The 57,036-nt window shown below is 55.7% G+C and carries 55 protein-coding genes and 1 pseudogene (2 of these 56 running past the window's edge); 29 read left to right on the forward strand and 27 right to left on the reverse strand.

The window, feature by feature from the left end; all coding sequences use genetic code 11:
• The 4 genes in view from EKN83_RS11415 to araD are tightly spaced (at most 2 nt apart) and all read left to right on the forward strand, a layout consistent with a single transcriptional unit that may run on beyond the window.
• A protein-coding gene (locus tag EKN83_RS11415) for an FGGY-family carbohydrate kinase (protein ID WP_126800942.1) crosses the window boundary here: on the forward strand, positions 1–946 show its 3' portion. It extends 560 nt beyond the left edge of the window; the window shows 946 of its 1,506 coding nt (coding positions 561–1,506); its start codon lies off the left edge, out of view; it ends in the stop codon at positions 944–946.
• The gene (ulaD, locus tag EKN83_RS11420; RefSeq protein ID WP_045286013.1) at positions 943–1,596 is read left to right on the forward strand and encodes a 3-keto-L-gulonate-6-phosphate decarboxylase UlaD; all 654 of its coding nucleotides are present in this window, start codon (positions 943–945) and stop codon (positions 1,594–1,596) included. The genes EKN83_RS11415 and ulaD overlap by 4 nt, the downstream gene beginning before the upstream one ends.
• A gap of 2 nt (positions 1,597–1,598) precedes the next feature.
• The gene (locus tag EKN83_RS11425; RefSeq protein ID WP_126800943.1) at positions 1,599–2,459 is read left to right on the forward strand and encodes an L-ribulose-5-phosphate 3-epimerase; all 861 of its coding nucleotides are present in this window, start codon (positions 1,599–1,601) and stop codon (positions 2,457–2,459) included.
• Entirely contained in the window at positions 2,453–3,148 is a 696-nt protein-coding gene (gene araD / locus EKN83_RS11430) for an L-ribulose-5-phosphate 4-epimerase (RefSeq protein WP_045286015.1), read from the forward strand. The genes EKN83_RS11425 and araD overlap by 7 nt, the downstream gene beginning before the upstream one ends.
• Here araD and EKN83_RS11435 read toward each other — a convergent pair whose 3' ends face one another.
• Entirely contained in the window at positions 3,149–3,967 is an 819-nt protein-coding gene (locus EKN83_RS11435; RefSeq protein ID WP_126800944.1) for a helix-turn-helix domain-containing protein, read from the reverse strand.
• A 225-nt stretch (positions 3,968–4,192) separates the two neighbouring features.
• On the opposite strand from EKN83_RS11435, the gene EKN83_RS11440 reads away from it, so the two are divergent.
• Together EKN83_RS11440 and EKN83_RS11445 are read left to right on the forward strand one after the other, a co-directional pair.
• Entirely contained in the window at positions 4,193–5,593 is a 1,401-nt protein-coding gene (locus tag EKN83_RS11440) for an MFS transporter (RefSeq protein ID WP_126800945.1), read from the forward strand.
• A gap of 10 nt (positions 5,594–5,603) precedes the next feature.
• Positions 5,604–7,559 carry a glycoside hydrolase family 127 protein gene (locus EKN83_RS11445; RefSeq protein ID WP_126800946.1) on the forward strand — a complete coding sequence of 652 codons (1,956 nt, stop codon included), beginning with the start codon at positions 5,604–5,606 and terminating at the stop codon, positions 7,557–7,559.
• Positions 7,560–7,614: 55 nt separating this feature from the next.
• Here EKN83_RS11445 and EKN83_RS11450 read toward each other — a convergent pair whose 3' ends face one another.
• Together EKN83_RS11450 and EKN83_RS11455 are read right to left on the reverse strand one after the other, a co-directional pair.
• On the reverse strand, positions 7,615–8,019 hold the full coding sequence (locus EKN83_RS11450) for a type II toxin-antitoxin system HicB family antitoxin (protein ID WP_045286019.1): 405 nt from the start codon (positions 8,017–8,019) through the stop codon (positions 7,615–7,617).
• 291 nt (positions 8,020–8,310) lie between these two features.
• Positions 8,311–9,051, reverse strand: a complete 741-nt coding sequence (locus EKN83_RS11455) for a MipA/OmpV family protein (protein WP_126800947.1) — start codon at positions 9,049–9,051, stop codon at positions 8,311–8,313.
• A gap of 120 nt (positions 9,052–9,171) precedes the next feature.
• Between EKN83_RS11455 and EKN83_RS11460 the strand changes: the two genes are divergently transcribed.
• Positions 9,172–10,134 (forward strand): LysR family transcriptional regulator, encoded by a 963-nt coding sequence (locus tag EKN83_RS11460; RefSeq protein ID WP_045286021.1) that lies wholly within the window; start codon positions 9,172–9,174, stop codon positions 10,132–10,134.
• On the opposite strand, the gene aldB is transcribed toward EKN83_RS11460, so the two are convergent.
• From aldB to EKN83_RS11490, 6 genes are all read right to left on the reverse strand, one after another.
• Positions 10,131–11,669 carry an aldehyde dehydrogenase AldB gene (aldB, locus tag EKN83_RS11465; RefSeq protein WP_045286022.1) on the reverse strand — a complete coding sequence of 513 codons (1,539 nt, stop codon included), beginning with the start codon at positions 11,667–11,669 and terminating at the stop codon, positions 10,131–10,133. The two genes, EKN83_RS11460 and aldB, sit on opposite strands and share 4 nt — an antisense overlap.
• 86 nt (positions 11,670–11,755) lie before the next feature.
• Positions 11,756–13,603: a selenocysteine-specific translation elongation factor gene (gene selB, locus EKN83_RS11470; protein WP_126800948.1), complete on the reverse strand. Its 1,848-nt coding sequence runs from the start codon at positions 13,601–13,603 to the stop codon at positions 11,756–11,758.
• Positions 13,600–14,985 (reverse strand): L-seryl-tRNA(Sec) selenium transferase, encoded by a 1,386-nt coding sequence (selA, locus tag EKN83_RS11475; protein WP_126800949.1) that lies wholly within the window; start codon positions 14,983–14,985, stop codon positions 13,600–13,602. Before selA ends, selB begins: the two co-directional genes overlap by 4 nt.
• A 228-nt stretch (positions 14,986–15,213) precedes the next feature.
• Positions 15,214–15,822 (reverse strand): glutathione S-transferase, encoded by a 609-nt coding sequence (locus tag EKN83_RS11480; RefSeq protein WP_025758412.1) that lies wholly within the window; start codon positions 15,820–15,822, stop codon positions 15,214–15,216.
• A 90-nt stretch (positions 15,823–15,912) separates the two neighbouring features.
• Positions 15,913–17,049, reverse strand: coding sequence for an HlyD family secretion protein (locus EKN83_RS11485; RefSeq protein WP_025758413.1), 1,137 nt, complete (start codon positions 17,047–17,049; stop codon positions 15,913–15,915).
• Positions 17,050–17,051: 2 nt separating this feature from the next.
• Positions 17,052–17,408 carry a DUF3302 domain-containing protein gene (locus tag EKN83_RS11490; protein ID WP_025758414.1) on the reverse strand — a complete coding sequence of 119 codons (357 nt, stop codon included), beginning with the start codon at positions 17,406–17,408 and terminating at the stop codon, positions 17,052–17,054.
• A 658-nt stretch (positions 17,409–18,066) separates the two neighbouring features.
• On the opposite strand from EKN83_RS11490, the gene EKN83_RS11495 reads away from it, so the two are divergent.
• The 9 genes from EKN83_RS11495 (at position 18,067) to trmL (ending at position 28,146) form a co-directional block, all read left to right on the forward strand.
• Positions 18,067–19,974 (forward strand): PTS mannitol transporter subunit IICBA, encoded by a 1,908-nt coding sequence (locus EKN83_RS11495; protein WP_025758415.1) that lies wholly within the window; start codon positions 18,067–18,069, stop codon positions 19,972–19,974.
• An 84-nt stretch (positions 19,975–20,058) separates the two neighbouring features.
• A complete protein-coding gene (gene mtlD, locus EKN83_RS11500; RefSeq protein WP_095449985.1) occupies positions 20,059–21,222 on the forward strand; it encodes a mannitol-1-phosphate 5-dehydrogenase in 1,164 nt (387 codons plus the stop codon).
• Entirely contained in the window at positions 21,219–21,809 is a 591-nt protein-coding gene (gene mtlR / locus EKN83_RS11505; RefSeq protein ID WP_126800950.1) for a mannitol operon repressor MtlR, read from the forward strand. The genes mtlD and mtlR overlap by 4 nt, the downstream gene beginning before the upstream one ends.
• A gap of 58 nt (positions 21,810–21,867) precedes the next feature.
• Entirely contained in the window at positions 21,868–22,230 is a 363-nt protein-coding gene (locus EKN83_RS11510; protein ID WP_008502724.1) for a YibL family ribosome-associated protein, read from the forward strand.
• 271 nt (positions 22,231–22,501) lie between these two features.
• A complete protein-coding gene (gene lldP, locus EKN83_RS11515) occupies positions 22,502–24,157 on the forward strand; it encodes an L-lactate permease (RefSeq protein ID WP_014882014.1) in 1,656 nt (551 codons plus the stop codon).
• Entirely contained in the window at positions 24,154–24,927 is a 774-nt protein-coding gene (gene lldR / locus EKN83_RS11520; protein WP_095449919.1) for a transcriptional regulator LldR, read from the forward strand. Before lldP ends, lldR begins: the two co-directional genes overlap by 4 nt.
• Positions 24,924–26,111 carry an FMN-dependent L-lactate dehydrogenase LldD gene (gene lldD / locus EKN83_RS11525; RefSeq protein WP_126800951.1) on the forward strand — a complete coding sequence of 396 codons (1,188 nt, stop codon included), beginning with the start codon at positions 24,924–24,926 and terminating at the stop codon, positions 26,109–26,111. The genes lldR and lldD overlap by 4 nt, the downstream gene beginning before the upstream one ends.
• A gap of 178 nt (positions 26,112–26,289) precedes the next feature.
• The gene (locus EKN83_RS11530) at positions 26,290–27,630 is read left to right on the forward strand and encodes an MFS transporter (RefSeq protein ID WP_126800952.1); all 1,341 of its coding nucleotides are present in this window, start codon (positions 26,290–26,292) and stop codon (positions 27,628–27,630) included.
• Positions 27,631–27,675: 45 nt separating this feature from the next.
• Positions 27,676–28,146: a tRNA (uridine(34)/cytosine(34)/5-carboxymethylaminomethyluridine(34)-2'-O)-methyltransferase TrmL gene (gene trmL, locus EKN83_RS11535; protein ID WP_025758428.1), complete on the forward strand. Its 471-nt coding sequence runs from the start codon at positions 27,676–27,678 to the stop codon at positions 28,144–28,146.
• 32 nt (positions 28,147–28,178) lie between these two features.
• Here the strand turns inward: trmL and cysE are convergent, their stop codons facing one another.
• The 5 genes from cysE to EKN83_RS11560 all read right to left on the reverse strand — a co-directional run bounded on the left by cysE (position 28,179) and on the right by EKN83_RS11560 (position 31,289).
• Positions 28,179–29,000 carry a serine O-acetyltransferase gene (gene cysE, locus EKN83_RS11540; RefSeq protein WP_008502718.1) on the reverse strand — a complete coding sequence of 274 codons (822 nt, stop codon included), beginning with the start codon at positions 28,998–29,000 and terminating at the stop codon, positions 28,179–28,181.
• Positions 29,001–29,075: 75 nt separating this feature from the next.
• Positions 29,076–30,095 carry an NAD(P)H-dependent glycerol-3-phosphate dehydrogenase gene (gene gpsA, locus EKN83_RS11545; protein WP_025758430.1) on the reverse strand — a complete coding sequence of 340 codons (1,020 nt, stop codon included), beginning with the start codon at positions 30,093–30,095 and terminating at the stop codon, positions 29,076–29,078.
• Positions 30,095–30,562, reverse strand: coding sequence for a protein-export chaperone SecB (gene secB, locus EKN83_RS11550; RefSeq protein ID WP_003860835.1), 468 nt, complete (start codon positions 30,560–30,562; stop codon positions 30,095–30,097). The genes gpsA and secB overlap by 1 nt, the downstream gene beginning before the upstream one ends.
• 32 nt (positions 30,563–30,594) lie before the next feature.
• Positions 30,595–30,846: a glutaredoxin 3 gene (gene grxC, locus EKN83_RS11555; RefSeq protein WP_010426371.1), complete on the reverse strand. Its 252-nt coding sequence runs from the start codon at positions 30,844–30,846 to the stop codon at positions 30,595–30,597.
• Positions 30,847–30,857: 11 nt separating this feature from the next.
• The gene (locus EKN83_RS11560) at positions 30,858–31,289 is read right to left on the reverse strand and encodes a rhodanese-like domain-containing protein (RefSeq protein WP_013094920.1); all 432 of its coding nucleotides are present in this window, start codon (positions 31,287–31,289) and stop codon (positions 30,858–30,860) included.
• 247 nt (positions 31,290–31,536) lie between these two features.
• Between EKN83_RS11560 and gpmM the strand changes: the two genes are divergently transcribed.
• The 3 genes from gpmM to EKN83_RS11575 are packed head-to-tail and all read left to right on the forward strand — an operon-like array spanning position 31,537 to position 35,310.
• Entirely contained in the window at positions 31,537–33,081 is a 1,545-nt protein-coding gene (gpmM, locus tag EKN83_RS11565; RefSeq protein ID WP_126800953.1) for a 2,3-bisphosphoglycerate-independent phosphoglycerate mutase, read from the forward strand.
• 33 nt (positions 33,082–33,114) lie between these two features.
• Positions 33,115–34,374: a murein hydrolase activator EnvC gene (gene envC, locus EKN83_RS11570; protein ID WP_025758434.1), complete on the forward strand. Its 1,260-nt coding sequence runs from the start codon at positions 33,115–33,117 to the stop codon at positions 34,372–34,374.
• Positions 34,375–34,377: 3 nt separating this feature from the next.
• Positions 34,378–35,310 carry a divergent polysaccharide deacetylase family protein gene (locus EKN83_RS11575; protein ID WP_045286242.1) on the forward strand — a complete coding sequence of 311 codons (933 nt, stop codon included), beginning with the start codon at positions 34,378–34,380 and terminating at the stop codon, positions 35,308–35,310.
• Positions 35,311–35,321: 11 nt separating this feature from the next.
• Here EKN83_RS11575 and EKN83_RS11580 read toward each other — a convergent pair whose 3' ends face one another.
• The 8 genes and pseudogenes from EKN83_RS11580 to kbl all read right to left on the reverse strand — a co-directional run bounded on the left by EKN83_RS11580 (position 35,322) and on the right by kbl (position 43,974).
• The gene (locus EKN83_RS11580) at positions 35,322–36,122 is read right to left on the reverse strand and encodes a glycosyltransferase family 2 protein (RefSeq protein ID WP_126800954.1); all 801 of its coding nucleotides are present in this window, start codon (positions 36,120–36,122) and stop codon (positions 35,322–35,324) included.
• Positions 36,123–36,285: 163 nt separating this feature from the next.
• A pseudogene (locus EKN83_RS11585) lies at positions 36,286–36,685 on the reverse strand (IS5/IS1182 family transposase); the annotation flags it as partial.
• 127 nt (positions 36,686–36,812) lie between these two features.
• Positions 36,813–37,712 (reverse strand): capsular polysaccharide synthesis protein, encoded by a 900-nt coding sequence (locus tag EKN83_RS11590; protein WP_260591225.1) that lies wholly within the window; start codon positions 37,710–37,712, stop codon positions 36,813–36,815.
• 30 nt (positions 37,713–37,742) lie between these two features.
• Entirely contained in the window at positions 37,743–38,591 is an 849-nt protein-coding gene (locus EKN83_RS11595) for a glycosyltransferase (protein ID WP_126800955.1), read from the reverse strand.
• 70 nt (positions 38,592–38,661) lie between these two features.
• Positions 38,662–39,924 (reverse strand): O-antigen ligase family protein, encoded by a 1,263-nt coding sequence (locus EKN83_RS11600; RefSeq protein WP_312845067.1) that lies wholly within the window; start codon positions 39,922–39,924, stop codon positions 38,662–38,664.
• A 60-nt stretch (positions 39,925–39,984) separates the two neighbouring features.
• Entirely contained in the window at positions 39,985–41,565 is a 1,581-nt protein-coding gene (locus EKN83_RS11605; protein ID WP_126800956.1) for a phosphoethanolamine transferase, read from the reverse strand.
• A 177-nt stretch (positions 41,566–41,742) separates the two neighbouring features.
• On the reverse strand, positions 41,743–42,768 hold the full coding sequence (gene tdh, locus EKN83_RS11610; RefSeq protein ID WP_021242426.1) for an L-threonine 3-dehydrogenase: 1,026 nt from the start codon (positions 42,766–42,768) through the stop codon (positions 41,743–41,745).
• A gap of 9 nt (positions 42,769–42,777) precedes the next feature.
• Complete coding sequence (kbl, locus tag EKN83_RS11615) at positions 42,778–43,974, reverse strand: glycine C-acetyltransferase (protein WP_025758439.1); 1,197 nt, start codon at positions 43,972–43,974, stop codon at positions 42,778–42,780.
• 215 nt (positions 43,975–44,189) lie between these two features.
• Here kbl and rfaD point away from each other — a divergent pair, with 215 nt between their 5' ends.
• Genes rfaD through EKN83_RS11640 form a run of 5 tightly spaced genes read left to right on the forward strand, consistent with a single transcriptional unit; the run spans position 44,190 to position 49,369 of the window.
• Positions 44,190–45,122, forward strand: coding sequence for an ADP-glyceromanno-heptose 6-epimerase (gene rfaD / locus EKN83_RS11620; protein ID WP_025758440.1), 933 nt, complete (start codon positions 44,190–44,192; stop codon positions 45,120–45,122).
• Positions 45,123–45,124: 2 nt separating this feature from the next.
• Complete coding sequence (rfaF, locus tag EKN83_RS11625; RefSeq protein WP_025758441.1) at positions 45,125–46,171, forward strand: ADP-heptose--LPS heptosyltransferase RfaF; 1,047 nt, start codon at positions 45,125–45,127, stop codon at positions 46,169–46,171.
• Positions 46,172–46,174: 3 nt separating this feature from the next.
• The gene (gene rfaC / locus EKN83_RS11630) at positions 46,175–47,161 is read left to right on the forward strand and encodes a lipopolysaccharide heptosyltransferase RfaC (protein WP_126800957.1); all 987 of its coding nucleotides are present in this window, start codon (positions 46,175–46,177) and stop codon (positions 47,159–47,161) included.
• Complete coding sequence (rfaQ, locus tag EKN83_RS11635; RefSeq protein ID WP_126800958.1) at positions 47,154–48,263, forward strand: putative lipopolysaccharide heptosyltransferase III; 1,110 nt, start codon at positions 47,154–47,156, stop codon at positions 48,261–48,263. The genes rfaC and rfaQ overlap by 8 nt, the downstream gene beginning before the upstream one ends.
• Complete coding sequence (locus tag EKN83_RS11640) at positions 48,260–49,369, forward strand: glycosyltransferase family 4 protein (RefSeq protein ID WP_126800959.1); 1,110 nt, start codon at positions 48,260–48,262, stop codon at positions 49,367–49,369. The genes rfaQ and EKN83_RS11640 overlap by 4 nt, the downstream gene beginning before the upstream one ends.
• On the opposite strand, the gene EKN83_RS11645 is transcribed toward EKN83_RS11640, so the two are convergent.
• Positions 49,348–50,451, reverse strand: a complete 1,104-nt coding sequence (locus EKN83_RS11645; protein WP_126800960.1) for a glycosyltransferase family 4 protein — start codon at positions 50,449–50,451, stop codon at positions 49,348–49,350. The genes EKN83_RS11640 and EKN83_RS11645 overlap by 22 nt on opposite strands.
• Positions 50,452–50,608: 157 nt before the next feature.
• Here EKN83_RS11645 and EKN83_RS11650 point away from each other — a divergent pair, with 157 nt between their 5' ends.
• From EKN83_RS11650 to coaD, 4 genes are all read left to right on the forward strand, one after another.
• The gene (locus tag EKN83_RS11650) at positions 50,609–51,592 is read left to right on the forward strand and encodes a glycosyltransferase (protein WP_126800961.1); all 984 of its coding nucleotides are present in this window, start codon (positions 50,609–50,611) and stop codon (positions 51,590–51,592) included.
• Between the two features lie 66 nt (positions 51,593–51,658).
• Complete coding sequence (gene waaA, locus EKN83_RS11655; protein WP_025758451.1) at positions 51,659–52,933, forward strand: lipid IV(A) 3-deoxy-D-manno-octulosonic acid transferase; 1,275 nt, start codon at positions 51,659–51,661, stop codon at positions 52,931–52,933.
• Positions 52,933–53,703 carry a glycosyltransferase family 2 protein gene (locus tag EKN83_RS11660; protein WP_126800962.1) on the forward strand — a complete coding sequence of 257 codons (771 nt, stop codon included), beginning with the start codon at positions 52,933–52,935 and terminating at the stop codon, positions 53,701–53,703. The genes waaA and EKN83_RS11660 overlap by 1 nt, the downstream gene beginning before the upstream one ends.
• 3 nt (positions 53,704–53,706) lie before the next feature.
• Positions 53,707–54,186 (forward strand): pantetheine-phosphate adenylyltransferase, encoded by a 480-nt coding sequence (gene coaD / locus EKN83_RS11665; protein ID WP_126800963.1) that lies wholly within the window; start codon positions 53,707–53,709, stop codon positions 54,184–54,186.
• A 2-nt stretch (positions 54,187–54,188) separates the two neighbouring features.
• On the opposite strand, the gene mutM is transcribed toward coaD, so the two are convergent.
• The 4 genes from mutM to radC all read right to left on the reverse strand — a co-directional run bounded on the left by mutM (position 54,189) and on the right by radC (position 56,384).
• Positions 54,189–54,998 carry a bifunctional DNA-formamidopyrimidine glycosylase/DNA-(apurinic or apyrimidinic site) lyase gene (gene mutM, locus EKN83_RS11670; RefSeq protein WP_023309890.1) on the reverse strand — a complete coding sequence of 270 codons (810 nt, stop codon included), beginning with the start codon at positions 54,996–54,998 and terminating at the stop codon, positions 54,189–54,191.
• A 72-nt stretch (positions 54,999–55,070) separates the two neighbouring features.
• A complete protein-coding gene (rpmG, locus tag EKN83_RS11675) occupies positions 55,071–55,238 on the reverse strand; it encodes a 50S ribosomal protein L33 (protein WP_003024094.1) in 168 nt (55 codons plus the stop codon).
• Positions 55,239–55,260: 22 nt separating this feature from the next.
• Positions 55,261–55,497 carry a 50S ribosomal protein L28 gene (rpmB, locus tag EKN83_RS11680; RefSeq protein WP_002436699.1) on the reverse strand — a complete coding sequence of 79 codons (237 nt, stop codon included), beginning with the start codon at positions 55,495–55,497 and terminating at the stop codon, positions 55,261–55,263.
• 218 nt (positions 55,498–55,715) lie between these two features.
• Positions 55,716–56,384 carry a RadC family protein gene (radC, locus tag EKN83_RS11685; RefSeq protein ID WP_045286232.1) on the reverse strand — a complete coding sequence of 223 codons (669 nt, stop codon included), beginning with the start codon at positions 56,382–56,384 and terminating at the stop codon, positions 55,716–55,718.
• Between the two features lie 193 nt (positions 56,385–56,577).
• Here radC and coaBC point away from each other — a divergent pair, with 193 nt between their 5' ends.
• On the forward strand, positions 56,578–57,036 hold the 5' end (the start) of the coding sequence (coaBC, locus tag EKN83_RS11690) for a bifunctional phosphopantothenoylcysteine decarboxylase/phosphopantothenate--cysteine ligase CoaBC (RefSeq protein ID WP_126800986.1). It continues 753 nt past the right edge of the window; the window shows 459 of its 1,212 coding nt (coding positions 1–459); the start codon lies at positions 56,578–56,580; its stop codon lies beyond the right edge, outside the window.

Consider the following 57,036-nt stretch of genomic DNA (forward strand, 5'->3'; position numbering starts at 1 on the left):
CAACATGAACACCGGTCAGTACGACCCACAGCTTACGCGCTGGCTGGGTATCAGCGAGGTTGACGGCGCACTGCCGCCGGTTGTCGGTTCAGCAGAAATTTGCGGGGAAATCACCCCTCAGGCAGCCGCGCTTACCGGTCTCGCGGCGGGCACACCCGTCGTGGGTGGACTGTTTGATGTGGTTTCCACCGCGATCTGCGCCGGACTGCATGACGAACATACGCTGAACGCCGTGATGGGCACCTGGGCCGTCACCAGCGGGATCGCCAGTGCGCTTCGCGACAACGAACCGTTCCCGTACGTCTATGGTCGCTACGTGCATCCACAGCAATACATCGTGCACGAAGCCAGCCCTACCTCGTCCGGCAACCTGGAGTGGCTGACTGCGCAGTGGGGCGACATGTCATTCGATGAGATCAACCTTGCCGTCGCCAGCCTGCCGAAAGCCGAAAGCGATCTGTTCTTCCTGCCGTTCCTTTACGGCAGCAACGCCGGGCTGGAGATGACCAGCGGTTTCTACGGTATGCAGGCGCTGCACACCCGCGCGCATCTGCTCCAGGCAGTTTATGAGGGCGTGGTATTTAGCCACATGACCCACCTCAACCGTATGCTCGAACGCTTTACCCACGTTCATGCCCTGCGCGTAACGGGGGGACCCACCCATTCTGAGGTGTGGATGCAAATGCTTGCAGACATCAGCGGCCTGGCCATTGAACTGCCGCAGGTTGAGGAGACCGGTTGTTCCGGCGCGGCGCTGGCTGCCCTGGTTGGCACTGGCGTATATCCCGATTTTCACGCGGCGCAACGCGCCCTTCGACACGACATTCGGGTCATTGAACCTGACATGCACGCCCATGCAGCCTATCAGCGTAAGTATCAGCGCTACCGGCTACTGATTTCAGCACTACAGGGCTACCACGCCCGCGTTAAGGAGTACGACCTATGAGCCGACCATTATTGCAGCTGGCGCTCGACCACACCTCTCTGCAGGCCGCGCAGCGCGATGTCGCGACGCTTGCAGATCACGTTGATATTGTCGAAGCGGGCACCCTTTTGTGCCTGACCGAAGGGCTGAACGCCGTACGCGCCCTGCGCGCGCAGTGCCCGGATAAGATCGTCGTGGCGGACTGGAAAGTGGCCGATGCCGGAGAAACGCTGGCGGAACAGGCGTTTGGCGCTGGCGCGAACTGGATGACCATCATCTGCGCCGCACCGCTGGCGACCGTTGAAAGAGGCCACGAAGTAGCACTGCGTTGCGGGGGAGAAATCCAGATGGAACTCTTTGGCCACTGGACGCTGGACGACGCGCGCGCCTGGCAGCGCATCGGCGTGAAGCAGGCCATTTATCACCGGGGTCGCGACGCCCAGGCCAGCGGACAGCAGTGGGGCGAGGCGGATCTCGCCAGAATGAAAGCCCTCTCCGACATCGGTTTGCAGATCTCGATCACCGGCGGCATCACCCCCGCCGACCTGCCGCTGTTTAAGCAGATCAACGTGAAAGCCTTCATTGCCGGACGCGCGCTGGCAGGCGCGGCCAATCCATCGCAGGTGGCGCACGCGTTCCATTCACAAATCCGCGACATCTGGGGAGCGTAACCATGCGTCAGCATCCGTTAGGTATTTACGAAAAAGCGCTGCCGAAATCCCTCACCTGGCCAGAGCGCCTGGTGCTGGCGAAAAGCTGCGGGTTCGACTTTGTTGAGATGTCGGTTGATGAAACCGACGAACGCCTGTCGCGCCTCGAGTGGAGCACCACACAGCGCGCATCGCTGGTTGAAGCGATGCTGGAAACCGGGGTGGCGATCCCCTCCATGTGCCTGTCGGCCCACCGCCGCTTCCCGTTTGGAAGCCGGGATGAAACCGTGCGTGAACGCGCCCGTGAAATCATGACCAAAGCCATCAGGCTGGCCCGCGATCTCGGCATTCGCACCATCCAGCTTGCGGGTTATGACGTCTACTACGAAGCGCACGACGAGGGCACGCAACAGCGCTTTGCTGAAGGGCTGGCATGGGCTGTAGAGCAGGCCGCGGCCGCCCAGGTGATGCTGGCGGTGGAGATCATGGACACGGCGTTTATGAACTCCATCAGCAAATGGAAAAAATGGGATGAGATGCTCGCCTCGCCGTGGTTCAGCGTTTATCCGGATGTCGGCAACCTCAGCGCGTGGGGCAACGATGTGGCTGCCGAATTGACGCTGGGTATCGATCGCATCGCTGCAATTCACCTGAAAGATACCCAGCCCGTCACCGAGCAAAGTCCGGGACAGTTCCGTGATGTGCCGTTTGGCGAGGGCTGCGTCGATTTCGTTGGGGTATTTAACACACTCAATCAGCTGAACTATCGCGGCGCGTTTCTGATTGAAATGTGGACTGAAAAAGCAAAAGAGCCGGTGCTGGAGATCATCCAGGCGCGCCGCTGGATTGAAGCCCGCATGCAGGAAGGAGGCATGACATGTTAGAACAACTCAAAGCCGAGGTACTGGCGGCAAACCTGGCGCTTCCCGCCCACCAGCTGGTGACCTTCACCTGGGGCAACGTCAGCGCAGTGGATCGCGCAAGCGGCCTGATGGTGATCAAGCCCTCCGGCGTGGAGTATGACGTGATGACCGCAGAAGATATGGTGGTGGTGAATATCGCCACCGGTGAGGTGGTCGAAGGCCGCAAAAAACCCTCGTCAGACACCCCAACGCATCTTGCGCTGTATCGTCGTTTCCCGGAGATTGGCGGCATCGTGCATACCCACTCTCGCCACGCCACCATCTGGTCGCAGGCGGGGCAGGATTTACCGGCATGGGGCACCACGCACGCCGACTATTTCTACGGAACAATCCCCTGCACGCGGAAGATGACCCCGGCCGAGATTGCAGGGGAATACGAATACCAGACGGGGGAAGTGATCATCAAAACCTTCGAGGAGCGCGATCTCAGCCCAGTGCAGATCCCGGCGGTTCTGGTGCACTCTCACGGCCCGTTCGCATGGGGTAAAGATGCCTCCGATGCGGTACACAATGCCGTCGTGCTGGAAGAGTGCGCCTACATGGGCCTGTTCTCGCGCCAGCTTGCCCCCCAGCTTCCGGTGATGCAGCAGGAACTGCTCGACAAACATTATCTGCGTAAGCACGGGGCACATGCCTATTACGGCCAGTGATCATCCGGAATTAATATGCTCTTTACAGTACCGCCGTTTCCAGACGGCGGGGGTTAACCCGGTGTGCTTTGAAAATATCTGTCGGAAATAACCTACGTCATTAAAACCGCAGCGGGTGGCCACTTCGGTGAGCGAGGCGGTGCCATCCAGCAACAGTTTTTCTGCCGCCCTGACGCGCTGGCGATGTATTGCTTCCGTCAGGGTTAAATGGAAAGTCCGGCGAAACACGCGTCCGAGATAATCAGCATTACAGTGCAACGCTTTTGCCAGCTGCGATGTGGAAAGTGGCAAATGAAACTGCGTGCGAATAAGCTGCTTCGCCTTCCATGCCATTGCCGCCCCGGCCTCATCGGCGTTGTCTTCATATCCCGACGAGATCGACACCTGCTGTAAAATCAGTAATAAAATCATCTCCAGCGCCACGCTTCGCTGTAATTTCTCCTGCTCGCTGAGGAATTGCCGAAATAGCGCAATAACATATTGCGCATCCCTTACGCGGCAATGTTGTTCTATTGCCAGAGGGGTGGCTTCTGGCAAGATGACATGTTGCTTTTCAACCTCAAAGTGGAGCCAGTAAAAGCGCAGGTCCGCCGGGAAATCCTCCACGCCCACATGTCGACGGCCCGGCCAGAGAAGCAAACTTTCTCCCGCCTTCACCTCAAAGAGATGATTTTCTTCCTGGATCGTTAATGTCCCTTTTTCAACAAATATTATCTCCCATGAGGTTAACTTCCTGGCAGGGTGACGCCCCACGCCCCGGGAAATAAACAGCCCGCCATTCTGGACTTTAATCGGAAGCGCTATGGATAATTCGAGCATGGATATTCACCATTCCGCTTTTAGTGCCGTTAATATTCGACTTACGCTTTGATTATTAATAAATAACCGAATAACGGCCCGATCAAACTCACATTTTTATCATCAGGTCGGAATCGTCATCTTTTTATACTTTTCCCTTCTCTTGTTGGCCTGCCTGTTCGGTGCAGAATAAATGCGTACCTTGCACAAATACGATAATAAATTCGATTCCTGAGGAGTTATCTCATGACTTCCACACCGATTACAGAATCAGACGTGACACAAGGGGCAGCCGATAGCCGTTTGTCCGTTCGCGAGAAAATTGGCTACGGCCTGGGCGATGCGGGCGGAACGGTGATGACCTGCCTGATCATGAATTTTCTGACCTTTTTCTACACCGACGTTTTTGGTCTCACCCCGGCACTTGTCGGTACGCTGTTTATCGCCCTGCGCGTCTTTGATGCCATTTCCGACCCGGTGATGGGTATCATTGCCGACCGCACCCAGAGCCGCTGGGGACGCTTTCGTCCCTGGCAGCTGTGGGTGGCATTTCCCATCGGAATTATTGGCGTGCTGACCTTCACCGTGCCGGAAGCCAGTATGGGCGTGAAAATCGCCTGGGCGTTCGGGACATACCTGCTGTTGTCCGTCGGCTATACCGCCATCAACGTTCCCTACTGCGCGCTGATCAACACCATGACGACTCGTCACAACGAGGTGATCTCCTGCCAGTCATGGCGCTTTGTGCTGTGCGGCGTGGCAGGTTTTCTGGTCTCCGTGGGTCTGCCGTGGCTGGTTGCGGAGTTGGGCCAGGGGAATGCCGCACGGGGCTATCAGCTGGGGGTTGGCGTACTGTGCGCCATCGCGGTGGTGATGTTTCTGTGCTGTTTCTTCTGGGTGCGTGAGCGCGTTCCGCTGGCGCTGATGGGCAAATTCACCCTGCGCGAACACCTGGCCGGTTTGCGTAAAAATGACCAGCTGCTGCTGATGCTGGTGATGTCGTTTTTGCTGATCAACGTGTTCAACATCCGCGGCGGCGGTTACATGTACTTCATCACCTACGTGCTGCAGGGCAGCACCGCCTATACCTCGCTGTTTTTCACCATGGTGACCTTCGCGGCCATTCTGGGCGCGGTGATCGTCAACCCTCTCTCTCGCCGCGTTGATACTGTCAAATTCTACTACTACACCAACCTGGTGCTCGCCGCGCTCGCGGTAGGCATGTGGTTCCTGCCCGGCGGCCCGGCCCACCAGACCCTGTGGCTTATCGTCATTCTGAGCAACGGCGTCATTCTCGGTTTTACCCTGCCGCTGCACTTCTCGCTGATGGCCTTTGCCGACGACTACGGCGAGTGGAAAACGGGCGTGCGCTCGTCGGGCATGAACTTCGCCTTTAACCTGTTTTTCATCAAGCTGGCGTGGGCATCCAGCGCCGGGATCATCAGTCTGGTGTTTATCGCCGTGGCCTACCAGCCTGGCACGGGCAACCAGACCCCCGCTTCACTGCAGGGTATCACCGCCATGGAGACGTTACTCCCTGCCCTATTCCACCTGCTGCTGGCTGTCTCTGTTCGCTGGTGCAGGCTCAACAACCCGATGATGGCGCGCATTGCCACCGATCTGCGCCAGCGTCATGTATCGTCCTGAGGAGAACGCTATGTCCGTAATGGAAGCCAACCTGCACAACCTGAAAATCAACGACCCGTTTCTCGGCCAGTATCAGCGGCTGGTGCGTGATGTGGTGATCCCCTATCAGTGGGATGCGCTGAACGATCGCGTGCAGGACGCCGAACCCAGCCATGCCATCACCAACTTCCGCATCGCGGCAGGCCTCGAGCAGGGGGAGTTCTACGGCATGGTCTTTCAGGACAGCGACGTGGCGAAATGGCTGGAAGCCGTAGCGTGGTCGCTGTGCCAGAAACCGGACGCTGAACTGGAAAAAACCGCCGACGAGGTCATTGAACTGATCGCGGCAGCGCAGTGTGAAGATGGCTATCTCAATACCTATTTTACGGTAAAAGCCCCCAGCGAGCGCTGGACCAACCTGGCTGAATGCCACGAACTTTACTGCGCAGGACATATGATTGAAGCCGGCGTGGCGTATTTTCAGGGCACCGGTAAACGCCGTCTGCTGGAGGTGGTATGCCGTCTGGCGGACCACATCGACAGCGTGTTTGGCCCTGGTGACAGCCAGCTCCACGGTTATCCGGGTCACCCGGAAATCGAGCTGGCGCTGATGCGGCTTTATGACGTTACGCAGGAGCCACGCTATCTCACGCTAGTGAAATATTTTATTGAACAACGCGGCGTGCAGCCTCACTTCTACGATATCGAATATGAGAAGCGTGGAAGAACGTCATACTGGAACACCTACGGTCCGGCATGGATGGTCAAGGACAAAGCCTACAGCCAGGCACATCAGCCACTTGCTGAACAGCAAACGGCCATTGGCCACGCGGTACGTTTTGTCTACCTGATGGCGGGTATGGCGCATCTGGCTCGTCTGAGCCATGACGAGGGCAAGCGGCAGGACTGCCTGAGACTGTGGAACAACATGGCGCAGCGCCAGCTGTACATAACTGGCGGAATAGGCTCGCAAAGCAGCGGTGAAGCCTTCAGCAGCGATTATGATTTGCCCAACGATACGGTCTATGCCGAAAGTTGCGCCTCCATCGGTCTGATGATGTTTGCCCGTCGGATGCTGGAGATGGAGGCCGACAGTCACTACGCCGACGTGATGGAGCGGGCGCTATACAACACGGTGCTTGGCGGCATGGCGCTGGACGGTAAGCACTTCTTCTATGTGAACCCGCTGGAGGTCCATCCGAAAACCCTGGCGTTCAACCATATCTACGATCATGTGAAACCCGTTCGCCAGCGCTGGTTCGGCTGTGCCTGTTGCCCGCCGAATATCGCTCGCGTGCTGACGTCGCTGGGGCATTACATCTATACCGTTCGCCCGGATGCGCTTTTTATTAACCTCTACGTGGGCAACGAGGTCGCCATACCGGTGGGCGACGAGACGCTGCAACTGCGGATTAGCGGCAATTATCCTTGGCAGGAAGAGGTAAATATCGAGATCGTCTCGCCTGCGCCGGTGAGGCATACCCTGGCCCTGCGGCTCCCGGACTGGTGCGCCGAGCCTGCCGTGTCGTTGAACGGTGAAGCCGTTGCGGGAGAAATCTCCCGGGGATATCTCTATCTCACCCGAACCTGGCAAGAAGGGGATGCTGTCACGCTGACGCTACCGATGCCGGTTCGCCGCGTGTATGGAAACCCGCAGGTACGCCAGCAGGCGGGCAAAGTCGCCCTGCAGCGCGGCCCGCTGGTCTACTGCCTGGAAGAGGCCGATAACGGTGCGAACCTACATAACCTCTCCCTGCCTGCTGACAGCGAATTTCGGGTCTTTGAAGGAAAAGGGATTTTCGCACATAAGATGCTGGTTCAGGCGCAAGGGGTAGCACGAAGCGCCACTGAGACGGGATCGGCGGCGTTATGGCAGTATGACCGCTCTCCGGTGCAGCCGCAGCCCAAAATGTTGACCTTTATCCCCTGGTTCAGCTGGGCTAACCGGGGAGAGGGGGAAATGCGGATTTGGGTGGATGAAGGCTGATTATCTGCGGCCTGTTGCCCTCACCCCAGCCCTCTCCCACGGGAGAGGGAGAACGTTAAGGCAGCACGCGACGTGCTGCCTCAGCCAGAAATGCGCTTCGATTGCCGAACTGAGGGTGCTCGCTTACAAAGGAGTCGATCTTTACCAGCAAACGTCGAGGCATCGTGATGTTGATACGCTCGGCTCTGCCGTCGAACTGCTTCATATTAATATCCACCAAAAGCCATTGCCCCCCAATGAAATCCTCTGGACGACTTTCCAGATGCGCTTCCACATTACCCGGAAGAGGCAGGACTTCATCCACTTCAAACAGTGCTTCGAAGTGGGCGGTGAGTGCATCACGTGCATCCTGAAATGCATCATCCAGGGAATCACCTGCAAAAAAACAGCCCGGAACGTCAGGGAAAAAACCGCTGGCGCTTCCGTCTGAGTCAGAATGAATGTAAGCCGGATAAAACATAACTACTCCTGATATCAGTGTTGAATGCCCGCCTGCCGCCAAATCTGCGCGAGGGTGCCCGGTTTAATTTTCTCTTAATAATTATACACATGATACACACCTATATTGATGGCGCTGATCAAACTAGCGTATCAGGAATATTAATGAGGAAGTCGTTACGGGAAAGGAAAACGGAAGATTGGGACTATCAAAAAATGCCCGCCGGCGCTTCGCTTGCACGGGCCTACGTAAATCTGCGATGGCAGTCCATGTAGGCCGGGCAAAGCGAAACCGCCACCCGGCCTTATCACATCAGAAACGCCAGGTCAGGCCGGTCATCAGCGCGAAGCTGTTGTCGCGGTCGATCATCGGGCTGTTCTTCACGTCGTCAGGTAATACGGTATAGACCGCGCTGGCGTTAAGGAACAGCTTCTCGGTTAACTGATATTTTGCCGCCAGGCCAACGTATGGCGTCCAGCTGTCACCGGCGGTGTATTCATCCAGACCTGAGCGACGAGACTCGCTGCCGGATACGCCGTAGTAGTAGTCGTTGTAGCTTTCGTCGCTGTAGAAAACACCGACAGAGGGCGTCAGAGTCAGGCGTTCCATCCTGATTGGGCGGAAGTACGAGATTTCGCCCACCACGCCACCGCTTTCATCCATCGCATCGCCAGCAACGGCCACTTTCAGAGAACCCCAGCTTTCGTGGCGGTAGTAGGCGCCACCGAGGAAGGCAGACGCTTTACGCTCATCAAGTTTTTTCATCTGATGGTCGTCGTTATCTTCTGGATCAAAATGCAACGGCATCCACGATGCGGTCAGGCTGAATTCATTCTTTGCGTCTTTCCACAGGATCCATCCGCCCGTGGTCTGGCGAACATAGAATCTGTCGCCTTCATAGCTAATTAACGGAACCGCGGTGGTATTTTCATTATATCCTTTGTAAGGAGACTCATTAAATACAGCCCCCGCGCCAAGTGAAAAGTCACCGGCCATTGCAGAAGTTGTTGCAAATAACGTGGCCGCGATGAGTAAATTGTATTTAATAGTCATTACATGTAATCCATTTATATGCCAAACAAGCGAGGCGCATAATAATGGTTACAAATTTGCCAATGCAACGCTGCGGTTTATATAATATTATATATAAAATCATATAGATGGGTGCGCAGGATGAGTAAATTACAGCTAAAACCACGCGAATTAAAAATCATATCCGTTATCGCCGCAACCCACAGCATTGGTGATGCCGCCGCCCTGCTGGGTATGGCGCAGGCCAACGTCAGTAAATATCTGTCTGATTTTGAAACGCGGGTTGGGCTGAAGGTTTTCGAGCGCACCACCCGTCAGCTCGCCCTCACCCAGTTTGGCGAGGCGTTACTCCCTTACGTGAATGCCACGCTGGATAAGAACAGTCAACTTGTTAATTTCATTGCTGATTATAAGCATGAAAAGCGCGGAAAAGTGACGATCTACGCCCCAACGGGCATCGTGACCTATCTCGCGCGACACGTGATCCATCAGATAGAGAACATCGGTGACATCCGCATCTCCCTGAAAACCTATAATCTGGACCGGAATGAATTTTCAGAAGGGGTTACCTTTCCGGATGACTGCGATATTTTAATTACTTATGCGCAGCCGAAAGACGAAAGTCTGGTTGCCAGCGTGCTAACAAAATATTCCGTAACGGCATTCGCAACCGTTGACTATTTAAATAAACACCCCTTAACGGGACCTGAAGATTTAATTAATCACTCCTGTATTCTCATTGATTCCATGCTGGTCGATGATGCAAACATCTGGCGTTTCCGCGTCCACGGCAGCGATCACGTACATGATTACCGGGTAACGGGTAATTATATTTGTGACAATACGCAGACGGCCCTGGAGCTGGCAAGAAATAATCTGGGAATCGTGTTTGCGCCAAAAGAGAGTCTGGAGAAAGAATTAACCAAAGGCATGCTGGTCCCTTGCTTTCCGCATCAGGAGGAGTGGTGGCTCGATCTGACCGCCATTTTCCGTAAACGCGAATACCAGCCCTGGCGTGTGCAATACGTTCTGGACGGCGTTCTGAACTGCCTGCGCCAGCAAATTGCTCAGGCCGCCCACGGACGGCCTGAACTGGGTGATTAGAACAGCCCCAGCGGTTTATCAGAGTAGCTGACCAGCAGACATTTCGTCTGCTGGTAATGCTCCAGCATCATCTTGTGGGTTTCACGCCCGATGCCCGACTGCTTATATCCCCCAAACGCCGCGTGCGCCGGATAGGCGTGGTAGCAGTTAGTCCATACGCGCCCGGCCTGTATGCCCCGGCCCATTTTATAGGCCAGATTACCGTTGCGGCTCCAGACGCCTGCCCCCAGACCATATGGCGTGTCGTTGGCAATCTCCAGCGCCTCCTCCATCGTTTTGAAGGTGGTCACGGCCAGCACCGGTCCGAAAATTTCCTCCTGGAAAACGCGCATGTTGTTCTGACCGAACAGGATCGTCGGCTCAAGGTAGTACCCCTCCTGCAGATCCCCACCCAGCACTTTACGGCGACCGCCGGTCAGAATATCCGCCCCTTCTTTCTTGCCGATATCAATGTAGTTGAGGATAGTCTCCAGCTGTCCGTGCGAGACCTGCGCGCCCATCTGGGTGACGTTATCGAGTGGGTTACCGCTGCGGATAGATTCGACGCGGCGAATGGCCCGCTCCATAAAGCGCTCATAGATGGACTCCTGCACCAGCGCGCGGCTTGGGCAGGTACAGACTTCGCCCTGGTTAAAGGCAAACAGCGCAAATCCCTCCAGGGCTTTATCGAAGAAGGCATCCTCTTCTTCCATCACGTCCGCGAAGAAGATATTCGGGGATTTGCCCCCCAGCTCCAGCGTCACCGGAATGATGTTCTGCGTGGCGTACTGCATGATCTGCTGGCCCACTTCCGTCGAGCCGGTAAACGCCACTTTAGCGATACGTTTTGAGGTAGCCAGGTATTCGCCTATCTCACCGCCCGCGCCGTTCACCACGTTAATCACGCCCGGCGGCAGAAGATCGCCAACGATTTCCATCAGCAGCAGAACCGAGAGCGGCGTCAGACGGGCCGGTTTAAGCACAATACAGTTTCCCGCCGCCAGCGCCGGTGCCATTTTCCAGCTCGCCATCAGCAGCGGGAAGTTCCACGGAATAATTTGCCCGACGACACCCAGCGGTTCGTGGAAGTGATACGCCACGGTGTCACTGTCTACCTCGCTGATCCCGCCCTCCTGAGCACGAATACAGGAGGCGAAATAGCGGAAGTGGTCAATCGCCAGCGGCACGTCTGCCGCCATGGTTTCCCGGATCGGCTTGCCGTTATCCCAGGTTTCAGCCGTCGCCAGCAGCTCAAGGTTTTGCTCCATCCGGTCGGCAATTTTGAACAACAGGGCCGCCCTGTCCTGCACGGAGGTATGGGCCCATTTATCTTTCGCTTTGTGCGCCGCATCCAGCGCCAGATCGATATCACGCTTGCCGGAGCTGGCAATCTCACACAGCGGCTGGCCGGTAACAGGGGTCAGGTTGGAATAATATTCGCCGTCGACGGGAGCGACCCAGTCGCCGCCAATAAAGTTGTCATAACGGGGCTTCAGCTTAAGGGGAAAACCATACTCGCCAGGCTGGATACGCGATGAGGGAGGATTGTTTGTCATGACCGTCTCCTTGCTGTGGGTGTACAACAAGGGTAGTACCGGCTGGTGATTTTATCGCCAGCCGGTAACGGTGTTTACGACAGGGGTCACGGTGTTTCTGGAAAGAGCAGTGAATCCCGCAGGACATGATCGTTACCGCGACGACGGGTGAAGCCGATGCGGTTGAAATACTCCAGGATCTGAATCGCCAGCTTGCGTCCCACGTTCAGCTGGTCGCGAAAATCGGCTGCGCAGGTGGAGCCTCGCGCCTGATCCCGCTCGCGGATCAGGTTCGCAAACGCAACAATACGATCGTTACGGTAATAACGATCTTTTACGATCGCGACTATCAGCCCCTGCTGCGCGGCATGGCGCAACACCTGCCGCATCACCTGCTCGTCGGCGTTTGTTTCACGAGCCAGATCGCGAACCCACCACGGTTCGTCGCCAAACAGCGGGGCCACTTTCTGCCATATTGCCTCTTGCTCTGCGCTAAACCCGGCCTTGTGATCCGGCAGGTGCAGCCAGCCGTGGTGGCTTTTGATCGCCCCGCTTTCGCGCATGTTTTCAATCAGCAGCAGCACCAGCGCATCGTCTTCCATTGGCAGCGCCATGCGCCGCAGACGTTCCCGACCCGGGCCAGGCTCATCCTGATGCTGTTCATGGTAAGTGGCGAGCGTAGTCAGTATCTTGCGCTGCCAGCGTGCGGCAACCGGGGCATTGAGCAGGCGGTTACCCGCCTGTATAAAGCCCGGCTCTTGTGTCATCTGTCGTAAGCCTTCCCCGCTCAGCTGGCGCGCCCATGCGAAATCCTTAAGACTCACCGCCCCACGCTCAAGATGCACCCGCAGCGCGGCGTCATCTTCTCTGGCCTGCGCCAGCGCGGCCAGCCATTGCAGATATTCAGGTTTACGCTTGCCGCGTCGCGGCGGGTTAAGCATCACTACCCGCGCCCCGGCCAGCGTTTCGCGCGCGGAAATATCACGCAGCACCAGACGATCGTTGTCTGCCAGCCACAGCGGCGAATCGAACACCAGTTCAGCAAGGTCGTTTTCCAGCAGCGACACGCGCCCGGTAATATGGCTGGCCGCGTGGTGAATATGCAGCGGCTGCCATTGGGTCAGCGGCGCATGCGTCTGCAGGGAGACAATGACGCGTTCAGACGGTTCAGGCGGGGCATCGGCCAGCAGCCAGTCGCCGCGGTTAAGCTGCTCTTTTTCCGCATCCCCGGCAATGTTCAGCGCGATCCGCTGCCCGGCGTGAGCCTGCTCTGTGGGCTGGTTTTGAGCATGCAGGCCGCGCACGCGCATCGGTTTATTCACGCCCGTCAGCCATAAGGTATCGCCTACTTTCACTTCGCCGCTGAGCGCCGTCCCGGTGACCACCAGACCCGCCCCCTTCACGCTAAACGCCCGGTCAATCGCCAGACGGAAACGGTGATGGCCGGCGTGATCACGTGATGAAAGATGCTGCAAGTGGTGGCGAAGTTCGTCGATACCTCGCCCTTCAGTCGCCACGGTGACAAAAAGCGCTGCATCGGCAAAGCCATATTCCCGTAAGGTCGCCTGCACCGCTTCGCGCACCTCGCTGACGCGTGCGTCATCCACGCGATCGGCTTTGGTCAGCGCCACAGTCAGCTGCGGGTTGCCGGTCAGCTGCAGGATCGCCAGATGCTCGCGGGTTTGCGCCATAACGCCATCATCACAGGCCACCACCAGCAGGGCATGATCGATGCCGCCTACCCCCGCCAGCATGTTAGACAGAAACTTTTCATGCCCCGGCACATCAATAAAACCCAGCACGCGGCCATCAGGCTGGGGCCAGTAGGCATACCCCAGATCGATGGTCATGCCGCGCTTTTTCTCTTCCGGCAGGCGGTCGGCGTTTACGCCGGTGATCGCCTGCAGTAACGTGGTTTTTCCGTGGTCAACGTGACCGGCGGTGGCAATAATCATTTCAACAACATCTCCAGAAATCGCTCTTCATCTTCAAGGCAGCGCAGATCCAGCCACATCCGGCCATCGTAAATCCGCCCGATCACCGGCGTCGACAAATTACGCCAGCGCGACGACAGGGCTTCAAGGTGGCTGCCGCGCCCGTCGCGCGGGGTGAACGTCAGCGCTTCACTCGGCAGCCTGTCCACCGGCAACGAACCGCTGCCAATCTGTGACTGGCAAGGCTCAATGCGAACGTCAAAATCGGGATAGTGCGGCGCGACGCGCGGCAGCAGTAGCTCGGCCTGGGCGCGAATCGAGGCGGCATCCCGGGTTAACAGACGCAGCGTCGGCAGGCGGTCAGCCAGCTTCTCAGGATGGAGATAGAGTCGCAGCGTCGCGTCCAGCGCGGCAAGGGTCATTTTATCGGCACGCAGGGCACGCTTGAGTGGGTGCTGCTGCAGCTTCGCAATCAGCTCGCGTTTACCCACGATAATCCCGGCCTGCGGCCCGCCCAGCAGTTTGTCGCCGGAGAAGCTGACCAGGCTTACGTCCGCCGCAATCATCTCCTGCGGCATCGGTTCTTTCGGCAGACCGTACTGGCTCAGGTCGACCAGCGAGCCGCTGCCGAGATCGGCAATCACCGGTATATTCAGCTCGTGCCCTATCGCCGCCAGCTCCGCCTCGTCAACGGCTTTGGTAAAGCCTTCAATATGGTAATTGCTGGTGTGGACCTTCATCAGCAGGGCGGTATTTTCATTCACCGCCGCGCGATAATCTTTCGCATGGGTGCGGTTGGTGGTACCCACTTCATGCAGCGTACAGCCCGCCTGGCGCATCACATCCGGGATGCGAAACGCGCCGCCAATCTCCACCAGCTCACCGCGGGACACGACCACCTCTTTGCCGCTGGCGGTGGCCGCCAGCATCAGCAGCACTGCGGCGGCGTTGTTGTTCACAATGCAGGCATCTTCCGCGCCGGTCAGCTGGCACAGCAACTCCGCCAGCGCGCGATCGCGATGCCCGCGCCCGGCGCCGTCAAGATCGTACTCCAGGGTCACAGGCGCTCGCATGGCCTGCATCACGGCGTCCACCGCCTCTTCCGCCTGCTGCGCGCGCCCCAGATTGGTATGCAGCACGGTTCCCGTCAGGTTAATCACCGGGCGCAACGCGCTTTGCGCCTTGGCCTCCAGCCGCTGTTCAACTTCCTGCTCCCAGGCACTACACCAGGCGGGCAAGGCGTTTTCTGCCTGAATCGCACCTCGGGCTTCGTCCTGAAGCAGACGTAACATCTCAACCGTCGCGGTATGGCCGAAACGTTCAACAGCGGCATGAATACGGGGTTTGCGAAGAAGACGATCGGTCGCGGGGATTTGGCTGTACAGCGAATGATGAGTAGTCATGAAAGCGCCTGGCGAGTAAATATCTTCCCCCCTCCCGACGGGAGAGGGAGTTAACATGTGGAGAGATTGTACCCCCTCCCGCGGCGAAGTGTTATATACCCTAAATAATTCAAGTTGCATGAAGGCGGCGACGCAGTGAATCCCCAGGAGCGTACATGAGTACGTGACTGGGGTGAACGAGGAAAGCCAACGCACATGCAGCTTGAAGTATGACGGGTATAACCCGCGTCAAGCCTTTGGCGGTTCTGTACGGGCAAAGCTCTCGCGGCTAAAAAGCGATTCTGCAAGTTTCACCAGTAACGGGCGGTCGACGCACCAGCCAGGGGAGACGCGGCGGAAGTTGAGGTAACCGATGGCGCAGGCGATGGCGATGGTCCCCAGGTTCAGACTGTCGATGTGGATCTTGCCCTCCCGGATAAGCTGTTCGCACCGATCCAGGCTGCGGCTGATTTTTTCCCGCTGGCGCAGCAGTTCGTTTTCTGACTGCTGGGCGGCAGGCCGCGCCTGTTCACGCACGGAGGTGAGCGCCGCATCCATAATGCCGTCGGCCAGGGCTTCAATTTGCTTCACCGCCAGCGCCGCTTTTGGGTCAGCAGGCAGCATGGCCGGCGCAACGCCCAGCAGTTCTATGTACTCGGCAATAATCGGGGAATCGAACCAGTATTCACCCTCGTCCGTCACCAGCGCGGGGACTTTCCCCAGCGGATTGTACTGCGCGACGCCGTTTTCGGCGTTGTAGGGCTGCTCATTGACGAATTCAAATTCAATCCCCTTCTCCAGCAGGAGAATCGAGATTTTACGCACGAAGGGACTGGTGTAGCTACCGATGAGTTTCATTGCCTGATCCTTGATGCCGGAAAAAAGTCAGTATGGATCAAGCGATGAAAAAAGGGCAGGTCTGCGTGTCGCATTCCTGCCCGGGAGGGATTAGTGATCGAGGTAGAGGTAGTGCATCCAGCTGGTCATACGCAGCAGCACTTTACGCATGACCGAAACGTGGGCGAAGTGGTCCGAATAGACTGCCACCTGGGCATAGATACCGTCCGGCAGGGCATCGACTTCGGCGTTGGGTTCCAGCTCAATCAGCGCCTGTACGCCATCCGTGCCCGGCACCACCGTCAGCGACTGCAGTGCGCCCTGCGCCTGATAGGTTCCTCCCGGCACCACCGGCAGAATACTGGTGAGCTTACCGGAGAACACCTGGCCCGGCAGGGCGTTAAACACCACTTCCGCTTCATCACCCGGCTTCAGACGCAGCAGCGAGTTCTGGCGGAACTGGGCCACGATCTGACGTTTCTGTTCAGGAATAAAGACCATCACCGGACGCAGAGGCAGCGCGGCGGCGTAGGTCCCCGGACGGATCAACACCTGGGTGATGTAACCATTGCTGGGCGCACGCACCACGGTCTGATCCAGGTTGTATTTCGCTTCGGCAAGCTGGGCGCGTAAGGAGGCAATCTGCGACTGCTCGCCGTTCACCATGCTGTCTAACTGGCTTTGGATCTGCACCTGTTCAGCCACGGAGCCTTTTACCAGTGCATCCTGCGCCAGATAGTTCTGCCGCGCGTTGTCGATATCGCTTTCAGAGAATGGATTCACCTTCGCCTGGCTGCCTTTCAGGTAGCGCTGATAATCTTTGTACAGGCGATCGCGCTCAGCGGAAACGCGCGTGGTATTGGCGACAGCTTCCGCCAGCTGCGCTTTCAGATTATCGATGTTGTGCGTCGCGGTCACCAGGTCAGCCTGCAGTCTGTCGACCCGCGCCTGATAACGGCCTGGATCCAGCTTAAATAACACTTCGCCTTTTTTAATTAGCTGGTTATTTTTATCGGTCACTTCGCTAACCACGCCGGTCACCTGCGGCGTAATCGGAATGGAAATAACCGCTTTTTGCGCCGTAAACGTATATGGGTGGTTATAGTTCATGAGCAGAATAAGTCCGGCAACAATAAACACCCCACCTAATGTGGCGGTGGCAAGCGTCCACTGGTTTACCGGAATACGGAATATTTTAAAGATGGCCCAGGCAAATGCCACGTAGGTCAAAATAATCAACAGATCCATGATTAGCGCTCCAGCGTGTTCTTATCAGCAGTAGGCTCTACTGCGGCCAGCTTTTGTTCGAGTTCCGCCACGCGTTTGGCTAGCGCATCCATGCCCGGGACCTCATCAGCCCTGGTGATGTGGTTTTGCATACCCCAGCCGCGATCTTCGCGGTACAGGGTGGCCCAAATCCACAGGAACGGCCAGATGGCATGAAGCGTAAACAGACTAATCCACCCTGCCGTGTGAATAGCATCGGCATGCGGATGGTTACGCTTTTTGGCCATATTATAAGGGATGTCATGAATGGCGATGATTCCGTAAAAAAGAACCAGAAATACAAAAATCAATACGCCCAGCGCAAAATAGTTGAGAAACATATTCTCCTCACTTAAACAACGTCAACTCATTAAATTAATAAAACAGTACGCAACCTAATTATTTTTTATAAAAACGGTTTTTTGCTCACTATTTCAGAGCCGGGGAGTATGGGTTTTTATAATATCTCCATGCAAGTTTATAAGCGTGTCAAAATATATCCTGAATAATAATAGACTTAACCTTACAATATGAGCGTAATCCACCTTTTAACTTTTCGCCATACCACACATCAAAAGTGGTTTTTTAGCTTTACGTGTCGTGCTGTTTCAGCATGGCACCGAATCGCAAAGCAGAGTTTGCTGGCGATCGCAGCCGGAGAAATCTGCATAAAAATATTTTGTGAAATCAATCACAATCCAGAAACAAACATGTCAAATCAAAATGTGATGCGCATCACGAAAAACGGTAGTTTTTGCGTTAATTCTCACCATCGTATTTTTTTTGTCCACTTATTTTGTGATTCAGGTCACTCAATTACTGACCACACCCCCTGCATTTACGTGACACAAATCACATAAATTTTCACTGTCTGGACAGTTGAACGATTCAGTGCCAGATTTCACAGCATCAGAACAGGGCCCGGCTACCTCTGCCGCCGCACATTAACAATAAACCTCGGGCCACAAGCCTAAGCGTAATCAAAAGAAGGGGTGTTTTATGTCATCCGATTTCAAGATCAAAGTTCAAAGCTTTGGTCGTTTCCTCAGCAACATGGTGATGCCAAATATCGGCGCGTTTATCGCGTGGGGTATCATCACTGCATTGTTTATTCCGACAGGGTGGTTGCCTAACGAAACGCTGGCGAAACTTGTTGGCCCAATGATTACCTACCTGCTGCCACTGCTCATCGGTTTCACCGGTGGTCGTCTGGTGGGTGGTGACCGTGGTGGCGTCGTGGGTGCCATCACCACGATGGGGGTTATCGTCGGTGCGGATATGCCGATGTTCCTCGGGGCGATGATTGCCGGTCCTCTGGGCGGCTGGGCGATTAAGAAATTCGACGTCTGGGTTGATGGTAAGATCAAATCCGGCTTCGAAATGCTGGTGAACAACTTCTCTGCGGGCATCATCGGGATGATCCTCGCGATTCTGGCGTTCCTCGGCATTGGCCCGGCAGTTGAAGTCCTGTCTAAAATTCTGGCGGCTGGCGTTAACTTCATGGTGGCGCACGAGATGCTGCCGCTGGCGTCAATCTTTGTTGAACCGGCGAAGATCCTGTTCCTTAACAACGCCATTAACCACGGTATCTTCTCGCCGCTGGGTATTCAGCAGTCGCACGACCTCGGCAAGTCCATCTTCTTCCTGATTGAAGCCAACCCGGGCCCGGGTATGGGTGTGCTGCTGGCGTACATCTTCTTTGGTCGCGGCAGCGCGAAGCAGTCTGCTGGCGGTGCGGCTATCATCCACTTCCTGGGCGGTATCCACGAAATTTACTTCCCGTACGTGCTGATGAACCCACGTCTGATCCTGGCCGTTATCCTCGGCGGTATGACCGGCGTGTTCACCCTGAGCGTGCTGGGCGGTGGCCTGGTGTCTCCGGCCTCTCCGGGCTCTATCCTGGCGGTGCTGGCAATGACGCCAAAAGGGGCTTACTTCGCAAACATCGCGGCCATCTTTGCCGCCATGGCGGTCTCCTTCGTGGTCTCTTCTATCCTGCTGAAAACCAGCAAAGTGAAAGAAGATGATGACATCGAAGCAGCAACCCGTCGTATGCACGACATGAAAGCCGAATCCAAAGGCGCGACCCCACTGGCCGCCGGTGATGTCTCTAACGACCTGAGCCACGTGCGTAAAATCATCGTGGCCTGTGATGCCGGTATGGGTTCCAGCGCAATGGGTGCAGGCGTGCTGCGTAAGAAAGTGCAGGATGCGGGTCTGACCAACATCTCCGTGACCAACAGCGCCATTAACAGCCTGCCACCGGATGTTGACCTGGTGATCACGCACCGCGACCTGACCGAGCGCGCCATGCGCCAGGTACCGCAGGCTCAGCATATTTCGCTGACCAACTTCCTCGACAGCGGCCTGTACACCAGCCTGACCGAGCGTCTGGTGGCCGCGCAGCGTCACGAAGATAACGAAGTGAAAGTGCGCACCAGCCTGCAGGACAGCTTTGACGAGAGCAATACCCACCTGTTCAAACTGGGGGCGGAGAACATCTTCCTCGGTCGCACTGCGGCAACCAAAGAAGAAGCGATTCGCTTTGCCGGTGAGCAGCTGGTAAAAGGCGGCTACGTTCAGCCTGAATACGTAGACGCGATGCTGGAACGTGAAAAACTGACGCCAACCTACCTGGGCGAATCCATCGCGGTGCCGCACGGTACGGTGGAAGCGAAAGATCGCGTTCTGAAAACCGGCGTCGTATTCTGTCAGTACCCGCAGGGCGTCCGCTTCGGTGAAGAAGAAGACGACATCGCCCGTCTGGTGATTGGTATCGCTGCTCGCAACAACGAGCACATTCAGGTGATTACCAGCCTGACCAACGCGCTGGATGATGAGTCTGTCATTGAGCGTCTGGCCAATACCACCAGCGTGGAAGAAGTGCTGGCTCTGCTGAACAAATAAGTTCTCTTCCCTCTCCCCTCCGGGGAGAGGGCTAGGGTGAGGGGAAAACGTTCCTCACCCCAGCCCTCTCGGGTAAAAACATTGATTAAGGTTAACACTATGAAAGCATTACATTTTGGCGCAGGTAATATCGGTCGTGGCTTTATCGGCAAGCTGCTGGCAGACGCGGGCATTACGCTGACATTCGCCGATGTAAATCAGGTCGTTCTGGATGCCCTGAATGACCGTCATAGCTACCAGGTACATGTGGTGGGTGAAAATGAGCAGGTGGAAACGGTCACTGGCGTCAACGCGGTAAGCAGTATCGGCGACGACGTTATCGACCTTATCGCCAGCGTTGACCTGGTCACCACGGCGGTGGGCCCGGTGGTACTGGAGCGTATCGCCCCTGCGGTGGCAAAAGGCCTGGCAAAACGTAAAGCGCAGGGCATCGACACCCCGCTGAACATTATTGCCTGCGAGAACATGGTGCGCGGCACCACGCAGCTGAAAGGCCACGTGCTCAACGCCGTAGCAGAGGAAGACAAAGCCTGGGTGGAAGCGCACGTCGGGTTTGTGGATTCCGCCGTTGATCGTATCGTCCCGCCGTCAGAATCTGCGACCAACGATCCGCTGGAAGTGACCGTGGAAACCTTCAGCGAGTGGATCGTTGATAAAACCCAGTTTAAAGGCACGCTGCCGACCATTCCGGGAATGGAATTAACCGATAACCTGATGGCATTTGTCGAACGCAAACTCTTCACGCTGAACACCGGGCATGCTATAACCGCCTACCTCGGGAAATTGGCCGGTCATCAGACCATTCGCGACGCGATCCTTGATGAGAAGATCCGTGCGGTGGTGAAAGGGGCAATGGAAGAGAGCGGCGCGGTGCTGATCAAACGCTACGGTTTTGATGCTGAGAAACATGCAGCATACATCCAGAAAATCCTCGGTCGTTTTGAAAACCCGTATCTGAAAGATGACGTTGAGCGCGTAGGCCGCCAGCCGCTGCGTAAACTGAGCGCGGGCGATCGCCTGATTAAGCCGCTGCTGGGCACGCTGGAATACGGCCTGCCGCACGCCAACCTGGTGAAAGGCATTGCCGCCGCGATGCACTATCGCAGCGAGCAGGATCCCCAGGCGATTGAGCTGGCTCAGTTGATTGACGATAAAGGCGCGCAAGCTGCGCTGGCGCAGATTTCCGGTCTGGACGCCAACAGCGACGTGGTTGTGGAGGCGGTTAACGCATACAACGCAACCAAATGATGCACAGTGAGGCGCAGGTCATCCTGCGCCCTGATTACAGATTGTCAGATATGCAGGCAATAATGGAACAAACCCAGGCCTTTGAAAATCGTGTGCTTGAGCGTCTGAATGCTGGCAAAACCGTACGAAGTTTCCTGATTGCCGCCGTCGAGCTATTAACCGAGGCGGTGAATATCCTGGTGCTTCAGGTGTTCCGCAAAGACGACTACGCGGTAAAATATGCTGTAGAACCGTTACTGGACGGCGACGGGCCGCTGGGCGATTTATCCGTGCGTCTGAAGCTGATTTATGGTCTTGGCGTGCTGAACCGACAAGAGTATGAAGATGCGGAGCTGTTGATGGCGCTGCGCGAAGAGCTCAATCATGACGGTAATGAGTACACCTTTACCGATGACGAGATCCTTGGCCCCTTTGGCGAGCTGCATTGCGTCACTGCGCTCCCCCCAGCCCCCCATTTTGACAGCAGCGACCCTGAGCTGTACGCGATGCAAAAGTTGCGTTATCAACAGGTTGTCCGTTCCACAATGGTCCTCTCCCTGACTGAGCTGATTTCCCGAATCAGCTTAAAAAAAGCGTTTCAGAAGTAAGCCTGCTCACATTGGTGTATCCTTCCCTGTAAATTCCCCGTTTTCAGAGTTATTTGTCATGAAAGAAGTCGAAAAGAACGAAATTAAACGCCTGAGCGACCGCCTGGATCTGATCCGCCACCAGATGGCAGGTCTCTCGCTGGTCGATTCCGCCGAGAAGTACGCCGAGCTTGAGAAAGAGACCGCAAAGCTGGAAGCGGAGATCGAACGTCTGCGTGAAGTTAAAGGCCAGAAGCTGAGCAAAGAAGCGCAGAAGCTGATGAACATGCCGCACCGCCGCGCGATCACCAAAAAAGAGCAGGCCGACATGGGCAAGCTGAAGAAAAGCGTCCGTGGTCTGGTGGTGGTTCACCCGATGACCGAGCTTGGCCGCGAAATGGGCCTGAAAGAGATGACGGGTTTTTGTAAGACGGCATTCTGATTTCATGCCGGGTGGCGCTGCGCTTACCCGGCCTATTCTTTTCCCCTTCGCGTGAATTGGTCCAACCAATAGCGCAATCAATCCTCCCCCGGTTCACAATTCCATCATTTTCGCTCACAAAACCATTGCTAGCTCATAACATCTGGTTAACCATTCATTGTCATTAACCCTACAACACAATATTGGCAGGACCACTTTTACACAGACTGTGACGCAGAGATGAGCGGAGACTCACCCGCAACGCAGGCTGTCTGGTCCTCAGGAGACCTGCATGAGCCTCTGGCAACAAAACTACGACCCGGCCGGAAATATCTGGCTGTCGAGCCTGATCGCATCGCTGCCGATCCTGTTCTTCTTCTTTGCGCTGATTAAGCTCAAGCTGAAGGGCTACCTTGCCGCGACGTACACCGTCGCCATCGCGCTGCTGGTGGCGCTGTTCTTCTACAAAATGCCGGTCGATCGCGCCCTGGCCTCCGTCGTCTACGGTTTCTTCTACGGTCTGTGGCCGATTGCGTGGATCATCATCGCCGCGGTGTTTGTCTATAAAATCTCGGTGAAAACCGGGCAGTTCGACATTATCCGCTCGTCGATCCTCTCCATCACGCCGGATCAGCGCCTGCAGATGTTGATTGTCGGTTTCTCTTTTGGGGCGTTTCTTGAAGGGGCCGCTGGCTTCGGCGCACCGGTGGCGATCACCGCCGCGCTGCTGGTCGGGCTGGGCTTTAACCCTCTGTATGCCGCGGGACTGTGCCTGATTGTGAACACCGCGCCGGTGGCGTTTGGCGCAATGGGGATCCCGATTCTGGTCGCAGGCCAGGTGACCGGGCTGGACAGCTTTGAGATTGGCCAGATGGTTGGCCGCCAGCTGCCGTTCCTGACCATCATCGTCCTGTTCTGGATCATGGCGATTATGGATGGCTGGCGCGGCGTGAAAGAGACGTGGCCTGCGGTGATGGTCGCCGGCGGTTCGTTCGCTATTGCACAGTACCTCAGCTCCAACTTCCTCGGCCCGGAGCTGCCGGACATCATCTCTTCGCTGGTCTCGCTGGTCTGTCTGACGCTGTTCCTGAAGCGCTGGCAGCCGGTACGTATTTTCCGCTTCGCCGACATGGGCGCCTCACAGGTCGATCAAACCCTGGCGCGTACAGGCTATACCGCAGGCCAGGTCATCCGCGCATGGTCGCCGTTCCTGTTCCTGACTGCCACGGTGACGCTCTGGAGCATCCCGCCGTTTAAGGCCTTGTTTGCCCCAGGTGGCGCGCTGTATGACATGGTGATTAACATCTCTGTGCCGTTCCTCGATAAGATGGTCGCCCGTATGCCGCCGGTGGTGCACGCCGCCACGCCGTATGCCGCGGTCTATAAATTCGACTGGTTCTCCGCTACCGGCACCGCCATCCTGTTTGCCGCTATTCTTTCTGTTGTGTGGCTGCGCATGAAGCCTGCCGCTGCGGTGCAGACCTTTGCGGCGACCATTAAAGAATTGATGCTGCCGATCTACTCCATCGGCATGGTGCTGGCGTTCGCGTTTATCTCGAACTACTCCGGCCTGTCATCGACGCTGGCACTGGCGCTGGCGCATACCAGCCACGCCTTTACCTTCTTCTCGCCGTTCCTCGGCTGGCTGGGGGTGTTCCTGACCGGTTCAGATACCTCGTCTAACGCCCTGTTCGCCGCCCTGCAGGCGACGGCCGCCCAGCAAATCGGCGTCTCAGACGTGCTGTTGGTGGCCGCGAATACCACCGGCGGCGTGACCGGGAAGATGATCTCTCCGCAGTCCATCGCCATTGCCTGTGCGGCGGTGGGACTGGTCGGTAAAGAGTCGGATCTGTTCCGCTTTACCGTGAAACACAGCCTGATATTCACCTGCATGGTCGGGGTGATTACCACCCTGCAGGCCTATGTCTTAACCTGGATGATCCCATGATAGTGATGCCCAGACGCCTGTCCGACGAGATTGCCTCTCGCGTGCGGGCGCTGATTGAAGAACAACAGCTGGAAGCGGGCATGAAATTGCCCGCCGAGCGCCAGCTCGCCACCCAGCTTGGCGTATCACGCAACTCACTGCGTGAAGCGCTGGCCACGCTGGTCAGCGAAGGGGTACTGGTGAGCCGTCGCGGCGGCGGCACCTTTGTACGCTGGCAGCATGACGACTGGTCCGAACAAAACATCGTACAGCCGCTGAAAACACTGATGGAGAACGACCCGGACTACAGCTTCGACATCCTTGAAGCGCGTCACGCCATCGAAACCAGTACCGCCTGGCACGCGGCCATGCGGGCAACCGAGGCCGACAAAGAGAAGCTCAAAGCCTGCTTTGAGGCCACGCAAAGCAGCGACCCGGATATCGCCTCCCAGGCGGACGTGCGATTTCACCTGGCAATTGCCGAGGCGTCGCACAACGTGGTGCTGCTCCAGACCATGCGCGGTTTCTTCGACCTGCTGCAATCCTCCGTGAAGCAGAGCCGCCAGCGCATGTATCTGGTCCCGCCGGTGTTTGCCCAGCTCACTGAACAACACGAGGCGGTGCTCAACGCCATTCTGGCCGGTGATGCCGGGGCCGCGCGCAAAGCAATGATGGCGCATCTGGGCTTCGTGCACACCACCATTAAACGATTCGATGAAGACCAGGCCCGACAGGCGCGTATTACCCGTCTGCCTGGCGACAGTGATATTTCCAGGGAGAACAAAGCATGATTATTTCAGCAGCCAGTGACTACCGCGCCGCGGCGCAGCGCATTTTGCCCCCGTTCCTGTTCCACTACATCGACGGCGGGGCGTATGCCGAATATACCCTGCGTCGCAATGTGGAAGATCTTTCGGAGGTGGCTCTGCGCCAGCGCGTGCTGAAAAATATGTCTGACCTGAGCCTTGAGACAAAACTGTTTAACGAGACGCTCGCCATGCCGGTGGCCCTTGCGCCCGTAGGCCTGTGCGGCATGTACGCCCGTCGCGGGGAAGTGCAGGCGGCCGCCGCGGCGGATGCCAAAGGCATTCCGTTTACCCTCTCTACCGTGTCCGTCTGCCCGATCGAAGAGGTGGCCCCGACCATCAAGCGCCCAATGTGGTTCCAGCTGTATGTCCTGCGCGATCGCGGCTTTATGCGAAACGCGCTGGAGCGCGCCAAAGCGGCGGGCTGCTCCACGCTGGTCTTTACCGTCGATATGCCGACACCCGGCGCGCGCTACCGTGATGCCCACTCCGGCATGAGCGGCCCGAACGCCGCCCTGCGCCGCTACTGGCAGGCTGTAACGCATCCGCAATGGGCCTGGGATGTTGGTCTCAACGGCCGTCCGCACGATCTGGGAAATATCTCGGCGTATCTGGGTAAACCGACCGGGCTGGAAGATTACATCGGCTGGCTGGCGAACAATTTCGATCCGTCCATCTCCTGGAAAGACCTGGAGTGGATCCGCGAATTCTGGGACGGCCCGATGGTGATCAAAGGGATCCTCGACCCGGAAGATGCCCGCGACGCGGTACGCTTTGGCGCAGACGGGATTGTGGTTTCTAACCACGGCGGACGCCAGCTTGACGGGGTGCTCTCTTCCGCGCGCGCCCTGCCGGCGATAGCCGATGCGGTGAAAGGCGATATTGCCATCCTGGCCGATAGCGGCATCCGCAACGGACTGGACGTGGTGCGTATGATTGCGCTGGGTGCCGACAGCGTGCTGCTGGGTCGGGCCTATCTGTATGCGCTGGCCACCAGCGGCCAGGCTGGCGTGGCAAATCTGCTTAACCTGATCGAAAAAGAGATGAAGGTGGCGATGACGCTGACCGGTGCGAAAACGATCAGCGAAATCAGTAAAGATTCTCTGGTGCAGGAGTTAAATAAATTACCGGCAGCGCTGGCTCCCCTTGCACAGGGTAACGCCGCCTGACGCTTCCCCCCGTTGCCTTCCCTCACGCGTCCGATTCCCCCTCGGGCGCTTTTTTATGCCAAAAATAACATCCAGGTAACATATTGGATAAGAAAATTTGACATCCCCCTGCCGTCCGCAATTGTATAGACAAGCAAATACAAGAACACAAAAACAACATCACATCAGAGGGGTGCGTATGACGTATTCAGGCAAGGTGGATATTCAGCAGGTAATCGATGACAGTCGCTTTTCAGGATTTCACTGGCTTCTTATCGTGCTGGGTTTTCTGGTCCTGGCGATCGATGGTTTTGATACGGCGGCGATGGGCTACATTGCGCCTACGCTGTCGGCTGAATGGGGTATCCATAAACAGGATCTGGGGCCGGTGCTCAGTGCGGCGCTGCTGGGGCTGTCGCTGGGCGCGCTGATCGCCGGTCCGGTGTCGGACAGAATGGGGCGTAAGCGCGTGCTGGTCTTTTCGTGTCTGTTCTTTGGTCTTGCAAGCCTGGGGGCCGCCTGGGCGCAAACCCTTAACACCCTGACACTATGGCGGTTCCTGACGGGGCTGGGGCTGGGGGCGGCAATGCCTAACGCTATCACGCTTATCTCAGAATTTGCCCCTCAGCGCTGTCGCGCCATGGCGATTAACACCATGTACTGCGGTTTCCCGCTGGGCGCGGCGGGCGGCGGAGCGATCTCCTCCTGGCTGATCCCTCATCATGGCTGGCGGAGCGTACTGCTGACCGGCGCGATTGCCCCGCTGATATTAACGCTGCTGCTGGCGCTGTTTTTGCCAGAGTCGGTGAAATTTCTGGTGCAGCGCGGGAAAGACGTGATGCAGATCCGCCGCATCGCCAGCCGGTTCGCCCGCAGCACGCTGGACGGCGTGACCGGCTTTTTCCTCCAGGAGGAACGGGTCGCCTCTAAAAAAGGGAGCGTGGCGCAGCTGTTTTCCATGCCCTGGCTACCCGGCACCCTGATGCTGTGGGTGACCTATTTTATGGGGCTGGTGATTTATTACGTCCTGCTGAGCTGGATGCCGACGCTGATGCAGGGGATGGGTTATGCTCTGACGGAATCCGCCTGGCTGACGTCACTGTTCACCTTTGGCGGTACCGTAGGCATTCTGCTCGCAGGCTGGATGATGGACCGCTGGGAGGCGCACAAAGTGGTCGCAGGAGGATTTGTCCTGACCATGGGGCTGATCCTGCTGCTTGGCCTTGAGCATAACCATATCGTCCTGTTTGGCGCCTTGATATTCCTGATGGGGATCGCGATGAACGGCGCGCAATCGGGCATGCAAACCCTGGCCGCCACCTTTTACCCCACCGAATGTCGCGCGACGGGCATCGCCTGGATGCAGGGGATCGGCCGTTTTGGCGGCGTGGCGGGCACCATGACCAGCGCGCAACTGCTTTCGCTGCAGTGGCAGGCAGACAGTATTTTAATGATCCTCAGCCTGCCCGCACTGGTCGCTGCGGGGGCCACCGTCTATAAAATGCTGCGCTGTCGCCTGCAGGAACCCGGCGTCGCGTAGTCCCTCTCTTTTCTGCTATTCTGCCCCCGCAATTAAGGGGGCAGTATGCTTAACATCGTTTTATTCGAACCAGAAATTCCGCCAAATACCGGCAATATTATTCGCCTGTGCGCCAACACCGGTTTTCGCCTGCATATCATTGAGCCGATGGGCTTTACGTGGGACGACAAACGTCTGCGCCGCGCAGGGCTGGATTATCATGAATTTACCGCCGTGGTGCGCCACCCTGATTACGCCGCGTTTCTGGAAAGCGAAAAGCCGCAGCGCATGTTCGCCCTGACCACTAAAGGGACGCCCGCACACAGCGCCGTGAGCTATCAGGAGGGTGACTATCTGATGTTTGGCCCGGAAACGCGCGGCCTGCCCGCCACAATCCTGGATGCCCTGCCCGCTGAGCAGAAAATCCGTATTCCGATGATGCCGGACAGCCGCAGCATGAACCTGTCGAACGCGGTGTCGGTGGTGGTCTATGAAGCATGGCGCCAGCTTGGGTATCCGGGCGCCATTCTAAGGTAGGCCCGGTAAACGCAGCGCCACCGGGCAAAATCTCAGATGCCGTCACCGTACTCAAAGGTATGGTGAATGCCGTTGAAGTGCTGGTCCATATCCATGGACGGTTTATCGCTGTCGGGTTTGCCGACGATGCGCGCCGGCACGCCAGCGGCGGTGGTGTGCGGCGGCACAGGCTGCAGCACGACAGACCCCGCGCCAATTTTCGCGCCGCGCCCCACTTCAATATTGCCGAGGATCTTGGCGCCCGCGCCAATCATCACCCCTTCACGAATTTTCGGATGGCGATCGCCGCTGGTTTTACCGGTACCGCCCAGGGTAACCGACTGCAGGATCGAGACGTCATCTTCAATGACCGCCGTTTCACCGACAACAATGCCGGTGGCATGGTCGAGCATGATCCCGCGGCCAATTTTCGCGGCCGGGTGAATATCCACCTGGAAGGTTACGGAAACCTGGTTTTGCAGGAAAATAGCCAGCGCGCGGCGGCCTTCATTCCATAACCAGTGGCCGATGCGGTAAGCCTGCAGGGCGTGGAAGCCTTTCAGGTACAGCAGCGGCGTAGAATATTTGTCGACGGCAGGGTCACGGGTTCGCACGGCCTGGATATCGCAGGCGGCAGAGGCGATCATCTCCGGGTCAGCGGCGTAAGCTTCTTCCACCACTTCACGAATGGCGATGGCGGGCATGATCGAGGACGCCAGCTTGTTGGCAAGCATATAGCTCAGGGCGCTGCCGAGGTTTTCGTGCTTGAGTAACGTTGCATGGTAGAAACTGGCCAGCATCGGCTCACAGTCGGCCAACGCCCGGGCTTCGGCTTTAATATTATTCCAGACGATATCCAGTTCTTCACACGGCATTGCTAACTCCAGACGATAGTATAATGACCAGCCAGTTCTGCGCTGGCTGGGTCATTCAGGTGATAACGGTTCCGACTAGTTACTGCTGCGCTCGTCCTTGCGCGCACGACCTAATAAGGTCAATGCTGCCTCGCGCGCATTTTTTCCGCAATACAATACCTGATAAATTTCCTCGGTTATTGGCATTTCGACACCAAACCGGTGCGCCAATTCGCGAACTTCTTTGGTATTGCGGTAGCCTTCAACCACCTGACCAATCTTCTCCTGCGCGGCTTTCACATCGCTGCCCTGTCCGAGCATCATGCCAAAGCGGCGGTTACGGGACTGATTGTCGGTACAGGTCAACACCAGATCGCCTAAGCCCGCCATCCCCATAAAGGTGGCCGGATCGGCACCCAGCGCTTCGCCAAGGCGGGACATCTCGGTTAAGCCGCGGGTGATCAGCGCCGTACGTGCGTTGGCACCGAAACCAATGCCGTCGGACATGCCGGCACCAATCGCAATCACGTTCTTCACCGCCCCACCCAGCTGTACGCCGATAAAATCGGGGTTGCTGTAGACGCGGAAGCTCTTGCCGCAGTGCAGCAGCTGTTGCAGATCGTCGGAGAAGGTCTGATCGGTTGATGCCAGCGAAATCGCCGTTGGCAGGCCAGCGGCCAGCTCTTTGGCAAAGGTCGGGCCCGAAATCACCGCCAGCGGGATGTCATCACCCAGCGCTTCACGGGCAACATCCTGCAGCAGGCGTCCGGTTTCGGCTTCCAGCCCTTTCGTCGCCCACACAATGCGTGCATCCGGGCGCATCAGCGGCTTAATCTGACGCAGCACCTCACCGAATACATGGCTCGGGACGACAATCAGAATGTTGCGGCTGGCCGCCAGCGCGGTCGCCAGGTCGCTTTCCAGGTGCAGGGAGTCAGGGAACGGAACGTCCGGAAGAAACGCCACGTTGCAGCGGTCGCGCTGCAGCGTCGCGATATGTTTTGGGTCGTGGCCCCACAGGACCACCTCGTGACCATTTCTTGCCAGCGTGATGGCAAGAGCGGTGCCGTATGAGCCGGCACCGATCACAGTCATTGACGCATTAACAGTGCTCATCAGGCATCCTGATGTTGTTCAGCACCTTCGCCAGCCTGCTGCTGCAGATAGTTCATGAACAGCGCATCAAAGTTAACTGGCGCAAGGTTCAGTTGCGGGAATGTACCGCGGGAAACCAGGCTGGTGATGCATTCACGCGCATACGGGAACAGAATGTTCGGGCAGTATGCACCCAGGCAATGCGCCATCTGGTTACCTTCGATACCACCGATGGAGAAGATCCCCCCCTGCTGTACTTCACACAGGAAAGCCGTCTCTTCGCCCAGAGAGGCGGTCACGGTCACACGCAGTACGACTTCATACACGTCATCAGCCAGCTGGGTTGATGCGGTATCCAGATCAAGTTTAACCTCTGGCTGCCAGTCTTTCTGGAAAACGTGCGGCGCATTTGGCGCTTCGAAAGAGACATCCTTGGTGTAGATACGCTGGATCTGGAAAGTCATTTCGGTGTTGTTTTGTTCTGACATGGAAAAACCCTTTTTAATTGTCCTAAAGTCTCTTAGCTCAGCAGGGGATCGAGTCCACCACGGGCGTCGAGCGCATACAAGTCATCACAGCCGCCAATGTGCTGCGCATCAATAAAAATCTGCGGAACCGTTGTGCGACCACTACGTTGAATCATCTCTTCGCGTTTAATCGCGTCACCGTCGATAGGCAGTTCCTGGAACGTGACGCCTTTGCTGTTCAGCAGCGCTTTCGCACGATGGCAGAACGGGCAGGTCGCTTTGGTGTAGATCTCAATATTGGCCATCACTGAACTCCTTATTTACCGCGCACCAAAGGAAGGTTTTCCCCGCTCCAGCCGGAAATGCCTTCTTTCAGCACAGATACGTTTTCGAAGCCTGCTTTATGCAGCAGGCTGGCGGATTCCTGCGCCTGCATGCCGGTACCGTCAACAACGATAATCGGCTGGGCTTTATGCTTCTCAAGCTCGCCCACGTTATTCGCTTTGATTTCAGCAGGCAGCAGGTTAATCGCACCTGCAATGTGCCCTTTACGGAAATCGTCACGCTGACGCAGATCGACTACGACGGCATCTTCTTTGTTAATCAGACGCGTCGCTTCACCACGGGTGATAACCTTAATCTTAGACGTCAGACCCTTAAATGTGGTGAACAGCACAGCGGCCAGCAGGCCAATCCACGCGATGCTCAGAACCGGATGGCGGCTAACGAATTGCATAATTTCTTGCATGGAGGGTAACTACTCCCGACTTAGTGATTAAAAAAACCAGGACAGGAGTATACCTGTGCGTTGTGGCAAATACAGCCAGCGACCCTAACCTAATCCATTTTCTGCGGCATGCCACCTAAAAAAATGCCTCAAAATGGTCTGAGAAGCACCTTGCCCTTGCGCTTTCTTTGATCTTCTGCGGCTATTTGATCGATTCAGCTGTAGTAAAATTACGCAAATTTTGACTCTTGAGCATGAGGTTGTCGCAATGTCGGTTTCTAAAAAACCTATGGTACTGGTGATTCTGGATGGCTATGGCTACCGTGAAGACAGCCAGGATAACGCTATTTTCACCGCCAAAACCCCCGTCATGGATGCGCTGTGGGCAAAACGTCCACACACGCTGATTGACGCGTCTGGCCTGGAAGTGGGTCTGCCGGACCGCCAGATGGGCAACTCCGAAGTGGGTCACGTTAACCTGGGCGCCGGACGTATTGTGTATCAGGACCTGACGCGTCTGGACGTTGAAATCAAAGAACGCACCTTCTTCTCCAACCCAACGCTGTGCGATGCCGTCGATAACGCCGTTGCCGCTGGCAAGGCCGTACATATCATGGGTCTGCTCTCTGCAGGCGGCGTTCACAGTCATGAAGATCACATCATGGCGATGGTTGAACTGGCTGCTGAGCGCGGTGCGGACAAAATCTATCTGCACGCCTTCCTGGACGGTCGCGATACGCCACCACGCAGCGCAAAAGGCTCCCTGAAAGCCTTCGAAGACAAATTCGCCGCGCTGGGTAAAGGCCGCGTGGCCTCCATTATTGGTCGTTACTACGCCATGGACCGCGACAACCGCTGGGATCGCGTGGAACAGGCCTATGACCTGATGACCCTGGCAAAAGGTGAATTCCAGTTCGCGACCGCCGTTGAAGCGCTTGAAGCCGCCTACGCGCGTGATGAAAACGACGAATTCGTGAAAGCATCCGTGATTCGTGCTGAAGGCCAGGCGGATGCCGCGATGGAAGATGGCGACGCGCTGATCTTCATGAACTTCCGTGCTGACCGTGCGCGTGAAATTACCCGTGCGTTTGTCAACAGCGACTTCGACGGGTTTGCCCGTAAGAAAGTGGTGAACATTAACTTCATCCAGCTGACCGAATATGCCGCTGATATCAAAGCTCCATGCGCATATCCACCCGCTTCACTGGCGAATACCTTCGGTGAGTGGATGGCGAAGAATGATAAGACGCAGCTGCGTATTTCCGAAACAGAGAAGTATGCGCACGTCACCTTCTTCTTTAACGGCGGTGTTGAAGAGCCGTTCCCTGGCGAAGAGCGCATTCTGATTAATTCCCCGAAAGTCGCCACCTACGATCTGCAGCCAGAGATGAGCTCTGCTGAGCTGACCGAAAAACTGGTGGCGGCAATCGTTAGCGGCAAGTACGACACCATCATCTGTAACTATCCGAATGGCGACATGGTGGGTCATACCGGGGTGATGGAAGCGGCAGTAAAAGCAGTTGAAGCGCTGGACCACTGCGTTGAGCAGGTCGCGAAAGCGGTTGAATCCGTTGGCGGCCAGCTGCTGATCACCGCGGATCACGGTAACGCTGAACAGATGCGCGACCCGGCGACCGGCCAGGCGCACACGGCTCACACCAACCTGCCCGTTCCGCTGATTTATGTCGGTGATAAATCACTGAAAGCAGTGGAAGGCGGCAAGCTTTCTGACATCGCGCCAACCATGTTGTCGCTGATGGGGATGCCGATCCCTGAAGAGATGACTGGTAAGCCGCTGTTCATCGTGGAATAATCGCTCCCCATGAGGGGAAAGGCGATTTTTTCAATCACATGGGTCGTGAAGCCGCTTAGGTTATCAGTCAGACCTCTGTTTTACGCCAGCGCACTCAGCGCTGGCGTATTGCTGTGCGCCGCATCCGCCCACGCGGATGACCGCGACCAGCTGAAATCCATTCAGGCCGATATCGCCGCCAAAGAGCGTGCGGTACGCCAGCAGCAGCAGCAGCGCGCCGCCCTGCTCGCCCAGCTTAAGCAGCAGGAAGAGGCCATCTCTGCCGCCACGCGTAAACTCCGTGAAACGCAAAACACCCTCGCCCAGTTGAATAAGCAGATCGACGAGATGAACGCGTCGATTGCCAGACTGGAGCGGCAACGCGATGCGCAGGAGCGCAACCTTGCCGCACAGCTTGATGCCGCATTCCGCCAGGGTGAACACACCGGTCTGCAACTGATCCTCAGCGGTGAAGAGAGCCAGCGCGGCCAGCGCCTGCAGGCCTATTTCGGCTACCTGAACCAGGCGCGTCAGGAGACTATCGCGCAGCTGAAGCAGACGCGCGAAGAGGTCACCACGCAAAAAGCCGAGCTGGAAGAGAAGCAGACCCAGCAGCAGACGCTGCTCTACGATCAGCAGGCCCAGCAGGCAAAACTTGAGCAGGCCCGCAACGAGCGTAAGAAAACCCTTTCCGGCCTTGAATCTTCCATTCAGGAAGGTCAGAGCCAGCTGAGCGAAATGCGCGCCAACGAATCAAAACTGCGTAACAGCATCGCCCGTGCGGAAGCCGCGGCAAAAGCGCGCGCTGAAAAAGAGGCCCGCGAGGCGCAGGCCGTTCGCGACAAACAGCAGGAAGCGTCCCGTAAAGGGACGACCTACAAGCCAAGCGAAAGCGAACGTTCCCTGATGTCACGTACCGGCGGCCTGGGCTCGCCTCGCGGTCAGGCTTACTGGCCCGTTCGTGGTTCAATTCTGCATCGCTATGGCGAACAGCTGCAGGGTGAGCTACGTTGGAAAGGGATAGTTATCGGTGCGTCTGAAGGTAGCGAAGTGAAAGCCATCGCTGATGGCCGCGTGATTCTGGCCGACTGGCTGCAGGGTTACGGGCTGGTGGTCGTGGTCGAACACGGTAAAGGCGATATGAGCCTTTACGGCTACAACCAGAGCGCACTGGTCAGCGTCGGCACACAGGTGCGCGCGGGCCAACCCATCGCCCTTGTGGGCAGCAGTGGCGGTCAGGGCCGCCCGTCACTCTATTTCGAAATTCGTCGTCAGGGTCAGGCGGTCAATCCACAGCCGTGGTTGGGAAGATAAGTTTTGCTTCAATTTCGTCGCATTGTTCTCTCCGTCGTCAGCGCACTGGCGCTGGCTGCACCGGTATATGCAGGTAAACTCGCCATTGTGATTGATGACTTCGGTTATCGTCCACATTATGAAAATCAGGTGCTGGCGATGCCGTCAGCCATCTCTGTCGCCGTCCTTCCGAATGCGCCCCACGCGCGTGAGATGGCGACTAAAGCCCATAACGCCGGGCATCAGGTTCTCATCCATCTGCCGATGGCACCGCTCAGCAAGCAGCCGCTGGAAAAAGACACCCTGCGCCCGGATATGAGCAGCGATGAGATCGAGCGCATCATCCGCGACGCATACAACAAAGTGCCGTATGCCGTAGGGTTGAACAACCATATGGGCAGCGCGATGACCTCGAGCCTGTACGGGATGCTTAAAGTGATGCAGGCGCTGGAGCGCTACAACCTCTATTTCCTCGACAGCATGACCATCGGCAACAGTCAGGCGATGCGTGCCGCACAGGGAACGGGCGTCAAAGTCATTAAGCGTAAAGTGTTCCTGGATGATACCCAGAACGAAGCCGATATCCGCGTGCAGTTTAATCGCGCGGTACAGCTGGCCCGCCGCAATGGCTCGGCCATCGCCATCGGTCACCCGCACCCGTCTACCGTTCGCGTTTTGCAACAAATGCTGCCGACGTTACCTTCTGATATCACGCTGGTGCGCCCGAGCGATCTGCTGAACGAGCCGCAGGTGGATACCTCTACGCCGAATTCTGCACAGCCCGCGCCGACAGCGCCGCGTAATCCGTTCCGCGGCGTGAAGCGCTGCGTGCTGAAGCAGCCGCCTGAACCGGTCTACGCGACTCGCTTCTTCTCTGTCATTGGTGACAGCATCAGCAACAGTACGCTGGTGAAATACGTCCAGCAGCAGTGGCAGGGATGGGGAAAAAAAGCGTGATTGCCTGACGCTTATTTTGCCGTCTGAGAGTCCGTATGCTCTTTCGCAACGGGCTCTTTTTTCTCCTGATGCTGATACCAGGATTTGAAATACTTCAAAAAGCTGTAGGCGGTGGCATAGAGTCCTGTCACCACGCCAACTTTGCCCTGACGCCAGGCTCCGCTAAACAGATACCATTTGAAAAACGCCCCGATCGCACTGATTATGCCGCGCCCAATTGAGGGGCGGACAGGCTGGTATTTCACCAGACGGGTGGTGTAACTGTTCAGCTTGTTGAACACTTCATGGAGGTTATAAAACGTGTCGTGGCGCACCCGTCCCGGCATTTTTACTGCAATAATCTTGCCTTCAACTTTGTCGTCCACCGGACGGTGGTTAAAACGGGCCTGGGTACGATTAAACAACCGTACCGGGAAATCGGGAGAGGAGACGGGGTAAATGGTGCGTACCTCTTCACCCAGCACATGCCAGTATCGGGCGATGCGCCAGGCGCGATCGGCGGAAGGTTCATCCCCGGCTTTCAGTGCCAGAATAAAATCGACCGTTTCGGCATCCAGGATCTCATCACTGTCCATACACAACACCCAGTCATTGCTCGCCAGATCAACGGCATAATTCATCTGCGCGCCGTGCATGGCATAGGTGTGATGGTGGATAGAAAGTCCATATTCGCGACAAATATCCGGCGTGGTATCCGTACTGCCGGAGTCCACAACGACAATTTCATCTGCCACCGTTAACAGTGGCGGGATAACCTCGTGCAATAAACGCGCAGAATTACAGGTCAATAAACAAACGGTGAGCTTGAACATAGGCACTGTAACCATAAACGGATAATCAACAAACTTTAGAAGTGTGTGGATAAAAAAGCGAAGAAAAATGATTGCTGATGCCAGAAACGTGAAGAAGCCGTAAAAAAGCGCCCGAAAGTACTTTCCAGACTGCTGACGAACCCCATGTTTTTGCGTGGGGTTCTTTTGTTTCAGCCGTGCGGTGATCCAACCCCTGCGGTTTGTTGTCCCGGTGTATGAAGCCGCTTTCCGGGTCAGTGGTGCTCACTTTGGTGTTCTTAACGGTGGCTGCTTTTTCTGGCGTCTTTTTGACGCCGGGCAGCGGCTTTTTTTTCGTGCTTCTTCCTGTCGGCCTCCACGGCAGCGTTAAGCTGTGTGAAATATTCACTGACGCCTTCCGGGCGCTGCTCGTTCACTACCTTGCGCGGATTCGCGTTCGCTTTCAGGTGGGTGCTGTCGGTATAGAGAACGCGTCCGTTCGCCATTTCCTGACCCAGCGCCTGCTCTACAATATGGTCAAAAATCTACTGAAAGACATCGCTGTCGTGAAAACGGCGGATACGGTTCTGGCTGAGAGTGGAGGCGACGGAGAGGCTGATGGTTTCAAACTTGTGCTGCAGTGAGGAAGGGTCTCTGTGTATGGTGGTCAGTCCGTTGTTGCACTGACCTTATTAGATTAAAGTCTGAGCCACCGTCATAGTGGCTTTTTTTTCATTCAAGGTGGAAGGAGCCATCAAGGATCTGGCTGTATATCGTTGGCTGTCCGTTATCTGAAATACGGTATTGTTCTTTGTGCGAGAGCTTATAAATGCCTACAGGATCCTCATTTAGCGTCGTCAAAGCCGCCAAATCAGGTTGCGCTGAGATGAACTGGCGAATCAAAAAGCGATTATTCCCAGTGACCGGTTGTTGATTCATGACCAGACGAAACTGCGGATAGCGTTCGCGCACATATAAGAAGCTGTAATCGATGAGGAAGTATTCAATCAGGTTGTCATAGTGCTGCCAGTAGCGATACAGAATATCCCGTACCATTTTCACCAGCGCGCTCCCCTTTTGGGCTGCAAGAAAATAGGCTGTCCAGTAGCCCTGGCTCAATGCGTTTTCAGACGAATCAAAACGAAGTGATGAAAAGGTATTTTCAAAAAATGTTTCCGGTACCGGCTTCGTCATGAACACCGTCGCGTCCATCCAGATCCCGCCATATTGATACAGCAGCGAACAGCGAACAATATCAGAGTATTGTACCTTACTGATAAGCCCGGCGTGGTATTTCGTTTTGATGTGTTCAGGGAGAGTAAGGTAGTCTGGGATATTCTCATCCGTCAGGATGATGACCTGCGAATCCGGCGAGTTACGTTGTACGGAGGCAATGCAGCGTTTCACCAGTTCAGGCGCGCTATCCAGCCCCTGGAACCAGCAGATCCAGATGAGACGCGATTGCATCGATTCCGTTGCGGATGAATCGTCGGGCTGAACATTCAGATCATCAATAACGCTAAAAATCGTCTCTTTTTTCTTCCGTTCTAAATGGTTGGCCGCACGCTGAAAAAGAGAAAAACCCGTTTTTTTGTGCCAGCGCCGGGTTTTCTTGATGAGTTTATTCATCATATTAAGATTCATCATTTCACCTTGTTAATTTCAGAATAGCTCTTTTAGCGTACGGCGAAGCAGCTTCATTTTTAACTTAGCGTCTTTTTTATGCCCACGAAGTAAGCAATTCATGCGCGTTGATTTAAAACCGCGAAACGACATAAGCTGGAACAAATTATTACTGCGAGTCACTTCAGACATATGCTGGCGATATTTAAAATAGAGTTTACGATATGCGTTGTATTTTTTAACTTGCGAGGTAATCCGATTACTTCCGTGTTCAGCATCCACCATAGCCGTACTAAAGCTATATTTTATACCTGGGCCATATTTAAGAATTAATTTAATCCAGACATCGCGATCTTGCTGCTGTTTAATTTCTGGAGAAAAGCCACCGACACCTAACAGTTTTTCCCTGGTGGTCAATACCTGATTGCCCACCACGTTTTCACACAGAATATCCTGTAGTTCAATTATTCTTTTATCGTCAGTATCTGGATAGATACGGTGAGTTTTGTCCAGCCTGGCGGGGGTATCCGTCACGAAAGCATACTTATCATCATACCGCTCAGCGAGTTTCATCAAACGTTCTGGCAGGAAATAATCGTCGTCATCGAGCCCCGTTACAAACACACCGTGCGAAAGCGCATAGCCCCGGTTACGGCTAAAGTTAGAACCGCTGTTCTTTTCGTTACGTTCGTAGATAAAATGCACAAAACGCGCTTCACACTCTGCGCGCATACGTTCGATGAGTTGAGAGGTTTTCTCATTAGAACAATCATCAACAATAACCAATTCTACTGCGGTGTATGTCTGCGCAATAACTGAACGAATTGCGCGTTCCAGCAACTCTTCTCTGTTGTAGGTGGTGATGATAACTGAAATCAGTTCGTTCATGGCGAGCTCGTCTGGTAAAAATATTTCTCCATCGGGAGAATACCTGTTTCCCGTTGGAGAATCAAAACGATTACTTAATGACCGGACGATGTTTGTTCTGTTCCAGGAAAACAACCGACATTATCAGCGTTAGCATCCAGGCAACAGGCGTTGTTTTTGAATAGAACATCACACCACCCACCCCGAACATTACAATCGAGACCAGGAAAGCGAACAGAATTATACTGTTTCGTTTACGCAGTGCATACCAACCAAGTGACATAACAAACAGAATATAAAGAATAAGACCTGAAGGGCCTTTTACAGAAAGCGTTTCAACGATTTCATTATGAAGATGTCCACGAATGAAACCCAGCGCGCCTGACAGGCTTGGGTCTTTTTTTATTTCTTCACGGATTATGATGTTCCGCTCGTCTGTAGACTGCCATAAATAATTATGTTTAGACGCAATCAGCCCCGTCTTCCACATCGCTAAACGGGCACCAACCGAAGTAACACTGTTCGCTTTATCATAGGAAACTATATCATGATTAAAGTCGTTATAACGTTTTATCAGATTGTCTTTCATCATAAATGCGCCAGCCAGCAAAGCAATCAGGAAAACAGATACACCCTTCCACGGTATATGCTTTTCCTTGTACAGTTTTACCACCAGCAAGCCGAAGAAAATAATCGGATAGGTGAGAATGGCTGCCCGCGTTTCTGTTGCCACCAGCACCAGGAAGGTTATAAAAAAGTGCCCAAGGATAAACAGCTCTTTCCATCTGCTTGAACTGTGTTGTAACACCAGAATCGTGTAAAACGAGATAAATGCAATGGTATAAGCAGCCCCAGTTGCATCAGCCCCTCCTGCAAGGGAGAGCGTTACCCTCTGCTTTTCAAGAAAAAGATGCTGGTACCCTGCGTAGCCAATAATCATCATCTGCAGTGCAATAACCAGAAGCATATGAATCTTATTGCTGCCAATTTTGAACTGATGCCTGCTCACAAGCACGAAAATGGAGAATGCGCCAAACAGGCAGATTTTACCGACTTCAAGATAAGCGCGATAGGAGTTGATCGCGGCACTATCAATCTTATACATCCGATACCAGATCAGATCGCAAAACCCGATGATCAGCAGAACCAAACAAAGCCAGAATGCATCATTCTTTTTGAAGTTTTTTATATCCAGTATGAAAATTAGGAATGCAGTAATACCTGCCAGGCCCAAAATTTTGGCGGATAGATTAGGAGAAATTACTACGCAGCCAAAAGCAATAGCACACAGTCCAAAGAGTAATTGCAGTAATACAAATTGAATCCTATCTCGTTCTATATTAATCATCATCATTCCATTTCTAAAAACAAAGCAGGTTAGCACCCTAATAAAAACAAGCTTATCGCACCTGCGTTAACGAATATTTCGCCATTCATAAGACTTGCCTGTCGTGTCAAGCACGGTTACGTTCTTGTTGTAACCGGCAAGCCAGGAGTGTACAGACTGGACGGGTTCTCCCTGACGATGGATCCCAAGCCACAGCTCGGCCAGCGTATTAATATCATCAGCTGACCATACGGTATTGTAATCCCCGGTGTACTGCTTATCGGAGTCCACCTGCCGTCCGTACCAGATAAACACCGGGATTTGCAGAGCCTCCCGTGGTGGATTAACGTTACCGTGGGAGTATGCTACAGCACGCTTCGGATCGCGAATCAGGCCATGGTCGGAGAAATACATGACTGATGAACGGGTGTTTTCCAGCAGGCTAAAGATTTTGCCCATCAACGTATCTGTATATCGCACCGAGTTGTCATAACAGTCATCGGCTTCATTATCACCGTGCAGTACCATCTGGCTGGTGGGGAAACGTCGGCAGGAAGGCTCATGGCTTCCGTATAAATGCAGAACGATCATTTTTTTGCCCGGCGTTTTTAGCGCATTTTGCAACAATGGCAGAAGGTCTTCGTCGTAGCCTCCGTCAATCCATTCATGCTGCTTCGTGTTCAGGGCAATCCCGGTAATGACATTGTTATGCGCTCCTCCTTTGCCCTGGCGACTAAACCAGAAAGTCTCATATCCCGCTTTGTTAGCAACATTGACAACATTATCGCCATATTTGCGCGGATCACGGGCATTCACGGTATCCGCAGTCAACGCCAAAGGTACCGCCATAATCGTGACAGGTGCAGGCGTTACAGCATTGCGGAACAGTAAAAGTTGAGATTTTTGCTTTTCCAGTTCTGGTGTCGTATCCCGTTGATAACCATAAATACCCATATTTGCCGTACGCTCAGACTCACCAATAATCAACACATAGTTCTCAATGCCGGTATCAGATAGCGTGAGTTTATAATCAGGAATATTGTTACCGATGTTGGCCACGACAGCATTATCTTCGATAGCCTGCATAAAAACTTTTGCCGTGCTGACTGGTGTCGCCTGAACCACGCGCTGCGCCAGGCTTTCAACACTGCTTTTCCTGAGTTGATGCTGTAAAGCCTGGCCAAAGAAAGCCAGCAGCGTGGCGGCAAGCGCAATGGCGGGCCAGCGACGGAAACGCGAGGCGACAGGCCACATGCCGGTATTGGCAGCATAAATAAACAACGCGGACAGGACGATAAAAATGAGGCAATCGCGCCAGTACAATCCGAGCATTGAACCTGCTTCACCCGGCGTTGTATTGAGTACACTCAGCGCAAACCCATAACTGAAAGCAGAATCGAAATTACTCCATGCATATAACTGTAAAGTAATATCTGCCGCCACCGGAATTAATAAAATAACCGCCAGTACATTCCTGATTAATTTATTGTTTATGCATTTTAACGTCAGCAATATTAGCGCAAAAACCAGCGTCCGGTTAATCACTGCATTATATTTAGCATGTGTTATATTAACGCCTATGACTATTAGCAAAGAGATAACAACGGTAATGAAAGTGGTAAATCGCGAAGGTGTCTCAACCAACTTCTGTGAAAACAGTGTGGACATAATGACCTGATTAGCCTGGCAACATCTTTCCTGACGTAATCATTTTAACTGCAAGAATGAACGTGCGGAGAAGACAGAATGGAGAAAATTTCGCCAAAAGTTAACAAGTAACGTCTGGAAAGTCAAACGGCTATGAAAGCATGCTGGCATCCGTAAAAGCGGTGCCAGCATGCAGGTTTAATCCCAGCTCAGGATCACTTTCCCGGACTGACCGGAACGCATTGCGTCAAAGCCCTGCTGGAACTCATCAATGGAGAATCGATGAGTGATAATCGGGGACAGATCCAGACCAGACTGGATCAGCGCCGCCATCTTGTACCAGGTTTCAAACATCTCACGGCCATAGATGCCTTTGATGAACAGCCCCTTGAAGATGACTTTGTTCCAGTCGATAGACATATCCGACGGCGGAATACCCAGCATCGCGATGCGGCCACCGTGGTTCATGGTATCCAGCATCGTGCGGAACGCCGGTGGCGCACCGGACATCTCCAGACCCACGTCAAAGCCTTCGGTCATGCCCAGCTCTTCCATCACGTCGGTCAGGCTCTCTTTCGAGACATCCACTGCGCGGGTCACGCCCATTTTGCGCGCCAGCGACAGACGATATTCATTCACGTCGGTAATCACGACATTACGTGCCCCAACGTGCTTCGCCACCGCCGCGGCCATAATGCCGATCGGGCCCGCGCCGGAGACCAGCACGTCCTCACCAACCAGATCGAAGGAGAGCGCGGTGTGTACCGCGTTACCGAATGGGTCGAAGATGGAAGCCAGATCGTCAGAAATGTTGTCCGGAATTTTGAACGCGTTAAAGGCCGGGATCACCAGGTATTCTGCGAAACAGCCCGGACGGTTCACGCCCACGCCGATGGTATTACGGCACAGATGGGTACGTCCGCCGCGGCAGTTACGGCAGTGACCACAGGTGATATGGCCTTCACCGGAGACACGGTCACCGATTTTGAAGCCTTTTACTTCCTGGCCGATACCCACCACTTCGCCAACATATTCATGGCCGACAACCATCGGTACCGGAATGGTTTTCTGTGACCACTGGTCCCAGTTATAGATGTGAACGTCAGTACCGCAGATAGCCGTTTTACGAATTTTGATCAGCAGATCGTTATGACCGACTTCCGGTTCCGGCACGTCGGTCATCCAAATCCCTTCTTCCGCTTTCAGTTTGGATAACGCTTTCATCTTACGTCCTCAGGCAATGACGCCCAGCTGTTTGCCGATGCGGGTGAAGGCTTCCACCGCACGTTCAATTTGTTCAGGCGTATGCGCCGCAGACATCTGGGTGCGGATACGTGCCTGACCTTTTGGCACCACCGGGAAGAAGAACCCGGTGACGTAAATCCCTTCTTTTTGCAGTTCACGGGCAAAGTTCTGCGCGATGACCGCATCGCCCAGCATGACCGGAATGATCGCGTGGTCAGCACCGGCAAGCGTAAAGCCTGCTGCGCTCATCTTTTCGCGGAACAGACGGGCGTTGGACCACAGGCGATCGCGCAGTTCGGCTCCGGATTCCACCATCTCCAGCACTTTGATGGAGGCAGACACAATGGCCGGCGCCAGGGAGTTGGAGAACAGATACGGACGGGAGCGCTGACGCAGCCACTCAACCACCTCTTTACGCGCAGCGGTATAGCCGCCGGACGCGCCGCCGAGCGCTTTTCCCAGCGTACCGGTGATGATGTCCACGCGGCCCATCACGTCGCAGTATTCGTGGGAGCCACGGCCGTTTTCGCCGACAAAACCGACCGCGTGAGAGTCATCGACCATCACCAGCGCGTCATATTTATCCGCCAGGTCACACACGCCCTTCAGGTTGGCGATCACACCGTCCATCGAGAACACGCCGTCGGTGGCGATCAGCACATGACGAGCGCCCGCTTCGCGCGCCTCTTTCAGGCGCGCTTCCAGCTCAACCATATCGTTATTGGCATAGCGGTAGCGCTTCGCTTTGCACAGGCGCACACCGTCAATGATGGACGCGTGGTTCAGGGCGTCGGAGATAATGGCATCTTCTGCGCCAAGCAGGGTCTCAAACAGACCGCCGTTAGCGTCGAAGCAGGAGGAGTACAGAATGGCGTCTTCCATACCTAAGAAGTTCGCCAGCTTTTTCTCAAGCTGCTTGTGGCTGTCCTGGGTACCGCAGATAAAACGTACGGAAGCCATGCCGAAACCGTGGGTATCCATGCCGTTTTTCGCCGCGGCAATCAGCTCAGGGTGATTCGCAAGACCTAAGTAGTTGTTCGCACAAAAGTTGATCACATGGCTGCCATCGGCAACGGTGATGTCCGCCTGCTGGGCAGACGTGATAATACGCTCTTCCTTGAACAACCCTTCCGCACGTGCGGTGTCGAGGTCGCTGTTTAACTGTTTGTAAAAATCACCACGCATTGCAATTCTCCAGACTCGGCAAATTTCGGGACATATTACCCAAACCTATAGCTCATGACGAGATGACACATTATCTCTTGTCGTTTTTGCAGCATAAATCACGCGTACCCCTGCGCTGTGAAGGTGAATGGCTGAAGGGCAGCCATACTAATGATATGATAGAAACATTAGCGTCCGGGATTGTCCCCGGGCTTCACACTTCAAAGGTTACAGTTATGATCATCGTTACCGGCGGCGCGGGCTTTATCGGCAGCAATATTGTTAAGGCTCTCAATGACAAAGGCATCACCGACATCCTGGTGGTTGACAACCTGAAAGACGGCACCAAGTTCGTCAACCTGGTGGATCTGAACATCGCTGATTATATGGATAAGGAAGACTTCCTTATCCAGATTATGGCAGGGGAAGAGTTCGGCGAGATCGAAGCCATCTTCCACGAAGGTGCCTGCTCATCCACCACCGAGTGGGACGGCAAGTACATGATGGACAACAACTATCAGTACTCCAAAGAGATCCTGCACTACTGCCTCGAGCGTGAAATTCCGTTCCTGTACGCCTCTTCTGCGGCAACCTACGGCGGGCGCACCTCAGACTTCATCGAGTCCCGCGAATATGAGCAGCCGCTGAACGTCTACGGTTACTCTAAATTCCTGTTCGACGAATACGTGCGTCAGGTCCTGCCAGAAGCGAACTCCCAGATTGTCGGCTTCCGCTACTTCAACGTCTACGGGCCGCGCGAAGGTCACAAAGGCAGCATGGCAAGCGTGGCCTTCCACCTGAACACCCAGCTGAATAATGGCGAAAGTCCGAAACTGTTCGAAGGCAGCGACGGCTTTAAGCGTGACTTCGTCTACGTGGGCGACGTGGCCGCCGTAAACCTGTGGTTCTGGGAGAACGGCGTGTCCGGCATCTTCAACCTGGGTACTGGCCGTGCGGAGTCGTTCCAGGCGGTGGCTGACGCCACGCTGGCGTATCACAAAAAAGGCAGCATTGAGTACATTCCGTTCCCGGACAAGCTCAAAGGCCGCTACCAGGCGTTCACCCAGGCGGATCTCACTAACCTGCGTAAAGCGGGCTATGACAAACCGTTCAAAACCGTTGCCGAAGGCGTAACGGAGTATATGGCCTGGCTGAACCGCGACGCGTAAGTATGAGAATTCTGGTGATCGGCCCGTCATGGGTGGGCGACATGATGATGTCGCAAAGTCTCTATCGCACGCTCAAGGCGCGCTATCCCCAGGCGATAATCGACGTGATGGCACCCGCGTGGTGCCGTCCGCTGTTATCGCGCATGCCGGAAGTGAATGACGCCATTCCGATGCCGCTCGGCCACGGGGCGCTGGAAATTGGCGAACGCCGTAAACTCGGCCACAGCCTGCGCGAGAAGCGCTATGACCGCGCGTATGTCCTGCCAAACTCCTTTAAATCCGCCCTGGTGCCTTTCTTTGCGGGCATCCCGCACCGCACCGGCTGGCGCGGTGAAATGCGCTACGGCCTGCTGAACGACGCGCGCGTGCTGGATAAAGAGGCCTGGCCGCTGATGGTGGAGCGCTATGTGGCGCTGGCCTATGACAAAGGGGTCATGCGCAGCGCGAAAGATCTGCCGCAGCCGCTGCTCTGGCCACAGCTTCAGGTTAACGAGGGTGAAAAATCCCACACCTGCAACGCGTTTGGTCTTTCGTCGGAACGTCCGATGATTGGCTTCTGCCCTGGCGCCGAGTTCGGCCCGGCAAAACGCTGGCCGCACTATCACTATGCGGAGCTGGCGAAACAGCTGATTGACGAAGGCTACCAGATTGTCCTGTTCGGTTCGGCCAAAGACCACGAGGCGGGCAACGAAATCCTCGCGACGCTCAGTACCGAGCAACAGGCGTGGTGCCGTAACCTGGCGGGAGAAACCCAGCTTGAGCAGGCGGTGATCCTGATTGCCGCCTGTAAAGCCGTGGTCACCAACGACTCCGGGTTGATGCACGTCGCTGCTGCGCTCAACCGCCCGCTGGTTGCGCTGTATGGCCCAAGCAGCCCGGACTTCACGCCACCGCTTTCGCATAAAGCGCGCGTTATTCGGTTGATCACGGGCTATCACAAAGTGCGCAAAGGCGATGCAGCAGAAGGCTATCACCAGAGCCTGATCGACATTACCCCGCAGCGCGTTCTTGAAGAGCTTAACGAACTGCTGTTGAGCGAAGAAGGATAGCGGATGCGGGTACTGATTGTTAAAACGTCGTCGATGGGCGATGTGCTGCACACGCTGCCGTCACTGACGGACGCCATGCAGGCCATACCGGGCATTCGTTTTGACTGGGTGGTGGAAGAGGGCTTTGCGCAGATCCCCACCTGGCACGAAGCGGTCGACCGCGCGATCCCGGTGGCGATTCGTCGCTGGCGCAAAGCGTGGTTCTCCGCGCCGATTAAAGCCGAACGCAAGGCCTTCCGCGAGGCGGTACAGGCGCAGCGTTATGATGCCATCATCGACGCCCAGGGGCTGGTCAAAAGCGCCGCGCTGGTGACGCGACTGGCACACGGCATAAAGCACGGCATGGACTGGCAGACCGCCCGCGAACCGCTGGCGAGCCTGTTCTATAACCGCCGTCACCACATTGCAAAGCAACAGCATGCCGTCGAACGTACCCGCGAGCTGTTTGCAAAAAGCCTCGGTTATGCCAAACCGGAAACCCAGGGTGATTACGCCATTTCGCAGCACTTCCTTCACAGTTCGCAGCAAGAAGGCGCACCGTATTTAATTTTCCTGCATGCGACGACCCGCGACGACAAACACTGGCCGGAGGCGCACTGGCGCGAACTGATCGGCCTGCTGGGGAGTGCGGGGTTACGTATCAAACTCCCGTGGGGCGCTCCCCATGAAGAAGCGCGCGCCAAACGCCTGGCGGCAGGGTTTGATTATGTGGACGTTCTGCCGCGCATGAAACTGGATGGCGTCGCCCGGACGCTGGCCGGCGCTACGGCAGTGGTCTCCGTGGATACGGGCCTCAGCCACCTGACGGCGGCGCTGGATCGACCTAATATTACGCTTTACGGCCCAACGGACCCGGGCCTTATCGGCGGCTATGGAAAAAATCAATATATCTGCCGCCCGGAACACTCATCGCAGCTGAGCGACCTCAGTGCCGCTGCGGTATTTGCGCAATTAAAGCCTTTGCTGGCAGCAGAGAGAGCTTATGTCTGATTTTTTCTCAGCGGAGCGTCCACCCAGGCGCGTACTGATCGTTAAATTACGTCACCACGGTGACGTGCTACTGACTTCGCCGGTGTTCACCGTATTGAAAAAGAACTGGCCGAACGTGGAAGTCGATGCGCTGGTCTATGACGACACGCAGGCGATGCTGACCAGCCATCCGCATATCGACCAGGTCCATACCATTGGGCGCAACTGGCGCAAGAAGGGCTGGTTTGAACAATTCCGCCTCTACCGCACGCTGCTCACGACCCTGAAAGGCCGTCAGTATGACGTGCTGATTAACCTGACCGAACACTGGCACGGCGCGCGTCTGGCGCGTCGCCTGAAACCGCGCGTCTCCGTAGGCTTCAAACCGGATAAACGCAGCGGTCTTGCACGTCGTCGCTGGGTGAAATCATTTACCACGCTCTACCCGGCGCTCCAGGACAACAGCCGCCATATGGTGGAGGTCAATCTGGATGCCCTGCGCCGGATCGGCATTCATCCGCAGTCCGATGAAGACAAACACACGCTGTTTGTCCCCGGCGACGCAGCGGAAGCCTCCGTTGCTGAAAAGCTGGCCGGTTTTGGACTGGCGAGTAAATCCTACATTCTGGTTCACCCGACCTCGCGCTGGATGTTTAAGGCCTGGGATATCAACAAGCTGGCAGCGACCATTGATAACCTGGCGGCGCGCGGCCTGCCGATTATCCTCTCCGCCGCGCCGTCAAAAGAAGAGCAGGCCTACATGGACGCGCTGCGCGCTGCGCTCACCCAGCCGGTCTTTGATTTAAGCGGTCAGTTGAACCTGAAAGAGCTGGGCGCGCTCATGAAGCACGCGCGGGTGTACTTCGGTGTCGATTCTATGCCGATGCACCTTGCAAGCGCCGTCGGTACGCCAACCGTCGCCATCTTTGGCCCTACCGGTGCCATCAAGTGGGCGCCGTGGGGGGTGAACTACCGTGTGATTGTCGCCGGGTTCACCTGCCAGCCGTGCGGCAAAGCGGGCTGCGGAGACAGCGGTGTCTCAGACTGCATCACCGCCATCACTCCGCAGCAGGTGCTGAGCGCCATCGATACGATGCTCCTGGAAACGGAAACCCCTGCATGAAGCTGGCGATTGTCCGACAGACCTATAACCCCAACGGTGGCGCAGAGCGTTTTGTCTCGCGTGCGCTGAACGTGCTGGCGCAGGATACGTCGCTTGATGTCACGCTGATTGCCCGCCAGTGGGAGGATGCCGCAGGCTGGAAAACGCTGACGGTCAATCCGCCGTTTCGTAATCGCATCGCCCGTGAGTCCGGTTTTGCCACCGAAGCTGCCGCGCATTTTGCGCAGTTTGATATTGTGCAAAGCCACGAACGCATACCGGGAGCGACCATCTTCCGGGCGGGCGACGGGGTTCACGCCACCTGGCTTGAGCAATATGGCCGCATTCTGTCGCCGCTGGCGCGCTGGGCGCAGTCGCTCAGCCGGTACCACCGCTACATTCTGCAGGCTGAGGCGCAGATGTTTACCCATCCGCAGCTGCGCAAGGTGATCTGTAATTCGAAGATGGTGCGTGATGATATCGCCCGTCGCTTCGGACTGCCGGAAGACAAGCTGACGGTGATCTATAACGGCGTCGACACCGTTCAGTTTAGCCCTGAGGTCCGTGCCCTTTCGCAGCGCGATGCGCTGGGTATTCCCCGTAATGCACCGGTGCTGGCGTATGTTGGGTCGGGCTTCAGCCGTAAAGGCGTCGCTACCGCGCTGCGTGCTATTGTGGCGCATCCTGACGTCTGGCTGCTGGTTGCCGGGCGCGATAAACATGCACGGAAGTTCGAAAAACTGGCGCAGACATTGGGTGTTTCCTCACGCGTGACATTCCTGGGGCCGGTGGCCAACGTGCGTGAAGTGTATGGCACGGCGGATGCGCTTATCCTGCCGACGCTCTACGATCCCTTCCCGAACGTCTGCGTGGAAGCACTGGCCTGCGGTTTACCGCTGCTTACCAGCCACGGCTGCGGCGCGGCGGAGTGGATTACCGAGGGTAAAAACGGCTGGGTGCGTGATGCGCTGGACAGTGAAGGCTACCAGCAGGCCATCTCGCTGTGGCTAAAAGGCCGGGAACAGGGTGTTGATTACTCCGCCGCTGCGCGTGCAACTGCCGAGCCCTTCACCCTGGACAGAATGGCGAAAGAGCTACAGGCGCTTTATCGTGATTTGCTGCGCTGAACCGCATCGGAGAAGACTTTCTCCATCGCGTCCAGCATACATTCCCGGGTAAAGTGCGTGCTCAGGTAGTCATATCCCTGTTGCGCGAGCGTCTCGCGAAGGGCTGAGTCGTCATAGAGTTGCAGAATGGCATCGTGCAGTGCGTTTTCGTCGCGCTGCGCGATGAGCAATCCCGTTTGCCCGTTAATCACCGCATCTCCCGTTCCACCCGCATCCGTCGCAATGGTCGCAACGCGGCTGGCTAACGATTGCAGCACGCCCTGCGGGACACCTTCCATATCGTGCGAAGGGCTGAGCGCAATATCAAATGCCGGGAACCAGCGTTCCGGATCGGATTGATGCCCCGCCATGACTACGCGCTGCTGTAACCCCAGGGCAGTGATTTCCTGCTCCAGCGCCGCTTTGTGCGGGCCCTCGCCAACAATCGCCAGCCTGATCTGCGGATTGTCGATTTTCGCCAGGGCGCGCAGCAGTACGCTATGGCCTTTGTTCGGGCGCAAATGCGATACAACGCCCAGCCAGAAATCATCCTGAGACAAACCACAATGAGCCCGGGCCAGGTGCTTATCTCCCGGATGGAAACGCTGCGTATCAACGCCGCTTGGCACCGACGTGCTCTGGGACATCGGCACGCCAATGTTTGCCACCTGATGGCGCAGCGCCTCCCCGGTGGTCACGATATGGGCGCAGGCCGTGCGGAAAAGCCAGCGGGTCGTCCAGTTGTTACGCGGTACGCCGGACGCATGACGGGTTCTCACCAGCGGTACGGGACTGGAGAGCGTCAAATTCGCCAGCGCCACCAGCCAGGTATCGGCAGAGTTATGGCTGTTAATGACGTCAATTGACTGTCGGTTATCCTTCAGCCAGCGACGCAGCAACTGCAGGTTTTTAAGGTTCTTACGCTTCAACGGCATAGTGACCACCGTCAACCCGGCATTGCGCGCCAGGGCGTGCAGCGGCGCGGTTTCCGGACACAGAAGAGTCACCTGATGGCCACGCTGAATCATCCCTAGCGATTCGTTAATAATGCGCAGAGGCTGTCCGCCTTTGCCGCCGTCTGCTTCAGTGTGAACAATATGCATACATTTCCTGTTAAGAATTTCGCACGCGTGACGCGAATTTGCCGCCTGAAGGGATCTTTGTCCCGCCAGGCATATGTTTTTAGTATCCACCAGATATAATACAGCACGAATGGTATCACCATATTAGGTGACCTGCCCTGAACACAACGGAGAAAGCATGTCCGACAAACCTTTATTGAGCCTTGTAGTCGCCGTCTATAACGGTGAAAAATTCCTTAGTGCTTTTTTCGACAGCATCAAAGCTCAACATCTGGATAGTCTGGAGCTGGTCGTTGTGAACGACGGGTCAAGCGACAACTCTTCCGCCATCATTGCGCAGTACGCCAAAGAATTCCCGTTCTACAAGGTGATTGACCAGGCTAACCAGGGCGTCTCCGCGGCCCGTAATACGGGGCTGGCGCAAGCAACGGGTGAGTACGTTGCATTCCCGGATATTGATGATGTCATTTACCCGGGCATGTACCCGCGCCTGCTTGAGATGGCCAAAAAGAACGATCTCGATGTGGCGACCTGCAACGGCACATATATCTACGATGACGGCAGGCCATCGAAGAAAATATTTCCGTCCGACAAACTGCAATCCACTCAGGTACTGGATGGCCCAACGTGGTTACAGCGCGCGCTGGCGTCACGTAAATTCCTGCACGTTACCTGGCTTAATATTTATCGCCACGCGTTTATTAAAGAACAGGGGTTCACCTTTGAGCATGGACTGCGTCACCAGGATATCCCGTGGACAACAGAAGTACTTTTGACTGCCAAACGCGTGCAGTACACAGACGAAACCTTTTATGACTACCTTATCCATTCTGCCTCTGTATCCCACACGCCAGGAACGGATGACACGCGCATGCGTAATGCGCGTCATTACATGAAGATTCTGGAAATGCTGGATGTTATCAACCAGCGTTATCCTGAAGCTGTACGCCGGGTGCCGGCCTGCCAGTGGCAGATTGCAAAAGAAGGGCTGGGCATTCTGCATGCCATTAACAACATCGGTGACCTCAGCAAAAAACGGGAAATCATTCATGAACTGTTCGACCGCGGCATCTGGACACTCATCTGGAAAAACGCCCGCGGACTACGCCAGCACTGGCGACTGGGTCGTCGCTATTTCCGTTTGAAACGGTATCTGGCATAAGAGATAGCTTTACCTGGCTTAAATGCTTAGAATTTGCCCGCCGAAACTAAAAAAACGGATAATCGCTTGGAATTGTTGTATACCGCTCTGCTCTACATCATTCAGCCGCTGGTGTGGCTGAGACTGTTGCTTCGTAGCCGTAAAGCGCCTGCGTATCGTAAACGCTGGGCTGAGCGCTATGGCTTCTGCCGCAATAAAGTCGCACCGGACGGTATTTTGCTGCATTCCGTTTCTGTCGGTGAAACGCTGGCGGCGATCCCGCTGGTTCGCGCCCTGCGTCACCGCTATCCGTCGTTGCCGATCACCGTCACGACGATGACGCCGACCGGCTCGGAGCGCGCGTTATCCGCTTTTGGCAAAGACGTTCATCACGTCTATCTCCCTTACGATCTGCCCTGCGCCATGAATCGTTTCCTGAATACCGTTCGCCCGAAACTGGTGATCGTGATGGAAACCGAACTGTGGCCGAACATGATTTCCGCTCTGCATGCCCGTAAAATTCCGCTGGTGATTGCCAACGCGCGCCTGTCAGAGCGCTCGGCGAAAGGCTACGGCAAGCTGGGTAAATTTATGCGTCGCCTGCTCGGTAAAATTACGCTGATTGCCGCGCAAAACGAAGAAGACGCCGCCCGCTTTGTCTCTCTGGGGCTCAAACGCAACCAGCTCGCGGTAACGGGCAGCCTGAAATTTGATATTTCTGTTACCCCTGAACTTGCTGCTCGTGCAATCACCCTGCGTCGCCAGTGGGCGCCGCGTCGTCAGGTCTGGATTGCAACCAGCACCCATGATGGCGAAGAGGCCATTATCCTGCAGGCTCACCGTCAGCTGCTGGAAAAATTCCCCGATTTACTGCTGATCCTCGTTCCACGCCATCCCGAACGTTTTAAAGATGCCCGCGAAATGGTGCAGAAAGGCGGTTTCAGCTACACCCTGCGCAGCAGCGGTGAGATCCCTTCCGGCAGTACCCAGGTGGTGATTGGCGATACGATGGGCGAGCTGATGCTGCTCTACGGCATTGCCGATCTGGCCTTTGTCGGCGGCAGCCTGGTGGCGCGCGGCGGCCATAACCCGCTGGAGCCGGCAGCGCATGCCATTCCGGTGCTGATGGGGCCGCACACGTTTAACTTCAAAGATATCTGCGCGAAATTGCAGCAGGCCGAGGGTTTAATCACCGTGACCGATGCGGACTCCGTGGTCAAAGAGGTCTCGACCCTTCTGACTGACGAAGATTACCGCCTGTGGTACGGTCGCCATGCCGTCGAAGTGCTGCATCAGAACCAGGGCGCACTCACCCGTCTGCTGCAACTTCTGCAACCTTATCTGCCTCAGCGGAGCCACTAATGTCAACGCGTCTGTCGGTCGTGATGATCGCCAAAAACGCCGCCGACCTGCTTCCGGACTGCCTGGCCTCCGTCGCCTGGGCTGACGAAATTGTCGTGCTCGATTCCGGCAGCACGGACAACACGGTAGACGTTGCCCGGACAGCGGGCGCCACGGTCTTTATCGACACGGACTGGCAGGGCTATGGCATCCAGCGCCAGCGCGCGCAGGGATACGCCACGGGCGATTATGTCCTGATGCTCGATACTGACGAGCGCGTCACGCCAGAACTTCAGCAGGCCATTCAGGCGGTGCTTGCCTCGCCTCAGCCTGGCGCGGTATACAGCATTGCCCGCCGCAACTACTTCCTCGGCCGGTTTATGCGCCACAGCGGCTGGTATCCAGACCGTGTGATGCGCCTCTACGAGCGCGAACGTTACCAGTACAACGACAACCTGGTCCATGAATCTCTGGACTGCGGTAGCGCGCAGGTGATCCCCCTGACGGGCGATCTGCTGCACCTGACCTGTCGGGATTTCGCCAGCTTCCAGCGTAAACAGCTTAACTACGCCACCGCATGGGCGCAGGAGCGTCACCAGCGCGGTAAAAAGACCACGCTGACCGGAATCTTCACCCACACGCTGGGGGCGTTTCTGAAGACGCTATTGCTGCGTGGCGGCATACTGGACGGTAAACAGGGGTGGTTACTGGCGGTGGTGAATGCCCAGTATACTTTCAACAAATACACCGAGCTGTGGGCGCTCTGCCGCGGCTACTCTGAGAAAACGTGAGCCATGAGCACAAAAGCGATTTATCCGGGTACCTTCGATCCGATCACTAACGGTCATCTTGATATCATCACCCGTGCGGCGTGCATGTTCGATAAGGTGATTCTGGCGATTGCCGCCAGCCCCAGCAAAAAACCGATGTTTGATTTGAACGAGCGCGTGCAGCTGGCTACCGATGCCATTTCGCACCTGCCGAATGTTGAAGTGGTCGGGTTTAGCGATCTGATGGCGAACTTCGCCCGCGCTCAGCAGGCAAACATTCTTATCCGCGGTCTGCGTGCGGTGGCAGACTTCGAGTATGAGATGCAGCTGGCGCACATGAACCGCCATCTGATGCCGGAGCTGGAGAGCGTATTCCTGATGCCCTCCAAAGAGTGGTCGTTTATCTCTTCCACGCTGGTAAAAGAGGTGGCGCGTCATCACGGCAATGTCACCCATTTCCTGCCGGATAACGTCCACCAGGCATTGATGGAAAAGCTAAAGTAGCGCTATTTCTGGCACTGACGGCAGTAGAACGTGGCGCGCTGGGCGTGCTTCGTGGCAATGACCGGCGTGCCGCAGACTCTGCAGGGTTCACCTTTACGGCCATACACCTGCAGCTCCTGGGCAAAATAGCCCGGCTTGCCATCACTTTGCAGGAAGTCCTTCAGGGTTGTTCCGCCCTGTTCAATCGAGCGCAGCAGTACCGCTTTAATCACTCTGACCAGCAGTTCACACTCCTGAGCGGAGAGGGAAGAGGCCAGCCGATCGGGATGGATCCCGGCGGCAAACAGTGATTCGCTGGCATAGATATTCCCCACGCCGACCACCAGTTTGTTATCCATCAGCCAGGGCTTAATCGGGCTTTTCTTCTTCGCGCACTTCGCTTTCAGGTATTCGGCGTTAAACGCGTCTGAGAGCGGCTCTGGCCCCAGATGCGCGAGCACGTTATGCCCTTCCAGCTCTTTGGTCCACAGCCACGCGCCAAAGCGTCGTGGGTCGGTATAACGGAGCACTTTACCGTTGCTCATCACCAGGTCGACGTGGTCGTGCTTTTCCGCAGGCAGTTCTTCGGTAAGAATGCGCAGGCTGCCGGACATTCCCAGATGGATAATAATCCAGCCGTCGGGCAGTTCCAGCAGCAGGTATTTCGCCCGGCGCTGCACGCTCAGGACGGGTTTATCGCTCAGGGCATGGATCTCATCGGACACTGGCCAGCGCAAACGTCCATTACGGACAACGGCGTGAAGAATCGTCGCTCCGACCAGATGGGGCTCAATGCCGCGGCGGCTGGTCTCTACCTCAGGTAATTCAGGCATGGTTCCTCCGTTGAGATGCAGAATGCAAAAAACCCCGCAGTTGCGGGGTTTTTCGATACAAGGAGGCTAAAATTATTTGATTTTAGCTTCTTTGTACAGTACGTGCTGGCGTACAACTGGATCGAATTTTTTCAGTTCCAGTTTTTCCGGCTTAGTACGTTTGTTCTTCGTGGTGGTGTAGAAGTGACCTGTACCAGCAGAAGAAACCAGCTTGATTTTCTCGCGAATACCTTTAGCCATGATTTATTTCCTCTTTAAGTACTTAGTACTTTTCGCCACGGGCACGCAGTTCAGACAGAACTGTATCGATGCCTTTCTTATCGATTACACGCATACCTTTAGCAGATACGCGCAGGGTGACAAAACGCTTCTCGCTCTCAACCCAGAAACGGTGAGAGTGCAGGTTCGGCAGGAAACGGCGTTTAGTCGCGTTCAGTGCGTGGGAACGGTTGTTACCGGTCACCGGACGCTTGCCAGTAACTTGGCAGACTCGGGACATGTCTATTCTCCAAAAATCAAATTAGCTCGAGCTTCGTATGGGGTATCGGCGCCTCGTCAGGCTTTACAGCCCGGTCATCGCATAGTTCTAAGTGAACTCTCGATTGCCAGGCCCAAATGCCAAACCCGAGATTCTCAAAGGTGGCGTAGTATACGCTGACTCGGCGGTGTGCTCAAGTCCCGAACAGACAAAGATCCCGATGGATCGCGAGAAATAGCCTAAATCCAGCCATGTTCTGCAAAAGAAATGTACTCTCCGCGGCCAATTATCAGATGGTCCAGCACACGAATGTCCATGAATTGACAGCATTTGATAATGCGTTCGGTGATCTCTTTGTCAGCTCTGCTTGGTTGTGCACAGCCAGAGGGGTGATTATGCGCGAGGATCACGCCCGCTGCATTCACTTTTATCGCTTCCCGCACAATTTCACGCGGATGCACCTCAACGTGGCTTAGCGTGCCCGCAAAGAGACAGCTATGTTTCAGCACCCGGTTTCTGTTGTCGAGAAAGATCACCATAAAGATCTCACGTTCGGCATCCGTTAACTGGCTTTGCAGAAATTCGCGCGTCATCACGGGGGTCAGGATCGGCTCTTCCTTCTCAATGCGAACATTGTGAAAACGGCGAGCAAGTTCGGCAATGCCCCGTAACTGGGCATATTTCGCCACGCCGATCCCCTCGACGTGCTTAAACTGCGCCAGATCGGCGGTCAACAGCCCATACAGTGAACCAAAATGCGCGATCAGCTCTTTTGCCAGCGTAAAGACGTTTTTTCCTGGCGTGCCGGTACGTAAAAAGAGCGCCAGCAGTTCATCGTCTTTTAACAGAGTGACGCCATTGCGCAGCAGCTTTTCGCGCGGCAGCAGCTGCTCGTCCTCGTCTTCCATGCTCTTTCTCCTTTTTTAACCTCATGCTGCCACAGGTTTAACCTCATGCTGCCACAGGCCAGCCAGCCGCTCGACGGCCACGTTGCGTTCTTGCGTAGCGCCTCGCAAAGAGCCCGAAGGACAACATCACCCGGTTTTAGGGATTGTGATAAAATGCCCGCTCTCTGGTGAAACCCAACAGGAAAGAATCATGATGAGCCTGGCCGGTAAAAAAATCGTTCTTGGCGTGAGCGGCGGTATTGCTGCCTATAAAGCGCCAGAGCTGGTGCGTCGTCTGCGCGAGCGCGGGGCCGATGTGCGGGTCGCGATAACCGAAGGCGGTAAAGCCTTTATTACTCCATTGAGCCTGCAGGCGGTTTCAGGGTACCCGGTATCGGACAGTCTGCTTGATCCGGCCGCTGAAGCCGCGATGGGCCATATTGAGCTGGGGAAATGGGCTGACCTGGTTATCCTTGCCCCCGCCACCGCGGATTTAATCGCCCGGGTGGCCGCTGGTATGGCAAACGACCTGGTCTCCACCATTTGTCTGGCCACACCTGCGCCTGTTGCCGTTGTGCCTGCCATGAACCAGCAGATGTACCGCAACGCGGCGACTCAGCATAATCTGGAGACGCTGGCCTCGCGCGGCCTGCTGATCTGGGGGCCGGACAGC

This window comes from Enterobacter sp. WCHEn090032 (assembly GCF_003986875.1).
Classification (GTDB): domain Bacteria; phylum Pseudomonadota; class Gammaproteobacteria; order Enterobacterales; family Enterobacteriaceae; genus Enterobacter; species Enterobacter sichuanensis.

Bases quoted from the DNA above. Each gene is read 5' to 3' on its own strand.
- rfaD (WP_025758440.1), top strand. From the start codon at position 44,190: ATGATCATCGTTACCGGCGGCGCGGGCTTTATCGGCAGCAATATTGTT.
- EKN83_RS11485 (WP_025758413.1), bottom strand. From the start codon at position 17,049: ATGGATCTGTTGATTATTTTGACCTACGTGGCATTTGCCTGGGCCATC.
- araD (WP_045286015.1), top strand. From the start codon at position 2,453: ATGTTAGAACAACTCAAAGCCGAGGTACTGGCGGCAAACCTGGCGCTT.
- EKN83_RS11560 (WP_013094920.1), bottom strand. From the start codon at position 31,289: ATGCAAGAAATTATGCAATTCGTTAGCCGCCATCCGGTTCTGAGCATC.
- gpsA (WP_025758430.1), bottom strand. From the start codon at position 30,095: ATGAGCACTGTTAATGCGTCAATGACTGTGATCGGTGCCGGCTCATAC.
- EKN83_RS11595 (WP_126800955.1), bottom strand. From the start codon at position 38,591: ATGAACGAACTGATTTCAGTTATCATCACCACCTACAACAGAGAAGAG.
- kbl (WP_025758439.1), bottom strand. From the start codon at position 43,974: ATGCGTGGTGATTTTTACAAACAGTTAAACAGCGACCTCGACACCGCA.
- EKN83_RS11445 (WP_126800946.1), top strand. From the start codon at position 5,604: ATGTCCGTAATGGAAGCCAACCTGCACAACCTGAAAATCAACGACCCG.
- rfaC (WP_126800957.1), top strand. From the start codon at position 46,175: ATGCGGGTACTGATTGTTAAAACGTCGTCGATGGGCGATGTGCTGCAC.
- cysE (WP_008502718.1), bottom strand. From the start codon at position 29,000: ATGCCGTGTGAAGAACTGGATATCGTCTGGAATAATATTAAAGCCGAA.
- selA (WP_126800949.1), bottom strand. From the start codon at position 14,985: ATGACTACTCATCATTCGCTGTACAGCCAAATCCCCGCGACCGATCGT.
- ulaD (WP_045286013.1), top strand. From the start codon at position 943: ATGAGCCGACCATTATTGCAGCTGGCGCTCGACCACACCTCTCTGCAG.
- EKN83_RS11600 (WP_312845067.1), bottom strand. From the start codon at position 39,924: ATGATGATGATTAATATAGAACGAGATAGGATTCAATTTGTATTACTG.
- tdh (WP_021242426.1), bottom strand. From the start codon at position 42,768: ATGAAAGCGTTATCCAAACTGAAAGCGGAAGAAGGGATTTGGATGACC.
- EKN83_RS11640 (WP_126800959.1), top strand. From the start codon at position 48,260: ATGAAGCTGGCGATTGTCCGACAGACCTATAACCCCAACGGTGGCGCA.
- EKN83_RS11605 (WP_126800956.1), bottom strand. From the start codon at position 41,565: ATGTCCACACTGTTTTCACAGAAGTTGGTTGAGACACCTTCGCGATTT.
- mtlR (WP_126800950.1), top strand. From the start codon at position 21,219: ATGATGCACAGTGAGGCGCAGGTCATCCTGCGCCCTGATTACAGATTG.
- EKN83_RS11530 (WP_126800952.1), top strand. From the start codon at position 26,290: ATGACGTATTCAGGCAAGGTGGATATTCAGCAGGTAATCGATGACAGT.
- EKN83_RS11455 (WP_126800947.1), bottom strand. From the start codon at position 9,051: ATGACTATTAAATACAATTTACTCATCGCGGCCACGTTATTTGCAACA.
- lldP (WP_014882014.1), top strand. From the start codon at position 22,502: ATGAGCCTCTGGCAACAAAACTACGACCCGGCCGGAAATATCTGGCTG.
- EKN83_RS11660 (WP_126800962.1), top strand. From the start codon at position 52,933: ATGTCAACGCGTCTGTCGGTCGTGATGATCGCCAAAAACGCCGCCGAC.
- EKN83_RS11650 (WP_126800961.1), top strand. From the start codon at position 50,609: ATGTCCGACAAACCTTTATTGAGCCTTGTAGTCGCCGTCTATAACGGT.
- rfaQ (WP_126800958.1), top strand. From the start codon at position 47,154: ATGTCTGATTTTTTCTCAGCGGAGCGTCCACCCAGGCGCGTACTGATC.
- EKN83_RS11510 (WP_008502724.1), top strand. From the start codon at position 21,868: ATGAAAGAAGTCGAAAAGAACGAAATTAAACGCCTGAGCGACCGCCTG.
- rpmB (WP_002436699.1), bottom strand. From the start codon at position 55,497: ATGTCCCGAGTCTGCCAAGTTACTGGCAAGCGTCCGGTGACCGGTAAC.
- lldR (WP_095449919.1), top strand. From the start codon at position 24,154: ATGATAGTGATGCCCAGACGCCTGTCCGACGAGATTGCCTCTCGCGTG.
- mutM (WP_023309890.1), bottom strand. From the start codon at position 54,998: ATGCCTGAATTACCTGAGGTAGAGACCAGCCGCCGCGGCATTGAGCCC.
- EKN83_RS11645 (WP_126800960.1), bottom strand. From the start codon at position 50,451: ATGCATATTGTTCACACTGAAGCAGACGGCGGCAAAGGCGGACAGCCT.
- grxC (WP_010426371.1), bottom strand. From the start codon at position 30,846: ATGGCCAATATTGAGATCTACACCAAAGCGACCTGCCCGTTCTGCCAT.
- selB (WP_126800948.1), bottom strand. From the start codon at position 13,603: ATGATTATTGCCACCGCCGGTCACGTTGACCACGGAAAAACCACGTTA.
- EKN83_RS11460 (WP_045286021.1), top strand. From the start codon at position 9,172: ATGAGTAAATTACAGCTAAAACCACGCGAATTAAAAATCATATCCGTT.
- EKN83_RS11580 (WP_126800954.1), bottom strand. From the start codon at position 36,122: ATGTTCAAGCTCACCGTTTGTTTATTGACCTGTAATTCTGCGCGTTTA.
- aldB (WP_045286022.1), bottom strand. From the start codon at position 11,669: ATGACAAACAATCCTCCCTCATCGCGTATCCAGCCTGGCGAGTATGGT.
- EKN83_RS11490 (WP_025758414.1), bottom strand. From the start codon at position 17,408: ATGTTTCTCAACTATTTTGCGCTGGGCGTATTGATTTTTGTATTTCTG.
- gpmM (WP_126800953.1), top strand. From the start codon at position 31,537: ATGTCGGTTTCTAAAAAACCTATGGTACTGGTGATTCTGGATGGCTAT.
- radC (WP_045286232.1), bottom strand. From the start codon at position 56,384: ATGGAAGACGAGGACGAGCAGCTGCTGCCGCGCGAAAAGCTGCTGCGC.
- EKN83_RS11495 (WP_025758415.1), top strand. From the start codon at position 18,067: ATGTCATCCGATTTCAAGATCAAAGTTCAAAGCTTTGGTCGTTTCCTC.
- rfaF (WP_025758441.1), top strand. From the start codon at position 45,125: ATGAGAATTCTGGTGATCGGCCCGTCATGGGTGGGCGACATGATGATG.
- coaD (WP_126800963.1), top strand. From the start codon at position 53,707: ATGAGCACAAAAGCGATTTATCCGGGTACCTTCGATCCGATCACTAAC.
- EKN83_RS11590 (WP_260591225.1), bottom strand. From the start codon at position 37,712: ATGATGAATAAACTCATCAAGAAAACCCGGCGCTGGCACAAAAAAACG.
- lldD (WP_126800951.1), top strand. From the start codon at position 24,924: ATGATTATTTCAGCAGCCAGTGACTACCGCGCCGCGGCGCAGCGCATT.
- secB (WP_003860835.1), bottom strand. From the start codon at position 30,562: ATGTCAGAACAAAACAACACCGAAATGACTTTCCAGATCCAGCGTATC.
- EKN83_RS11480 (WP_025758412.1), bottom strand. From the start codon at position 15,822: ATGAAACTCATCGGTAGCTACACCAGTCCCTTCGTGCGTAAAATCTCG.
- EKN83_RS11435 (WP_126800944.1), bottom strand. From the start codon at position 3,967: ATGCTCGAATTATCCATAGCGCTTCCGATTAAAGTCCAGAATGGCGGG.
- EKN83_RS11425 (WP_126800943.1), top strand. From the start codon at position 1,599: ATGCGTCAGCATCCGTTAGGTATTTACGAAAAAGCGCTGCCGAAATCC.
- rpmG (WP_003024094.1), bottom strand. From the start codon at position 55,238: ATGGCTAAAGGTATTCGCGAGAAAATCAAGCTGGTTTCTTCTGCTGGT.
- trmL (WP_025758428.1), top strand. From the start codon at position 27,676: ATGCTTAACATCGTTTTATTCGAACCAGAAATTCCGCCAAATACCGGC.
- EKN83_RS11450 (WP_045286019.1), bottom strand. From the start codon at position 8,019: ATGTTTTATCCGGCTTACATTCATTCTGACTCAGACGGAAGCGCCAGC.
- EKN83_RS11440 (WP_126800945.1), top strand. From the start codon at position 4,193: ATGACTTCCACACCGATTACAGAATCAGACGTGACACAAGGGGCAGCC.